Source organism: Micromonospora sp. NPDC005413 (genome assembly GCF_040606435.1).
Lineage (GTDB): Bacteria > Actinomycetota > Actinomycetes > Mycobacteriales > Micromonosporaceae > Micromonospora.
The window spans coordinates 57,672-105,367 of sequence record NZ_JBEXEV010000025.1; the positions used below are offsets into that span (position 1 = coordinate 57,672).

The 47,696-nt window shown below is 71.3% G+C and carries 39 protein-coding genes and 1 tRNA gene (1 of these 40 only partly in view); 11 read left to right on the forward strand and 29 right to left on the reverse strand.

Features of this window, described 5'->3' with window-relative positions; genetic code table 11:
* Positions 1 to 1,540, reverse strand: partial view of an FAD-dependent protein gene (locus ABZS37_RS23205; RefSeq protein ID WP_355172070.1) — the 5' portion only. 20 nt of this gene lie to the left of the window's left edge; only the first 1,540 of its 1,560 coding nucleotides appear in the window; it begins with the start codon at positions 1,538 to 1,540; its stop codon lies beyond the left edge, outside the window.
* A gap of 388 nt (positions 1,541 to 1,928) precedes the next feature.
* Between ABZS37_RS23205 and ABZS37_RS23210 the strand changes: the two genes are divergently transcribed.
* From ABZS37_RS23210 to ABZS37_RS23230, 5 genes are all read left to right on the forward strand, one after another.
* Positions 1,929 to 3,335: an APC family permease gene (locus tag ABZS37_RS23210; protein WP_355172072.1), complete on the forward strand. Its 1,407-nt coding sequence runs from the start codon at positions 1,929 to 1,931 to the stop codon at positions 3,333 to 3,335.
* Positions 3,332 to 4,345 (forward strand): acetamidase/formamidase family protein, encoded by a 1,014-nt coding sequence (locus ABZS37_RS23215; protein WP_355172074.1) that lies wholly within the window; start codon positions 3,332 to 3,334, stop codon positions 4,343 to 4,345. The genes ABZS37_RS23210 and ABZS37_RS23215 overlap by 4 nt, the downstream gene beginning before the upstream one ends.
* Positions 4,346 to 4,356: 11 nt before the next feature.
* A complete protein-coding gene (locus tag ABZS37_RS23220) occupies positions 4,357 to 5,034 on the forward strand; it encodes a GPP34 family phosphoprotein (RefSeq protein ID WP_355172140.1) in 678 nt (225 codons plus the stop codon).
* A gap of 83 nt (positions 5,035 to 5,117) precedes the next feature.
* Positions 5,118 to 5,822 carry a GNAT family N-acetyltransferase gene (locus ABZS37_RS23225; RefSeq protein ID WP_355172076.1) on the forward strand — a complete coding sequence of 235 codons (705 nt, stop codon included), beginning with the start codon at positions 5,118 to 5,120 and terminating at the stop codon, positions 5,820 to 5,822.
* Between the two features lie 112 nt (positions 5,823 to 5,934).
* Entirely contained in the window at positions 5,935 to 6,558 is a 624-nt protein-coding gene (locus ABZS37_RS23230; protein WP_355172142.1) for a DinB family protein, read from the forward strand.
* A 43-nt stretch (positions 6,559 to 6,601) separates the two neighbouring features.
* On the opposite strand, the gene ABZS37_RS23235 is transcribed toward ABZS37_RS23230, so the two are convergent.
* Positions 6,602 to 7,231, reverse strand: coding sequence for a VOC family protein (locus ABZS37_RS23235; RefSeq protein ID WP_355172078.1), 630 nt, complete (start codon positions 7,229 to 7,231; stop codon positions 6,602 to 6,604).
* A gap of 456 nt (positions 7,232 to 7,687) precedes the next feature.
* Positions 7,688 to 8,122 carry a hypothetical protein gene (locus tag ABZS37_RS23240; RefSeq protein ID WP_355172080.1) on the reverse strand — a complete coding sequence of 145 codons (435 nt, stop codon included), beginning with the start codon at positions 8,120 to 8,122 and terminating at the stop codon, positions 7,688 to 7,690.
* A 115-nt stretch (positions 8,123 to 8,237) separates the two neighbouring features.
* Here ABZS37_RS23240 and ABZS37_RS23245 point away from each other — a divergent pair, with 115 nt between their 5' ends.
* From ABZS37_RS23245 to ABZS37_RS23260, 4 genes are all read left to right on the forward strand, one after another.
* The gene (locus ABZS37_RS23245; protein ID WP_355172082.1) at positions 8,238 to 8,678 is read left to right on the forward strand and encodes a hypothetical protein; all 441 of its coding nucleotides are present in this window, start codon (positions 8,238 to 8,240) and stop codon (positions 8,676 to 8,678) included.
* A gap of 336 nt (positions 8,679 to 9,014) precedes the next feature.
* Positions 9,015 to 10,574: an IS110 family transposase gene (locus ABZS37_RS23250; RefSeq protein ID WP_355172084.1), complete on the forward strand. Its 1,560-nt coding sequence runs from the start codon at positions 9,015 to 9,017 to the stop codon at positions 10,572 to 10,574.
* Between the two features lie 166 nt (positions 10,575 to 10,740).
* Positions 10,741 to 11,361: a nucleoside monophosphate kinase gene (locus ABZS37_RS23255; protein ID WP_355172086.1), complete on the forward strand. Its 621-nt coding sequence runs from the start codon at positions 10,741 to 10,743 to the stop codon at positions 11,359 to 11,361.
* Positions 11,362 to 11,937: 576 nt separating this feature from the next.
* Positions 11,938 to 12,345, forward strand: coding sequence for a hypothetical protein (locus ABZS37_RS23260; protein ID WP_355172088.1), 408 nt, complete (start codon positions 11,938 to 11,940; stop codon positions 12,343 to 12,345).
* Between the two features lie 271 nt (positions 12,346 to 12,616).
* Here ABZS37_RS23260 and ABZS37_RS23265 read toward each other — a convergent pair whose 3' ends face one another.
* The 19 genes from ABZS37_RS23265 to recN form a co-directional block, all read right to left on the reverse strand.
* Positions 12,617 to 12,925, reverse strand: a complete 309-nt coding sequence (locus tag ABZS37_RS23265) for a hypothetical protein (protein ID WP_355172090.1) — start codon at positions 12,923 to 12,925, stop codon at positions 12,617 to 12,619.
* Between the two features lie 415 nt (positions 12,926 to 13,340).
* A tRNA-Pro gene (locus tag ABZS37_RS23270) sits at positions 13,341 to 13,414 on the reverse strand.
* 191 nt (positions 13,415 to 13,605) lie between these two features.
* Positions 13,606 to 15,018 carry a ribosome biogenesis GTPase Der gene (gene der / locus ABZS37_RS23275; protein ID WP_355172092.1) on the reverse strand — a complete coding sequence of 471 codons (1,413 nt, stop codon included), beginning with the start codon at positions 15,016 to 15,018 and terminating at the stop codon, positions 13,606 to 13,608.
* A gap of 121 nt (positions 15,019 to 15,139) precedes the next feature.
* Positions 15,140 to 15,820, reverse strand: a complete 681-nt coding sequence (gene cmk / locus ABZS37_RS23280) for a (d)CMP kinase (RefSeq protein WP_355172094.1) — start codon at positions 15,818 to 15,820, stop codon at positions 15,140 to 15,142.
* Positions 15,821 to 16,015: 195 nt separating this feature from the next.
* Positions 16,016 to 16,786 (reverse strand): pseudouridine synthase, encoded by a 771-nt coding sequence (locus tag ABZS37_RS23285; RefSeq protein WP_355172096.1) that lies wholly within the window; start codon positions 16,784 to 16,786, stop codon positions 16,016 to 16,018.
* Positions 16,773 to 17,654 (reverse strand): SMC-Scp complex subunit ScpB, encoded by an 882-nt coding sequence (scpB, locus tag ABZS37_RS23290; RefSeq protein ID WP_355172098.1) that lies wholly within the window; start codon positions 17,652 to 17,654, stop codon positions 16,773 to 16,775. The genes ABZS37_RS23285 and scpB overlap by 14 nt, the downstream gene beginning before the upstream one ends.
* On the reverse strand, positions 17,647 to 18,585 hold the full coding sequence (locus ABZS37_RS23295; RefSeq protein ID WP_355172100.1) for a segregation/condensation protein A: 939 nt from the start codon (positions 18,583 to 18,585) through the stop codon (positions 17,647 to 17,649). The genes scpB and ABZS37_RS23295 overlap by 8 nt, the downstream gene beginning before the upstream one ends.
* Before the next feature lie 41 nt (positions 18,586 to 18,626).
* Entirely contained in the window at positions 18,627 to 19,550 is a 924-nt protein-coding gene (locus ABZS37_RS23300; protein ID WP_354997677.1) for a ParA family protein, read from the reverse strand.
* 179 nt (positions 19,551 to 19,729) lie between these two features.
* Positions 19,730 to 20,695 carry a site-specific tyrosine recombinase XerD gene (locus tag ABZS37_RS23305; RefSeq protein WP_355172102.1) on the reverse strand — a complete coding sequence of 322 codons (966 nt, stop codon included), beginning with the start codon at positions 20,693 to 20,695 and terminating at the stop codon, positions 19,730 to 19,732.
* 38 nt (positions 20,696 to 20,733) lie between these two features.
* Positions 20,734 to 21,849, reverse strand: a complete 1,116-nt coding sequence (gene ald / locus ABZS37_RS23310; RefSeq protein ID WP_355172104.1) for an alanine dehydrogenase — start codon at positions 21,847 to 21,849, stop codon at positions 20,734 to 20,736.
* Between the two features lie 550 nt (positions 21,850 to 22,399).
* Positions 22,400 to 23,005, reverse strand: a complete 606-nt coding sequence (locus tag ABZS37_RS23315; protein WP_355172106.1) for an NUDIX hydrolase — start codon at positions 23,003 to 23,005, stop codon at positions 22,400 to 22,402.
* Entirely contained in the window at positions 23,002 to 24,753 is a 1,752-nt protein-coding gene (locus ABZS37_RS23320) for a CTP synthase (protein ID WP_355172108.1), read from the reverse strand. Before ABZS37_RS23320 ends, ABZS37_RS23315 begins: the two co-directional genes overlap by 4 nt.
* Positions 24,754 to 24,916: 163 nt before the next feature.
* Positions 24,917 to 27,328 carry a hypothetical protein gene (locus tag ABZS37_RS23325; protein WP_355172144.1) on the reverse strand — a complete coding sequence of 804 codons (2,412 nt, stop codon included), beginning with the start codon at positions 27,326 to 27,328 and terminating at the stop codon, positions 24,917 to 24,919.
* Positions 27,328 to 28,494, reverse strand: coding sequence for a glycosyltransferase family 4 protein (locus ABZS37_RS23330; RefSeq protein ID WP_355172110.1), 1,167 nt, complete (start codon positions 28,492 to 28,494; stop codon positions 27,328 to 27,330). The genes ABZS37_RS23325 and ABZS37_RS23330 overlap by 1 nt, the downstream gene beginning before the upstream one ends.
* Positions 28,491 to 30,182, reverse strand: coding sequence for a lipid II flippase MurJ (locus ABZS37_RS23335; RefSeq protein WP_355172112.1), 1,692 nt, complete (start codon positions 30,180 to 30,182; stop codon positions 28,491 to 28,493). The genes ABZS37_RS23330 and ABZS37_RS23335 overlap by 4 nt, the downstream gene beginning before the upstream one ends.
* Before the next feature lies 1 nt (position 30,183).
* Positions 30,184 to 31,050 (reverse strand): hypothetical protein, encoded by an 867-nt coding sequence (locus ABZS37_RS23340; RefSeq protein ID WP_355172114.1) that lies wholly within the window; start codon positions 31,048 to 31,050, stop codon positions 30,184 to 30,186.
* A 43-nt stretch (positions 31,051 to 31,093) separates the two neighbouring features.
* Positions 31,094 to 32,035, reverse strand: a complete 942-nt coding sequence (locus tag ABZS37_RS23345) for a copper transporter (protein ID WP_355172116.1) — start codon at positions 32,033 to 32,035, stop codon at positions 31,094 to 31,096.
* 27 nt (positions 32,036 to 32,062) lie between these two features.
* On the reverse strand, positions 32,063 to 33,241 hold the full coding sequence (gene steA, locus ABZS37_RS23350) for a putative cytokinetic ring protein SteA (RefSeq protein WP_355172118.1): 1,179 nt from the start codon (positions 33,239 to 33,241) through the stop codon (positions 32,063 to 32,065).
* A 119-nt stretch (positions 33,242 to 33,360) separates the two neighbouring features.
* On the reverse strand, positions 33,361 to 35,118 hold the full coding sequence (recN, locus tag ABZS37_RS23355) for a DNA repair protein RecN (protein WP_355172146.1): 1,758 nt from the start codon (positions 35,116 to 35,118) through the stop codon (positions 33,361 to 33,363).
* Positions 35,119 to 35,207: 89 nt separating this feature from the next.
* Between recN and ABZS37_RS23360 the strand changes: the two genes are divergently transcribed.
* Positions 35,208 to 36,227: a helix-turn-helix domain-containing protein gene (locus tag ABZS37_RS23360; protein ID WP_355172120.1), complete on the forward strand. Its 1,020-nt coding sequence runs from the start codon at positions 35,208 to 35,210 to the stop codon at positions 36,225 to 36,227.
* Positions 36,228 to 36,306: 79 nt separating this feature from the next.
* On the opposite strand, the gene ABZS37_RS23365 is transcribed toward ABZS37_RS23360, so the two are convergent.
* The 5 genes from ABZS37_RS23365 to ABZS37_RS23385 all read right to left on the reverse strand — a co-directional run bounded on the left by ABZS37_RS23365 (position 36,307) and on the right by ABZS37_RS23385 (position 42,984).
* Complete coding sequence (locus ABZS37_RS23365) at positions 36,307 to 40,029, reverse strand: S8 family serine peptidase (protein ID WP_355172122.1); 3,723 nt, start codon at positions 40,027 to 40,029, stop codon at positions 36,307 to 36,309.
* A gap of 158 nt (positions 40,030 to 40,187) precedes the next feature.
* Positions 40,188 to 41,072 (reverse strand): NAD kinase, encoded by an 885-nt coding sequence (locus ABZS37_RS23370; protein ID WP_355172124.1) that lies wholly within the window; start codon positions 41,070 to 41,072, stop codon positions 40,188 to 40,190.
* A 109-nt stretch (positions 41,073 to 41,181) separates the two neighbouring features.
* Positions 41,182 to 42,045, reverse strand: coding sequence for a TlyA family RNA methyltransferase (locus tag ABZS37_RS23375; protein ID WP_355172126.1), 864 nt, complete (start codon positions 42,043 to 42,045; stop codon positions 41,182 to 41,184).
* 38 nt (positions 42,046 to 42,083) lie between these two features.
* Positions 42,084 to 42,455 (reverse strand): hypothetical protein, encoded by a 372-nt coding sequence (locus ABZS37_RS23380; protein WP_355172128.1) that lies wholly within the window; start codon positions 42,453 to 42,455, stop codon positions 42,084 to 42,086.
* Complete coding sequence (locus tag ABZS37_RS23385; RefSeq protein ID WP_355172130.1) at positions 42,385 to 42,984, reverse strand: hypothetical protein; 600 nt, start codon at positions 42,982 to 42,984, stop codon at positions 42,385 to 42,387. Before ABZS37_RS23385 ends, ABZS37_RS23380 begins: the two co-directional genes overlap by 71 nt.
* A gap of 111 nt (positions 42,985 to 43,095) precedes the next feature.
* Between ABZS37_RS23385 and ABZS37_RS23390 the strand changes: the two genes are divergently transcribed.
* Entirely contained in the window at positions 43,096 to 43,434 is a 339-nt protein-coding gene (locus ABZS37_RS23390; protein WP_354997658.1) for an SCP2 sterol-binding domain-containing protein, read from the forward strand.
* 24 nt (positions 43,435 to 43,458) lie between these two features.
* On the opposite strand, the gene ABZS37_RS23395 is transcribed toward ABZS37_RS23390, so the two are convergent.
* Both ABZS37_RS23395 and ABZS37_RS23400 read right to left on the reverse strand, forming a co-directional pair.
* A complete protein-coding gene (locus ABZS37_RS23395) occupies positions 43,459 to 44,490 on the reverse strand; it encodes an HAD-IIA family hydrolase (protein ID WP_355172132.1) in 1,032 nt (343 codons plus the stop codon).
* Positions 44,487 to 45,542, reverse strand: coding sequence for a hypothetical protein (locus tag ABZS37_RS23400; protein WP_355172134.1), 1,056 nt, complete (start codon positions 45,540 to 45,542; stop codon positions 44,487 to 44,489). Before ABZS37_RS23400 ends, ABZS37_RS23395 begins: the two co-directional genes overlap by 4 nt.
* Between the last annotated feature and the right edge of the window lie 2,154 nt (positions 45,543 to 47,696).

The window sequence follows — 47,696 nt, forward strand, 5'->3', positions numbered from 1 at the left end:
TGGTGAGTCGGTCGGCGATCGCGTCGCCGGCGAGCCACCCGGTTTCGGCGGCGCCGATGATGCCGCCGGTAAGGCCGGGGCCATCCCCGACGAGAAACAGGCCCGGCCGATCGGTTTCCATGTCGTCGGAGACGGCGAAGCCTGGCGCCCACCGTTCCACGGCTGGGCCGTAGAGCACGTTGTGCGGGTGCAGCGCCTGCGGGCACAGCTCGGCGAGGCGATGCACGAACTGCCGCAGCAGCTGGACGACCGGCTCCGGCAGCTCGGTGGCCAGGTTGCCAGCCGCGACGTGCGGCATGCTGGGGTCGAAGCCTCGAGCGAAGTCGGTGACGGGGGTGGTGGATGGTGCACCGGTCAGGAAGTCGCCGAGGCGCTGAGCGACCAGCCCCGCGTGGCGATCGTTGATCGCGGCAACGAGACGGCGGACTTCCTGCGCCGTCAGTCTCAGGGCACGCCCTGCGGTGGCGATCACGGCGGTGTTGGAGCGATCGGCATGATGGCTGGATTCAGAGTGGCCCCCGACGAGCAGCAGCCCGTCGTAGTCGGCGGGCACCACGTCGCCTCCGTAGCAGACGCAGTGTGTGCGTACCTCCGCGCCGTTGCCGGCTTTCCAGATCAGCTTCGGGTCGCCGGCGACCGCCAGCAGCGGATCTAGAAAGTCCTTTGGTCCTTCCAGCCGGAATCCGAGCTTGGGCTGGGCGGGGTGGCGGCGCAGATCCAGCCGTTGGCCGAGCTGGTCCATCCACGCGGCGCCGACCTTGCCCGGGGCCAGCACCACGCAGCCGGCGTGTACCCAATGCGGGGGCCGATCGGGCTGATTCATCAGCACCTTCCAGCGGACGCCGGGCCGCTCGGACTCGACCACGTCGACGGCTGTGGTCTGGCAACGCACCTCGGCGCCGGCGGTGATGCGGGCCCGTAGCCGTGACAGCATCCCGGGGAGCTGGTCGCTGCCCACGTGCCGGATCGGGTAGTGCAGATACTCCATGCCCAGCGCGGCGGCCCGTTGCTGCAGGGCTGCGGCCGCAGTCCCGTCGACGCCCTGCAGCGGTGCCGGCTCACCCGAGCGGATCAGCTCGTCAATGGCGTGCTGGCGGTGCTCGACGTCCGCGACCGGGAAGCGGTGCGCGACGGTGGATCCGATGCGATGGGACAGGCAAAGCTTGCCATCGGAAAACAACCCCGCCCCGCCGAAGCCTGTCGTGATCGTCTCGTTGTTGTCCGGGTCGGTGCCGCGGGCCTCTAGCCGGCAGGCCACGTCCTGACCCCCGTCGACGATCAGCAGGCGGGCGTGGTTGGCGCGCTGGGCGCGCAGCGCTGCGAACAGGCCCGCCGGACCTGCGCCGACGATCACGACATCGAACAGTTCGTTGCCTGCAAGATCCGGAAAGCGCATCGTAGGTCCTCCTGGTGCCGATGGCGGCGCCGTTGATGTCGGGCAAGACGAATCCGCCCGGCCGGCCGGGTGTGCTGATTGGTAGTGCGGCGGCGCCGTCAAAGTGGTGGACGATCCGCCCTGGGCCTGCCAGGAGAAGCCCATTGACAATCGCCGACTTCAGCCGTTGTCGGACAGGATTCACTTCAGACTCTGACAATCCACCGACATCGACGCATCTCTCTCATTGACCGGCCCGGACCAATGAGCGGCCCTCTACGGCTACGGGCCGCAGTACGGCATGCCAGCAGGGCCGCGTCCGCCGCACTTCATCCGCGCGGTCGCCGTCATCCGAAGAGGGGCTTTTGTCGGCGAATTGTCAGACGTGGACGACGAGCCTTCCCGACATCGACAGTTCTCACCTTTAGTCACTCTCGTCGCCGCTTCCAAGTGCCGCATCCGTCTAGGGGCGTCGCGGTCAAACCGCAAAAACGGGCCCTTTCGTAGAGCAGATACCGATGAGTCATTCATAAGGTTTGAGAGAGGATCCTGGATGTTCGATCAGGACAACCTAAATCGTTACGGCTACCGGCAGGAGTTGGCGCGCCAACTCCGGTTCCGGGACCTGTTGGCCTACGGGCTGGTGTACATGGTGCCGATCGCGCCGATGGCGATCTTCGGCAGCGTGTACGCCGGCTCTGGCGGGATGGTGGCCTTGGCGTACGCGGTCGGTGTGGTGGCGTTGGTGTTCACGGCGTTCTCGTATGCGCAGATGGTGAAGGCGTTCCCGATGTCGGGCAGCGTCTACAACTACGCGGGCCGCGGCATCAGCCCGCCGGTCGGGTTCCTCGCCGGCTGGGTGATCCTCCTCGACTACGTCCTCGTACCAGGCTTGTTGTACCTGGTGGCGTCGGTGGCGATGCACGCCACGGTCCCGGCGGTGCCGGTGTGGCTGTGGCTGCTCGGGTTCGTCGCAGTGAACACGGTCGTTAACTCGGTGGGGATCCGCATGACGGCGGCCGTCACCCGGGTGATGCTCGTCGGCGAGCTGATCGTCCTAGCGGTCTTCCTGGCCATCGCTGGCTGGGCCCTCGCCTCGGGTAGGGGCCGGTTCAGTTGGGCGGCGTTCTACAACGCCGACACGTTCACCTGGTCTCTGGTGGCGGGCGCGGTGTCGATCGCGGTGCTGTCGTTCCTCGGCTTCGACGGCATCAGCATGCTGGCGGAGGAGACCAAGGGCGGCTCCCGTCAGATCGGCCGGGCGATGGCGGCCGTCCTGATTCTGGCCGGGGTGCTGTTCATTGCGCAGACGTGGCTGGCCGCGATGCTCGTCCCCGACCCGGCCTCGTTGCTGGCCAATGGTGACCCGAACGGCACCGCCTTTTACGACGCCGCCGCCGTGGCTGGCGGGGGGTGGCTGGCGACCCTCTGCGCGGTCGCGACGGCGATCGCGTGGGGGTTGCCGAACTCGATGGTCGCGCAGGTCGCCACCTCTCGGCTGCTGTACGCGATGGCCCGTGACCGGCAGCTGCCGGCGTTTCTGGCGAAGGTGTCGATCCGCCGCAACGTGCCGATCAACGCGACGCTGCTCACCGGCGCGGTGTCCCTGGCGCTGGGCCTGTACATGGCGACCCATGCGGATGGGATCACCCTGCTGTCCTCGCTGATCAACTTCGGGGCGATGGTCGCGTTCCTCGTCCTGCACGTCTCCGTCGTAGTGCACCACCTCATCCGTCGCCGCAGCCGGAACTGGTGGGCGCACCTGGTCATGCCCGCCATCGGCTTCGCCATCCTGGTGTGGGTGGTGGTCAACGCCAACATCGCCGCCCAACGTCTCGGCCTGGCATGGCTTGCCCTCGGCGTCATCGTTCTGGCCGGCCTGTACCTGTCCGGCCGCCGACCGGCCCTGTCGGGGTTAGCGCCCGCGCAGCCGCAGGCGCGTCACGTGGAGCGGGTGTGACCGGCATGGACAGGTTCACCTACCGGCCCGCTCGGGACGAGTTGGCCTACACCTTCGGTGGTCGGATGCCGGTCGCGCACGTGCGGGGCGGTGACGTGTTCACCGTCGCGACGGAGGACTGCTTCGGTGGTCTCGTTCGGGGGCCGGCGGACCTGCCGTCGCAGGTGTGCCGCATGCCGTACCTCAATCCGGTGTCCGGGCCGTTCTTCGTCGAGGACGCAGAGCCCGGCGACACCCTCGTCGTCCACCTCGCCGCCATCACCCCGGCGCGGGACTGGGGTGTGTCCTCGACGTTCCCGCACTTCGGGGCACTGACCTCGACCGCCCATACCGCCACCCTGCAGCCTCCATTGGAGGAGCGGGTGTGGGTGTACGGCATCGACCGGCAGGCCGGGACCGTACGGTTTCAGGCCACCCGCAGCGACCACAGCGTTGACCTGCCGCTGGACCCGATGATCGGCACGATCGGGGTCGCCCCCGGCGGGTTCGAGGCCCGCTCCACACTCGTGCCCGACACCCACGGCGGGAACCTCGACACCCCGCATCTGCGCGCCGGCACCACCCTCTACCTCGGGGTGAACGTCCACGGGGCGATGCTGGCCCTCGGCGACGGGCACGCCCGCCAGGGCGAGGGCGAGGCCTGCGGCGTCGGCGTCGAGATCGCCACGGCCACCACCCTCGCCATCGACGTCATCAAAGGCGTCACCACTCGGTGGCCGCGGTTGGAGACCGACCGGGACATCCTGACGATCGGTTGCGCGAGACCTTTGGAGGATGCCTACCGCATCGCCCAGCACGACCTCGTCGGCTGGGCCAGCGCCCTGACCGGCCTGGAAACCCTGGACGCTTACCAGCTTGTGTCGCAGGCGGGGCGGGCGCCGATCGGCAACGTGTGCGACCCCAACTACACCGTCCTCGCCGCCATCGACAAAACCCTGCTCCCCGCCGCCGGACCCGCGTACGGCGGGGCACATGAGCGGCTGCGGCGACTCACCGCCGGGCTGCGGTAGGAGCGCCGATGATGACCGCGTCGATCCCGCGCCTGCCGCTGCGCGATGACCTGTTCCTCCTCGGCCACGACGACGACACCGGACACCCCCACGTGCACCGGCAGACCCTCGCCCTCGGGCTCGCCGGCGCGGTCCTGATCGACCTGTACCTGGCCGGGCGGGTGACCCTCGACCCGAACGCCGAAACCCGCCCGGCCAGCCACCAACGGATACACCCGCACATCGACCGCCCGGTCGGAGACCTGATCGCCGACGCCGCGACCGCCACCATCCGCCACACCCACCCACCCCTGCGCGCCTGGCTGCGCGGGTTCTCCGACGACCTCTACGACCGCACCCTCGCCGGCCTCGTCGCCGGCGGGATCCTGCGACACCACACCCGACGGCGCCTCGGCGGCCTCATACGCGCCGACACCTACCTACCCACCGACAGCAAATGGGCGGTCATCGCCCGCTCCCGCCTGCGCTACCTCGCCGCCGGCCACGAACAACCCAACAACCACACCGCCGCCCTCGCCGGCCTCGTCGCCGACCTCGGCCTCACCCACCACCTCTACCTCGACGACGACACCGCCACCCTGACCGCTCGCCTGAAAGCCATCGCCGCGCAGCACTACCAACCGGTACGCGACATCACCGCCGCCGTCGACGCCGCCGTCGGCGACCTCGCTACCGCCGCCTACCGCTAACTCCGCCTCCGTCCGCTTCGGAAGTCACCGTGAACAACCGCCTCACGCGCGGCCAAGGCAACCTGAGCATCACAGGAGTAACCATGAACAGCACCAGCACAACCGTGACCGTGCGTCAGGCCACGCCTGACGACGCGGGCAGACTCATCGGCATCCTCGCCGAGACGTTCCTTCACGACCCGGTCGCCGAGTGGCTGGTCTCCGACCATGACGATCGCCGCTTCATCTCCTACCGCTACTTCACCCACGTTGTGGGGCACGGCCTGCAATACGCCCACGTGGACATGGCTGCTGACGGATCCGCCACCGCGATCTGGTACACCCGCCCGGCACCGTCCCCCAGCATCGCCGCCGACCGCCACGTGGGTGTGCGAGAAGCGACCGGCGCGTACGCGCCGAAGTTCCTCCTCCTCGAGACGATGTTCGAATCGCACCACCCGCCCGAGGCGCACCACTACCTCGCCTACGCCGCCGTCAGCCCCGAACATCAAGGCCAGGGAACTGGCACCGCGTTGCTGAGTAACCACCACCAACAAATCGACCCGCTCGGCTTGCCCGCCTACCTGGAGGCCACCAGCCCACGCAACCGCGACCTCTATCTGCGGCTCGGATACCTACCCGGCCCGTCGATGCTCCTCCCCGACGGAGGGCCGAAGATCTGGCGGATGTGGCGCGCACCGCTCGGCAGCACGATCCCAGCCAGATTCTTCACCCCGCACCTACCCCTGACCGGCGAGCGCGACGAACGCGGTGGGGAGCATGCTGGTTCAGCCGGCTACCCCTGCTGACGTCGCAGCCGTCGCGGTCATCGGGAGAATTCGTTTCCGCGAGTTACGACGCCACAGCGCTCTGAACTCCAGGGCTGCACCGTATTGCCATCGCATGGCAGGCTCGTTCTCCATGATCGATGATTTCGCGAAGGACTACCTGCACGACGAACTGCGGTTCACACGTCAGGCACTGCTTTGGAAGCTCGACGGTCTTCCCGAATACGATATCCGGCGCCCCCTGACGGCGACCGGGACCAACCTCCTCGGCCTGGTTAAACACCTGGCGACCTGGGAGGCCAGATACCTCGGCGAGATCTTCGACCGCCCGTTCCCGGAGCCGCTGCCCCGCTGGCAGGACTCGGACGGCAGCGACCTGTGGGTGAGCCCAGACGAGACCCGCGAACAAATCATCGGCTTCTACCGGCGCGCATGGGACCACGCGGACGCGACGATCAAAGAGCTTCCCATCGACGCCCCCGGCCACGTGCCATGGTGGCCGCGCCCCGACGTGAAGCTGTTCAACATCATGGTCCACGTCCTCAGCGACACGACCCGGCACGCCGGACATGCCGACATCCTGCGCGAGCAACTCGACGGCCGGACCGGGGTAGCAGCCGGGTACGAGGAGCAGATCGACACGGCGGCCCGCGAGGCCCACCGGGCCAAGATCGAGCGGGCTGCCAAGGCAGCCACCTGCGGCTATGACCATGCTGGCCTAACCAACGAGGACGGCAACATCGGGCCTACGCCCTAAGCAACCAGCGTCCCCGGTTGGCTGCTTCCTCAAGCTGGCCGGCCTACTCCCGGCCAGCCCAGGTGGCGACGCAGGCCTCATTGCCCTCGACGTCGGCCAGGACCCACCACATCGGCGCGTACGCATCGGAGACCAATCGACCCCCTGCGGCCAGGGCAGCAGCGATGCGGGCTTCGGCTTGATCGTGCGGGACGGCGACATCGAGGTGCATGCGGTTGCGTCCTGGGCGCGCCGTGTTCATCTGCTGCAACCCGAAGCCCGGGCCGCGGCGCGCCGGGTCGGCCAGATAGTCATCGCCAATCTGGTCGTAGCCGAGCAGTGCCCGCCAGAACGGCAGCACCTCCGCGCCGACGAGTGCGTCGAGAGTGACGTTGATGAGTTGCACAGCGGTCGGATCGGCGGGGGTGTCCAATTCCTTCGCAGCAGCCGAGATCCGCTGGGCCAGCCCGATGTCTCGCCGCGACAGTGACACCGTGACGCCGGCATAGCGCAGGTCGATGTTGAGGTACTGCTGCTCGGCTCCGTCGGCGAGCCGGCCAATCTCATTGACGAGCGCGGCGCCCTTGGCCAGCGAGCCGGTCCGGAAATGGGCCGAGACCACGTGGTAGAGGGAGCGCCAGTCCTCGACACCGTCAGCCGCGTGGAACTGCTTGGCCGTGGTCCGCACAGTCATGCCAGCGAACCTAACATCGACGGCGCGACGGACGCCCAAGCGAGCGAACGTCGGAACAGCAAACCCCAGCCGACCGGTTCACCGCCCAGCCCGTCGAGGAGCAGATCCCGCTGCGGCTGCCGCCAACGCTGAACACCGCCATCCCCGCACCCCGAAAGCCGCTGCTTGCGCCGGCACCTCCGTCAGCCGCCGGCCCGACGGGCACCGTCGCAGCAGCACCATTGGCAACCGGTGACGACGTCGGCTTGGCCGTGGAGGTCACCCGCCTCGTTCCTGCCTCGGGCAACCTCACCCTCTGCGGGCAACAGTTCTGGCTGAGCCCCACCCGCTCCGGGCTCCCGGTCACCCTGTGGGCCGACACCACAGTCGTTCACCTGCTCATCGGCGGCGTCCGGCTCAAGACCGTGCCGTCGGCTCACCCCCGCCCACCTGCGGCAGCTCCTCGCCGACGACGGCCTACCCGCCGGGCCGCCACCGATTACCACCGGTGCCGTCCGAGCCGGCGCCCCGATCGAGGTCGAACGGCTCGTCAACGCCACTGGCCTGATCAGCCTCGCCGGACGGCAACACCCCGTCGGCTACCACTTCGCGGGCAGGCGCGTGACCGTCCGACTCGACCGCAGCCTCGTGCAGATCACCGCCGACGGCATCCTCCTGCGCAGCCTGCCAACCCCCTAACACCAGCCGAAGTCGCCAGCATCCGCGACGCCCGCCCCGCCGGACCACCACCCACCCCAGCACCCGAACCGATCCGGGGTCGAACGCCGCGTCAGCTGCCGTGGAGCCCTGGTCATCGCAGGTCAACGGATCCACGTCGGCATCGCTCACGCCGGAGCGACCCTCACCGTCGAAGCCGCCGACACCACCTTCCGCGTCCACGACGGCGACCAACTCGTCACCGAAGTCGCCCGCACCACCACCAAGGACATCGCCCGGTTCAAGGCCCGCAAGCCAGAACCAGCCCGACGCACCCCCACAGCACAACCCCCTGTGGAAGCCTGAGCCCATGCAGGCCCCTGCCCCATCTCAGGAAACCGTCGCGGCCGCCAACAGCCCGGACTGGTCAACCCGGGCCGCCGCAGGACAACAACTCGCCGCTTGGGCCAACCAAGACGACATCGTCGACATCCTCCAGCGGCTCCTCCTCGACAGCGGCGACACCGCCGTCGTCGAAGCGACCTGCCTGGCCCTGCTACGCCGCAACGACATTCACGGCACCCGACTCGTCGCACGAGCAACCACCACAGCCACAGACCTCCTGACCGCTGGCCTCGACCACCTTTACCACCTCCACGCCGCCGTCGTGAACTACCTCCTCCCCGACTGGCTCGGCCAGCTCACCGGCACCGTGGACGACTTCCTCATCCTCTGCAACGCCCTGGCCCAAGACCCCGACCCGACCACAGCAACCGGGGCCAAAGAACTCGCCAGCTGGGCCCGCTCGTAATCCCAACTACCGAGCAGTCCCGCTACGCTGTCCAGCAACAAGATCGTCTAGCCGGACGTGTCACCCACGTCCCGAGACTGATCTGTCACGGACGTCCTGAGACCCGACAATGATGCTGATGGCGATCTCGGCGGTTGGGTCTGACCCGAGTTCTCACCGGCTCCGTGCCTTCAAGTTGACCCGTCGACCCGACCGCCGAAATCACCTCTCTCGGTGCTGGCACCTGGTGGCGTAGTGACCTGATCAGGAGCCTGGGTTCGTCCCTCATCCCCGTGCTGTCCAACGTTCAGCCGGTGCCTGCGATCGAGACTCTGTTCGATGCGGCTGAGGAGATTGATGGGCGATCAAACGACGGTGACGGTTGGCGTGGACACCCACGCCGACGTGCATGTGGCAGCAGTCCTGGCCCACACCGGCAAACTGCTCGACACCCGGTCCTTCCCGACAACCACGCGCGGATACGCCCAGCTCGCAACCTGGGCAGATTCCTTCGGACACGTCGACAAGGTCGGGTTAGAAGGCACCGGCAGCTACGGCTCCGGATTGCTGCGCTTCCTCACCGACTACGGCTTCACCGTCATCGAGGTCGACCGCCCTGACCGCTCCACCCGCCGCCGCGCCGGCAAGTCAGACGTGATCGACGCCGAAGCCGCCGCCCGCGTCGTCCTGTCCGGACGGGCCACCGGCACACCGAAGTCCCGTGATGCCCAGGTCGAGATGATCCGCGCCCTGCGAGTGGCCCGACGCGGGGCGATGAAGGCGCGTATCCAAGCCGGTGGGCAACTTGACGCCCTCATCGTCTCGGCGCCGCAAGCCATCCGACAATCGCTGCGTGGGCTGACCGGCAAGCACCACATCCGTGGCTGCGCCGCCCTGCGACACGGCCCGATCACCGATCCCGCCGCCGCCACCAAACTGGCCCTGCGCAGCCTCGCCCGCCGCTGGCTGGCCCTGCAAGCCGAGATCGACGACCTCGACATCCACCTGACGACCCTGGTCACCGCCGCCGCACCCGACCTCGTCGCGCTGCCGGGTGTCGGCGTCGATACCGCCGGGCAACTGCTCGTAACCGCTGGCGACAACCCCGACCGGCTCCGCTCCGAAGCAGCGTTCGCCCGCCTCTGCGGCGCCGCCCCGATTCCGGTCAGCTCCGGACGCACCGACCGACACCGACTACACCGCGGCGGCGATCGCGACGCCAACAGCGCCCTCTGGCGCGTCGCCCTCGTCCGCATGCGCTGCCACCAACCCACCCGCGACTACGTCGCCCGACGCACCGCCGAAGGCAAGACCAAGACCGAGATCATGCGATGCCTCAAGCGCTACATCGCCGCGAGACTTTTGCCTGCCTCACTGAGGCATCCGCCGTCCACGGCTAACCGCCACGCCTGCCAAGATCGAGCCGTGCTGCGATCCGTCGAAGTAACGGCTGTCCTGGCCCTCAGCGACTCGCCCTTCCACAACCTGCACTGGAAGAGCGACGTTGAACTCAGCCTGGACTGCTTCATCTGCCAAAGAACCGGCCGTACTACAGGGTTGAAACACGGCGCAGAACACGGCACCTGCTCCGGTGACAGCAAGACCGGCCAGCACCCTATGGCCGCACGAATCTCCGCGTTCGACCACACCTCCGAACGGGGACGGACGATCCTGCGCGCAGTGGTGGACTACTGGTGGGCGCCTTTCCATGACGCCAAACGGGACCAGCCATCGCTCGCCCTGACCCGCGCCCCCTGGGTCCGACTGCACCTTGGCTACCTCTGCCCGGAACCGGTCCAGTCGGGCACCTTCTCAACGCAGACCAACCTCGTCCGCCCGCAGACCCACACCTGCGAGCACTGCGCAGAGCCCGTCGCTCACAGCCACGACGCGCCTCGCATTCAGTTCCTGACCTAGGTCATCGGCACGGGACCCGATACCACTTGCGCAAAATAGGAGCGTCACAGGTACTACTCGGCTACTTGTCGTGTCCCGGCTGATGCTTTACACCTGCGTCCCACCTGGTGCTTTACGCGTGCTGCTAGCTTTGCCCTTCGCCGGCCACTTGCATCTGGGAGCACGCATGCCGAACGCTGCCCTCATCGCCGGGCCGTTAGTCGACCTGTCCTCCGCTGCGGCGGTTCTGGCAGAGGCGACCGGCCTCCAGATCATCAGTCCAGGCAACGTCTGCCGCGAGCACGTGCAACTGCGGACGCCGCTAGGCGAACAGATGAACCGGTATATGCAGACCGGGCACCTTGTCCCGGATGAGCTGACCACGAAGGCAATCGCTGACGCCCTAGCCGTCGTGGATGGCGGCTGGCTGCTGTGCAACTACCCGCGCCGGATCGGTCAGGCGGAGTTGTTAGCGCAGAGCGCCCATGCACCCGACACGGTGATCGAGCTCGTCTTGACGAAGGACGAACTCGACCTCACGGTCCGCCGCCGGGTAGAACGTCAGTTAGAACTGGCCCCGCAGCAAGCCGAGCGACGCGCCGAGCTGCTGCTGATGTACTCGCACTACCAGGAGGAGTACCAGGAGCAGGTCGAGCCGCTGCGCGCCTACTACCGAACTCGCGGCATGTTGTGGACCACCAGTGGCTCTGGCGACTACGAGGACATAGCGGCCAAGCTGCTTCCGGTCGCTGCCGACTACCCCTGCCGGGAAGCCCTGCGGAGGCTCGGCGAAAGCCTTGATCAATGAGCCGTTGCTGTACTTCGCTGCTGTACAAGATCAGAAATGGCCATCCGGAAGATTCCGAATGGCCTCTGACCTGCGTCGGGACGGCCGGATTCGAACCGACGACCCCTTGACCCCCAGGACGAGTTGGTAAGCGTTCCCGCACGTCACACACGTTATGCCCATGATCAAGCCGTGCACCTGACCGCGTATCGTTCCACCATCGGGCGCTACGTGTGGTCCCTGCGTGGTCCCCGGAACCATGCACGGTTTAGGAAGGCGACAGCGACAGCGACCACTGTGGCCGTAACCGGGGCGGGCCAGCTACTTACCGGCTCCCCGGACCAAGATCATTGCACGTACTCTGCACGAGGCGCTGCGGGCGCCCCAGGACGGCCGGAGGCCGCCCGCAGGGCAGGCCGCGAGCGCGACGGCTACCCCTGACTTGCAAAGATCAAGACTGCTGTCGGCCCGCGTCGCTTATGTTCTCCGGCCTGCTCGTCTTGTCGGCTGATGCCGCCTTCGCCCTACCGCCGTCGACCGGCTTGGCTGCACGGGTGGCTGTACAGCCACACGACGCAAGGCTGGCACGATCGACGCATGGACGGAGCGGACGCGCAACCAGGTCAGCCAGCCGCAGCTCTCAGCGACCTGGTCATGGTCGACCTCACCGAAGCTGAACGCCACCTACTCGCCCGGGGGCTCAAGGAGTGGGGCGGGCCGGCTCATAGCACTGAAGCGTTGGCGGTCGCCATGGGCTTCGAGGGGGTCGAGGATCTCTATGCGCAGGCCGGTCCTTTGCACGCGTCGATCCGCGCTGAAGAGCCGCTAAGCCGTCGTGACTGGCGACGTGTCCTGATAGCCACTGAGGTAGTTTTCGCCAGCGACATTTTCGGATCCGGTTGTGATTGGTCGACCACGACCGGCCTATCAGACGAAGAGACGATCTTTCTCCTCCGGGCCGTTCAGCGCAAACTGGCACGCTCGGCGAACGTTCATAACCCGTGAGGTCCCAATGGCGGCTGGCAAGCGCCGGCAGCCCGAGCCGCCCGGGGTTTAGAAGAAGATCGTGGATGGCAGGTCAGGTAGCTGCTTCCCTGGTCAGCTCGTCTGCCGTTGTCGGGTGGCGTCGTCTTCAGCGGGGTGGTCTTGGCTGCACGGGCGCGCGGTGTAGGAAGTGTGGACACGGACGAAAGTCGCTCGGCGATGACCGGCTTGAACTGCGCCGCCCTACCGTCCGGCACGTCCAGGAGGTGACCGCTGTTGACCGTCGCCTTCCTCATTTGCTCGACGGCATCGGCTCGCCGGACAGGACCCCGTGAACGAGAACGATCAAGAACATGACGCTGGCCGCAGCGAAGATCACGCCAATTGCCCGCTCCAGCAAGACGAAACGCGCCAGACGCTCGTCGTACTGGGCATCCGGAAGCCAGCGCCGCGACGGAACTCGCCGTAGCACGCTCGCGGTCGCCATCGACCGGCGCATGTGCCACTCAGTCACGCCTCGAAAGTTGGTCGCTAGGGCGACACCGATGAGGCCCATCGTCAAAATCATCGTGACAGCGGCCACGAAGCGCCATGTCTCCAACTGACCTCCTTGACGGGGCCACCGATCATATGTGCTCTCGTCCTGAAAAGATCATGACTGCTGGTGGCTGGTGTGGGGCAAGGCGCTGCTCCTGCGCTTCAAGCCCATCTCTGTCGAAGATCCCCGCCGGAGGCATCGGTTCCGGTCCTTGGCGCAGTCTGCAATCGGCCGGCGCGCCAGCCGATGCCGGCGCTTGCGCCCCCAGCAGGCCGAGCGCCGCCGGCGCGGCCCGCTTGCGGGCCGCCTTGATGCAGACAGCAAACGATTCGGCATGCATCCCGGCTGGACGCTTGAGACTTGACCAGCGGTCAAGATGCGCTGCCGGCCCGGCGCACTTGACCGACGTGGTCCCCAGAAAGCCAGGAAGGCCGACCCGATATCTCGGACCAGCCCACTGACCTGCTGTTTCATCTTGTCGGGACGGCCGGATTCGAACCGACGACCCCTTGACCCCCAGTCAAGTGCGCTACCAAGCTGCGCCACGTCCCGTTCCCGCGTGGTTTCCCCCGCGACAACCGGTACAGCTTAGCGCAGCAGCTCCGGGTCGTCCGCACAGGCCCCACTCGCATCGCGAGGTGACCGAACCACCGCACACCCCCTACAGCGTCCTAGGAGGGTGGGGTGGGGAAATGCCGAATGGGCGCGGGGCCCATCCGGCATTTTCGGTGTACGAATCAGCGTTAGCCGTGCGCCTTGCCTCGGCCACCAGGGCCGAGCTTCTTACGCGGGCGGACCGAAATCTCGATCGGACTGCCCTCGTACCCGAATTCCTCGCGGAGCTTGCGCTCGACGAAGCGCTGGTAGCCGGCGTCGAGCGGGCCGGTGGTGAAGAGCACGAACCGTGGCGGCGCCACCCCGGCCTGCGTCGCGAACAGGATCCGCGGTGCGCGTCCACCCCGCACGGGGTGAGGGGTGGCCTGCACCAGCGCGGTCAGCCACTGGTTGAGATGCGCGGTCGGCACCCGCGTCTCCCAGCTGGCCAGGGCCTTGTTCAGGGCCGGGGCCAGCTTGTCCACCGCCCGGCCGGTCATCGCCGACAGGTTCAAGCGGATCGCCCAGGGGATGCGGCGCAGCTCCCGGTCGATCTCCTTGTCCAGGTAGTACCGCCGGTCGGCGTCGACCAGGTCCCACTTGTTGAACGCGATGACCATTGCCCGGCCGGCCTCGGTCACCATCGACAGGATCCGCTGGTCCTGCTCGCTGATCGGCTCGCTGGAATCCAGCAGGACCACGGCCACCTCGGCGGCCTCGATCGCACCGGCGGTGCGCAGGCTGGCGTAGTACTCGGTGCCGCTGGCCTTACCGACCCGCTTGCGCAGCCCGGCCGTGTCCACCAGTTGCCAGGTCTGACCGCCGATGTCGACCAGGCTGTCCACCGGGTCCACAGTGGTGCCCGCGACCGCGTCGACGACCGCCCGCTCCTCACCGGAGAACCGGTTGAGCAGGCTGGACTTGCCGACGTTCGGTCGCCCGACCAGCGCCACCCGGCGCGGTCCGCGCGGCCGGTTCTCCACGATCGTCGGTGCTTCCGGTAGCGCGGCGAGGATGGCGTCCAGCAGGTCCCCGGAGCCTCGCCCGTGCAGCGCGGAGACCGGGAACGGTTCGCCGAGGCCGAGCGACCAGAGTGAGGTCGCCTCCATCTCGATGGAGGTGTTGTCGGCCTTGTTCGCCACCAGGATCACCGGCTTGGCGCTGCGGCGCAGCATCTTCACCGCGGCTTCGTCAACGTCGGTGGAGCCCACCATCGCGTCGACCACGAAGAGAACCACGTCGGCGGTGACGACCGCCGTCTCGGCCTGCGCCGCGATGGCCGCGGCCCGGTCCGTGGCGTCCGGTTCCCAGCCGCCGGTGTCCACCACGGTGAACGCCCGGCCGTTCCACTGCGCGTCGTACGGCACCCGGTCCCGGGTCACACCGGGCACGTCCTCGACGACCGCCTGCCGGCGGCCGATGATCCGGTTGACCAGTGTGGACTTGCCCACGTTGGGGCGGCCGACCACGGCCACCACCGGCTGCGGGCCGGCCTGCTCCTCGACGGCGACGTCGGGCTCACGCAGCTCGACCCACCCCGCACCCTCACTACGCTCACTCATGCCGTTCCTCCGCTGCGCTTCGGACCGTCACGAGACACATCCGCACTGAACCCAATGATTCGCTCGCTGCGCTCCGGACCGCGATGAGGCACGTCCGCGCCGAAGCCGATGATTCGCTCGCTCATGCCACGCCTCGCTCCGCGAGCAGATCGCGCAGCCGTGCCACGACCTCGTCGATGCCCAGCTCGGTGGTGTCCAGCACCACCGCGTCCGGCGCCTGCGCCAGCGGGTTGGCCTTGCGGGTCGAGTCGAGACGGTCCCGCCGCGCCAGGTCAGCGGCGGTGGCCGCCACGTCGGCGGCGTCCTCGGCGCTGCGTCGGGCCGCACGGGCTGCCTCGGAGGCGGTCAGGAAGACCTTGAGGTCAGCGTCCGGTGCCACGACTGAGCCGATGTCACGACCCTCGACCACCATCCGGCCCGCGTTGACGATCATCTCGCGCTGCCGGGCGACCAGCAGCTCGCGGACCGCCGGCACCGCGGCGACGGCGGAGACCGCCCCGGTCACCTCGGCGCCACGGATCTCCGCGTCCACGCCCACGCCGTCGACGGTCACGCCGTACCCCTGGGGGTCGGTGCCGATGCGCAGGTCAACCTCGCCGGCGACCTTCGCCACCGACGCGGCGTCGGTGAGATCCACGCCGGAGCGCAGCACGGCCCACGTGATCGCCCGGTACATCGCCCCGGTGTCCAGGTAGCGCGCACCGATGCCAGCGGCGAGCCGCCGTGACACGGTGGACTTACCCGAACCGGACGGCCCGTCCACAGCGACCACACATCGCCCGGTCCGTACGTTTTCCTCCACCGTGTCCTCCTCAGCCCGTACCTCGCGGATCGCCCGGTGATCTGGCGCCGCAAGCGGTTGTCCATCGTCATCAATCATGCCCGGGGTCCGTGGCGGACCCACGCGCGACGCCGCCGGAGGCGACCCACGCCACCCCCGGCGGCCGCGTCTCGGCCGTTGCGGAGCCTACCGGCTGCCGTACCCCGAACTCGGGGGTCAGTCACTCACCGCGTTGAACAGGGCGGCGACCTCGGCGTTGGTCAACCGCCGGATCCGCCCGGTGCGCAGGTCACCCAGCCGGATGGGCCCGATCGAGGTACGCACCAGCCGGGTGACCGGGTGTCCGACCTCCTCCATCAGCCGCCGGACGATGTGCTTGCGGCCCTCGTGCAGGCTCAGCTCGACCTGGGCGGATTTGCCCAGAGTGTCCACCACCTTGAACGAGTCGACCTTGACCGGTCCGTCCTCCAGCTCAATGCCGGCCAACAGCCGCTTGCTCAGGTTGCGCGGGATCGGCCCGACCACCTCGGCGAGGTAGGTCTTCAGCACTTGGTACGAGGGGTGCATGAGCTTGTGCGCGAGGGTGCCGTCGTTGGTGAGCAGCAGCAGGCCCTCGCTGTCCGCGTCGAGCCGCCCGACGTGATAGACCCGCTGTTCCACCCGGTTGCCGATGAACTCGGCCAGCTCGTTGCGTCCCTTTTCGTCCGCCATGGTGGTAACCACCCCGCGCGGCTTGTTCATCGCCACGTAGACCAGGCGAACGTCGACCTGGAGGCGCTCGCCGTCCACGTGGATCACGGCGGTGGCCGGGTCGACCTTGTCGCCGAGCTTGGCGACGCGCCCGTCGACCGTGACCCGGCGACGGAAGATCAGGTCCTCGCAGGCGCGCCGGGAACCCACGCCAGCGGCGGCGAGCACCTTCTGCAGGCGCTCAGCCCCCTCGAAGACAGGGGCGTCGGGTTTAGGGGAACGGTTATCGGGTCGCATCAGCAAGCTCTTCTACGTCGTCGGGCAGGAAAGGTGCGAGGGGCGGCAGCTCGTCTACGGTGTTCAGCCCGAGCTTCTCCAGGAACAACGTGGTGGTCCGGTACAGAAACGCCCCGCTGTCCTGTTCGGTGCCGCACTCCTCGACGAGGCCGCGGGTCACCAGCGTACGGATGACCCCGTCGCAGTTCACACCCCGGATGGCTGAGATTCGCGAACGGGTCACCGGCTGCTTGTAGGCGACCACGGCGAGCGTCTCCAACGCCGCCTGGGTCAGCCGTACGGACTGCCCGTCCAACACGAACCGCTCAACGTACGTAGCGTATTCCGGCCGGGTGTACAGCCGCCACCCGCCCGCCGCCCGACGCAGCTCGAACCCGTGCCCGGCGGCGGTGTAGCCGGCGGCGATCTCGTCGAGCATCGGCCCGACCCGTTCGGCCGGCTGCTCCAGCACCTGCGCCAGGACCAACTCGCTGACCGGCTCGTCGACCACCAGCAGGATCGCCTCCAGCGCGCCGCGCAACTCCGCGTCGGACAACTCCGGCGCCGGCTCCGGCGCGGCCGGCACCCGCCGTCGCCCCGCCGCCAACCGATGGGGTACGTCCCCAGCGGCGGCAGTCGGCTCGCCGGACTGACCAGGCGCGGGCTGACCAGGCGCGGGCTGACCAGGCGCGGGCTCACCCAGCTCGGGCTCACCCAGCTCGGGCTCACCCGGCTCGGGGTCACCTGCGGACGTGTCCGGGGGCGGTTCGCCGTCGGTCTCGTCGGAGGCTTCGTCGGAGGCGGGAGTGGGCGGGCGGGGGCGCTCCCACGGGGGGACCCAGGCGGCAGCCTGGTCGGCCAGAGAGTCCCCGCGTTCCTCGTCACTCATCCCGCTCAGCCTCCGTGGTTCCCGTCCCGTCCAGTCCCCCGGGCTCCCCCGCCGGCGCGACGGTCGACTCCGGGTCGGCCGGGGTGCCGGCGTACTCGTCGACGTGCAGCTCGGTGTCACCGTCGGCGGGGCCGGTCCAGCGCACGGTCAGCTCCTCCAGTGCCTCCTCCTGCACGAAGGACACCAGACCCTCCCGGTACAGCTCCAGCAGCGCGAGGAACCGCGCCACCACCTCCAGGGTCGCCTCGCAGTCGGCGCAGAGCAGCGAGAACGTGGCCGTGCCGACCCGGCGCAGCCGGGCGCTGAGGATCGCCGCGTGTTCTCGGACACTGACCCGGACCATGTGCACGTGGGCGATGGAGACCTCCGGCACCGGCTTCGGGGTCATCGCCTTCACGGCCAGCTTCAGCAGCCGCTGCGGGCCGATGCCGAGCACCAGGTCGGGCAGCGCCTCGGCGTACCGGGCCTCCAGGCTGACCGCCCGCGGATACCGCCGGCCTCCGACGGCCTCCAGCTCGGCGATGTGCGCCGCGGCCTCCTTGTACGCCTTGTACTGCAACAGCCGGGCGAAGAGCAGGTCCCGTGCCTCCAGCAGGGCGAGGTCCGCCTCGTCCTCCACCTCGGCGGCGGGTAGCAGCCGGGCCGCCTTCAGGTCGAGCAGGGTCGCGGCGATGACCAGGAACTCGCTGGCCTCGTCCAGGTCCCAGTTGTCGCCCATGGCCCGGATGTAGGCGATGAACTCGTCGGTGACCGTGTGCAGGGCCACCTCGGTCACGTCGAGCTTGTGCTTGCCGATCAGTTGCAGCAGCAGGTCGAACGGGCCGGTGAAGTTGGCCAGCCGCACCGTGAAACCGGCGGGCTGCACACCGTCGACCGCCGGGGCGGCGGCCTCGTGCGGCACGGCCGGCGAGTCGAGGGGTGGCGCGGTCACCGCACGACCGTAGTCCACGAGGCGGGCACGGGGCGTTCCGGCTACCGCTCCGACTGGGCGGCGATCACCTCGCGGGCCAGCTGACGGTAGTTGCGCGCCCCGGAGGACGCCGGGTCCATCGTCGTGATGGGGGCACCGGCCACCGTGGACTCGGGGAACTTGACCGTCTTGGTGATGACCGTCTGGTAGACCTTGTCGCCGAACGCCTCCACCACCCGCTGGAGCACCTGCCGGCAGTGCGTGGTGCGGCTGTCGTACATGGTGGCGAGGATGCCCTCGAGCTCCAGGTCGAAGTTGAGCCGCTCGCGCACCTTGTCGATGGTGTCCAGCAGCAGCGCCACACCACGCAGGCTGAAGAACTCGCATTCGAGTGGGATGAGCACGCCGTGCGCGACGGTCAACGCGTTGATCGCCAGCAGGCCGAGTGAGGGCTGACAGTCGATCAGGATGTAGTCGTACTCCTTGCGGACCGTGCGCAGCACCCGGGCCAGGGCCATCTCCCGGGCCACCTCGTTGACGAGCTGGATCTCGGCGGCGGAGAGGTCGATGTTGGCCGGCAGCAGGTGCAGCCCCGCCACGTCCGTCTTGATGACGACGTCTTCGGCGGCGATGTCGTCCTGCATGAGCAGGTTGTAGATGGACAGGTCGAGGTTGTGCGGGTTGACCCCCAGCCCCACCGAGAGCGCGCCCTGCGGGTCGAAGTCGACCAGCAGCACCTTGCGGCCGTACTCAGCGAGCGCCGCGCCCAGGTTGATGGTGGTGGTGGTCTTGCCGACGCCACCCTTCTGGTTGGCCATCGCGATGATGCGCGCCGGGCCGTGCCGATCGGTGGGCATCGGCTCGGGGATGGGCTTGCGCATCGTGTAGGCAGCCGGGTCCGCAGGACCCAGGTCCGCGCCGAGCGTGGCCTGCTGCTCGCGGAGCTCCGACGTCCAGGTCTCGGCACGGTCACCGTTGCCAGCCATGTGCTCGTTGCCCCCTCCCGACGACCCACCCGGCGTCGGAGCCGTCCGACGTCCTTCGCGGCGCCGCTGCGCACCCCGGTCGTGTCGCCCCAGGAGGTCCGCGCCGATGCCGACTGTACGCCACCGACCAGCAGGGGGTTCGGCACCGGCCCGGCGTGTCGGAGCCGACCGTGACCGGTTCAGCCCCGGGCGCGCGGGTGGGCGGTGGCGTACACCTCGCGCAGCCGCTCGACGGTGACCAACGTGTACACCTGGGTGGTGGTCACCGATGCGTGGCCGAGCAACTCCTGGACCACCCGCACGTCGGCGCCACCGTCGAGCAAGTGGGTGGCGTACGAGTGGCGCAGGGTGTGCGGGGAGACGGCGGCGGGTCCGCTGACGGGCAGCCCGGCCCGGCCGGCGGCGCCACGCAGGATACCCCAGGCGCCCTGGCGGGACAGCGCGCCGCCGCGGGCGTTGAGGAAGACCGCCGGTGTGCCGCGGCCGGCGGCGGCCAGCCCGGGACGGGCCCGGACCAGGTAGGCCCGCACCGCGTCGACGGCGTACCCGCCGATCGGCACCAGCCGCACCCGGCCGCCCTTGCCGCGCAGCAGCACGGTGCCCTCGTCGGTGTCGAGGTCGTCCACGGCGGCGCCGACCGCTTCGGAGATCCGCGCGCCGGTGCCGTACAGGAACTCCAACAGCGCCCGGTCGCGCAGCGCGAGGGGCGCGTCGTCGCCGGTCGCGGTGATCGGGCCGGCGGTCTCCAGCAGCCGGATCACGTCGTCGACCGGTAGCGCCCGGGGCAGCCGGCGTGGCGGGGTGGGCGGGCGGACGTCGCGGCTGGGGTCGGCGCCGGCCAGCCCTTCGCGCAGCGCGAAGCGGTGCAGGCCGCGTACCGCGCTGGCCGCGCGGGCGGCCGACGAGACCGCCAGCGGCGGGTGTACGTCGTCGCCCGCGCGCAGCCGCGCCAGGTGCGACTCGACGAGGCCGGCGCCGACCGACGCGAGGTCGGCGACGCCGGCCTCGGCCAGGGTCGCGAGGTAGCGGTCCAGATCGCGACGGTACGAGGCGAGCGTGTTCGCCGACAGGCCACGTTCGACGGTGAGGTGGTCGAGATAGCCGCGGACGGCACGGCGCAGAGCCGGCGTGGGTTGTTCGCCCACGCCGGCCGAATCCGTGCTGCCGGTCAGCCCGCTACCGCTCAGGCCAGCGCGTCGGTCAGCGGGAGCACGTCCATGCCGTGCGCCTCGGCGACCGGACCATAGGTGACCTGGCCGTCGTGGGTGTTCAGGCCCAACGCCAGCGCCGGATCGCGGCGCAGCGCCTCGCGCCAGCCCTGGTTGGCCAGCTCCAGTGCGTACGGCAGGGTGACGTTGGTCAGCGCGTAGGTGCTGGTGTTCGGCACCGCGCCGGGCATGTTCGCGACGCAGTAGAAGATCGACTCGTGCACCTTGTAGACCGGGTCGGCGTGGGTGGTGGGGCGCGAGTCCTCGAAGCAGCCGCCCTGGTCGATGGCGATGTCGACCAGCACGCTGCCCGGCTTCATCCGGGAGACCAGCTCGTTGGAGATCAGGGTCGGCGCCTTGGCACCGGGCACCAGCACCGCGCCGATGACCAGGTCGGCGTCGAGCACGGCCCGCTCGACCTCGTACGCGTTGGAGGCGACGGTCTGGAGGTGGCCGCGGTAGATGGCGTCGGCCTGGCGCAGCCGGGCGACGTTCTTGTCCAGTAGCAGCACCTCGGACTGCAGGCCCAGCGCGATGGCGGCGGCGTTCATGCCGGAGACGCCGGCGCCGATGACGACCGTCTTGGCCGCGTACACCCCGGAGACGCCGCCGGGCAGCACGCCGCGCCCGCCGCCGGTACGCATCATGTAGAAGGCGCCCACCTGCGGGGCGAGCCGGCCGGCAACCTCGGACATCGGGGCGAGCAGCGGCAACGAGCGGTCGGGCAGCTCGACGGTCTCATACGCGATACCGGTGACCTTGCGGTCGATGAGCGCGTCGGTGCACTCCTTGGAGGCGGCCAGGTGCAGGTAGGTGAAGAGCACCTGCCCCTCACGCATCCGGTGGTACTCCTCGGCGATCGGCTCCTTGACCTTGAGGACCAGCTCGGCGGTCTCCCACACCTCGTCGGCGGTGGCGAGGATCTTCGCGCCGGCGGCGGCGAACTCCTCGTCGGTGATGCTGGAGCCGACACCGGCGCCGGACTCGACGAAGACCTGATGACCGCTGCGGGTGAACTCGTTGACGCCCGCTGGCGTGATCGCCACGCGGTACTCGTGGTTCTTGACCTCGCGTGGGATTCCGACCTTCACGATGCAGACACCTCTCTTCGGGGCTGCTCTCCCCCGACTGCTCGGTGCCGCAATGGCCCCATTGCCACCGCGGTTCACCGGTCCCGCCGGCGGCAGTCTAGGCGCGTCCAACAGTGCCGTGAGCCAGCACAGTGGCATCCGGTGCCCGGGTGTCCTGACGGAGTGTCAGGGCACCGACCGGGGGCCGGCGGTGGGACCCCACCTCAGCCGTCAGGACAGTGTTCGCCATTATCGTCCCATCTGGCGGGCCCTCATGCGGGCAGCGGCCAAGTGGATCACTAATGGGTCCGCCCATGACCACTCCTCAATATCAGCCCGGATACGCCCCGGGTCAGTCCGACAAGAGCAAGGTCGTCGCTCGTGGTCAGCCTCGTGACCTGCGGCGTCGGCGCCGTCTGGGGCCTCATCGACGGCATTTCTGATCCTGGTCAACGGCGGCACGGACGCGCAGGGCCGGCCGCTGCGCGACTGACCCGTCGCACCGAACGACCAGGGCCCCGCGGCTTGCCGCGGGGCCCCTTCGCGCGTACCCCTTCGAAGGGGTGGTGGCTCAGCGCGGCAGCGGCGCGTCCGCCCGGCGCAGCGTCGACCAGCCGGTGTCCCGGACGCGGGCCGCGGCCAGCAGACCGGCCACCGCGGAGGCGTTGGTGATCTCGCCGGCCAGGACCATGCCGACCGCCTCGTCCAGGTCGATCCGGACGACCTGCAGGTCGGCCTCCTCGTCGTGGCGCTCGTGGCGCTCGTCCACCGGCACGTCGGCCAGGTCCCGGGCCAGGTAGACCCGGACCAGCTCGTTGGTGAACCCGGGCGAGCTGTGCAGGTCGACCAGCACGTCGATCCGCTCGGCGGTGAGGTCGGCCTCCTCGGCCAGCTCCCGCAACGCGGCGGCCGGCAACTCCTCACCGGAGACGTCCATCAGCCCGGCCGGCAGCTCCCACAGGTGCCGCCCGACCGGGTGCCGGTACTGCCGGATCAGCACCACCTGACCGGCGTCGTCGAGGGCCACCACGGCCACCGCCCCGACGTGCCGGACGAGGTCGCGCAGCCCGGTCCCGCCGCCCGGCATGGTCACCTCCTCGGTGACCACGTCGAAGATCCGCCCCCGGTAACGCTCCTCGCGGGAACGCACCTCGTAGCGGTGTTCACGATCGCTCACGACGCGGACGCCGCCTTCGTCGCGGCACCGTTGCGGGCGGCCTTGCGCGCCGTCGGGGCCTCCGTCGCCGCGTCCAGGTCGACCGGCAACTGGTCGGCCTGGGAGTACGCCACCGCGGCCTTCACGAACGAGGCGAACAACGGATGCGGGCGGGTGGGGCGGCTCTTCAGCTCCGGGTGCGCCTGGGTGGCCACGAAGAACGGGTGCAGACTCTGGTCCAGCTCGACGAACTCGACCAGCCGACCATCCGGCGAGGTGCCGGAGATGTGCAGGCCAGCCTTGGTCAACGCGTCCCGGTAGGCGTTGTTCACCTCGTAACGGTGCCGGTGCCGCTCGCTGATCTCGGTGCTGCCGTACGCCTGGGCGACGATCGAGCCCTCCGTCAGCGTCGCCGGGTACGCCCCCAGCCGCATGGTGCCGCCCAGGTCGCCCTTGCCGGCGACGATGTCCTCCTGGTCGGCCATCGTGGCGATGACTGGGTGCGCGGCCTGCTCGTCGAACTCCAGCGAGTTGGCGCCGTCCAGGCCGGCCAGGTTGCGGGCCACCTCGATGGTCATGCACTGCAGGCCGAGGCAGAGGCCGAGCAGCGGAATGCCGTTCTCACGGGCGTACCGGGCGGTGCCGATCTTGCCCTCGATACCGCGTACCCCGAACCCGCCGGGGATGAGGATGCCGTCCACGCCCGCCAGGGCAGCGGCGGCACCGGCCGGGGTGACGCACTCGTCGCTGGGCACCCACCGCAACTGGACGCGGGCCCGGTGGCCGAAGCCGGCCGCCCGGATCGCCTCGCTCACCGACAGGTACGCGTCGGGCAGGTCGACGTACTTGCCGACCACCGCGACGGTGACCGTGTGCCGGGGCCGGTGCACCCGCTCCAGCAGGTCGTCCCAGCTGGTCCAGTCCACGTCCCGGAAGGAGAGGCCGAGCCGGCGCACCACGTACGCGTCGAGCCCTTCCCGGTGCAGCACCTTCGGAATGTCGTAGATGCTCGGGGCGTCCGGAGCGGCGACGACCGCCTCGGTGTCCACGTCGCAGTAGAGCGACAGCTTCTCCTTGAGCTTCACCGGGATCTCCCGGTCGCAGCGCAGCACGATCGCGTCCGGCTGGATACCGATGTTGCGCAGCTGCGCCACCGAGTGCTGCGTCGGCTTGGTCTTCAGCTCACCCGACGGCGCCAGGTACGGCACCAGCGAGACGTGCAGGTAGAAGCAGTTGTCCCGGCCCAGGTCGTGGCGGACCTGACGGATCGCCTCCAGGAACGGCAGCGACTCGATGTCGCCGACCGTGCCACCGACCTCGGTGATCACCACGTCGGGGAGCTGGCCGTCCTCGTCCGGGTCGGCCATCGCCAGGATCCGCGACTTGATCTCGTTGGTGATGTGCGGGATGACCTGGACGGTGTCGCCCAGGTACTCGCCGCGCCGCTCCTTGGCGATCACATCGGAGTAGATCTGGCCGGTGGTGACGTTCGCCTTACCGGAGAGCGCCCGGTCCAGGAAGCGCTCGTAGTGCCCGACGTCGAGGTCGGTCTCGGCGCCGTCCTCGGTGACGAAGACCTCACCGTGCTGGAACGGGTTCATCGTCCCCGGGTCGACATTCAGGTAGGGGTCGAGCTTCTGCATCACCACACGCAGCCCGCGCGCGGTCAGCAGGTTGCCGAGGCTGGAGGCGGTGAGGCCCTTACCCAGCGAGGAGGCGACGCCCCCGGTGACGAAAATGTGCCTGGTCGTCCGTGCTGATGGGGCCAAGGCCTGCTCCCGTGTCGTCTGTCGCGGTCATGCAGACCGCCGTGCTTGATCAGCAGAGTGATCACGCGATCCACGGGATTTGACGGTAACACCTCCCGGGCGGGTACCCGCAGGCCGCACCCCAGGTGCGACACCACCGGGTCATCCGGACGACGCCCGGCGCTCAGGAAGCGGCAACCTCGGTCGATGACCGGGTGACCTGCCGGGGCGGTACGGCCACCGTCGGCGCGGCGTCCGACGTCGACCCACCCACGGTCGGCTCCGCCGGGTCGTCGGCGTCAGCGGAGCGGTCGGCCGGAGCGTGCGGGGGCGGCGCGACAGCCCCGAGCGCGCTCGCGCTCGGGGCGCTGATCGGGCGGGGATGGACCGCGCCCAGCGGCCCACCACCGCCGGTCGGGCCGTCACCCCCACCGGCCGGGCCGACCCCGCCGGATCCCGAATCGTCGTCGGCGCCGTCCCCACGGGAACGGCCCGGGACCGGCCGGGTGCGGTCGGCGGCATGCCGGAGCACCCGCAGCGACGCCAGAGCCGCCATCGGCACCACCAGCGCGGCGGCAGCGCCCATCACGTCCAGCGCCGCGCCGTCGAGCACACCGCCGAGCATCGCGGCGACCACGGTGCCCGCCAACGCGGCCCGAACAGCCGGGTAGATGCCGAACAACCGCATCAGCCCGCCCCACGGCTGCAACAGGGCGAACCACACCAGCAACCCACCGGCCAGCGCCAACACGGTCAGCGGGCTGTTGACCAACGTCTCGAAATTCTCCGTGCTGGACCGGTGCACGGTGAACCCACCCGTGCCGTCGCCGAGCGCGGAGAGGAACCGACCCAGACTGCCCCGCTCCGCCGCCGGACGGCGCAGGTCCACCACGGCGAACCCGATGCCGACCGCCAGGGCGGCCATGGTGGCCCAGGCCAACCGGCTGACCGTCAGCCAGCCACCGGCGCTGATCACGGCGGCGACGCTGACCCCGGCGGTGAGCGCGATCGCACCGACCGGATCGGCACCCAGGTACGGGCTGCCGACCACCACCACGGCGAGGCCACCCACGGCCACCATCACCGCCGGCCGCCAGCCGCGCTGCACCCGTTGGGCGAGCCACCCCCCGCTGAGCAACGCGCCGGCGAGAAACACCCCCAGGCCCACCGTGCTCAGCCCGGCGTACCGGCCACCCTGCAACGCCGAGTAGCCGACCACGCCGTTGAGCTGGAGGCGGGCCCCCGTGAGCACGTCCAACCCGACGACAAGTGTGGTGAGGCCGGCCACCGCGCCGACCGGGCCGAGGGTGCCCGCGTACCCGGGGGCGAACCGGACCGCCGCGGTGCCGGCGGCCACCAGCAGCGCCGTGACACCCGCGAAGATCCACCCGGGGTGCCCGCTCCGCCACCAGGGCACCGCGTCGGCCAGCAACGCGGCCGGCACGGTCAACGCCGCCGCCACCAGCACCAACTCCACCACCGACACGACCCGCGCGGACACCGGCGTCGGCCCGCTCGGCCCGGCCTGCCGGCGTGCCCGGCGCAGCAGCGGCAGCACCGCGAGCGCCAGCAGCACCTGCACACCGGCGAGGAACGTGAAGAACCCGCCGGAGACATCCCGCTGGGCGGCCGCCTCCCGGTCGGCGTCCGCCGGGGCGTTGATCGCGTCGGCCAGGTCGGCCGGACGGCCGCCGGTGCTCATCGCCGGACGGCCGAGGAACAGTTGCTCCGGCATCGGCCGGCCCAGCGCGGCGAGGGCGGTCGGCGCGAGGTCGACCAGTTGCAGGTAACCGTCCCGGCCGGTGCTGGCCGACGTGAGCCACCCCCGCTCCCAGCCCGGCCCGTCGGCGACCGCCACGTGCAGCCGCGACGGCTGGGCGGTGTCGGAGACCCCCGCGACCAGCACCAACGACCGCGGTGGCCGGGCGGCCAGCACCCGGGCCAGTTGGGCGTCCGCCGCTCGGGCCTCCTCGGCGCGGGTCGCCGGGTCAGTCCCCTTGACCGTGCCGAGGTCGACGATGCTCAGCACGCACGAACCGAGCAGCACCCGGGGATCGGCCGGCAGCGCCGAGGCGTACCGGTCGACGCGGCCGAACGGGCGGGCGGCGGCCACCGCCGCACCCGGGCCCACGGCGACGGAACACCGCACCGACTCCGACAGCGATCCGGGCACGGCGCCCCAGGGCAGACGCTGCTGGTTGTACTGGACCACGCCCTCCTGGTCGGGCAGGTTCGCGCCGATGCCGTCCGGTTGTTCGACGGCCACCCCTGCCGCCGGGCAGCCACCGGCCGACCGGCTGCCGTTCCACGCGGCGAAGCTGCCCGCGCCCAGGGTCAGCCAACCGTCCACCGGGCAGGTGGGTCGGTGCGCGGAGCGCACCGACAGCGAGCCGATCGACCCCTCCTCGGCCATCCGCCACAACGTCGGGGTGCTCTGCGGATCCACGTCCTCCCAGCGCAGCCCGGCGATCCCGGCCAGCACCACGAAGTCGGCGGTGCGTTGCGGGGTGCCCTGCGGCGGGCGGGCGGCCAGCGCGGTGACGCCCAGCGACACCACGAGCAGGGTCAACAGGGCGGGGGCGAATCGGCGCAGCATCACCGGTGTCCCGTTCTCGGGGCGTCGGAGTCCGGGGCCACCGAACCGGTGAGGTCCGCGGCCACCTCGGCGTAGAGGGCGGCCAGCGCGGCGACGGTGTCCGTCTCGGTCGGCCACGTCGCCGCCCGTTCGGCGCCGCGCCGGCCCAGCTCGGCCCGGGCCACCGGGTCGTCCAGCAGCGCGCGCACCGCCGCGTCGACCGCGTCCACGTCGCCGGCGGGGACCAGCGTGGCGGCGTCACCGACCAGCTCCGGCAGCCCGCCGACCGCGGTCGCGACCAGCGGTACGCCGGCCCGCAACGCCTCCTGAGCGAAAAGCTGCCGGGCCTCCCAGTCGCTGGTCACCACCGCCAGGTCGGCGCCGGCGAGCAGGTCGGCCACGTCGGTGCGATGCCCCAGCAGGGTCACCGGAGCACGGGCCGCGGAGGTCCGTGCGGCCAGCGGCAGGTAGGCCGGCCCGCTGCCGGCGATCACCACGACCGGCGGCGGGGTACGCGTACGCCAGCGGGCCGCCGCATCGATCAGGACGTCGTACCGCTTCTGCGGGTGCAGCCTTCCAACCGAGACGATCAACGGCTGGTCCGGTCGGACCCCGAACTCGGCGCGTACCGCCGCCGGGCGTCGACGTGGCGCGGGCAGCGTCGGCGCGGCGACCGGGGCGAGTCGGGCGTCGGCGGCGCCCAGCGCGGCGGCCCGTTGCACCAGGTCCATGGAGGCGCCGAGGGCCACCCGGGCACCCCGGGCCACCACTCGTTCGACGAGTCGGGACACCCCGCCGCGCAACCCGCCCGCGAGCACCGCGTTGTGCCAGGTGAGGATCAGCGGGGCGGCGGGACGGGCCAGCACGGCGACCAACCCGGCACGCAGACCATGGGCGTGCACCACATCGACCCGGGCGGCGGTGAGCACCCGACGCAGGGCAAGCACTGCCCGGGCGTCGGCCGGAGTCGGGCTGGCCGGGATCTCCACCGGCTCGAAACGCGCACCGACACCGGTGAAGTCGAACTGTTCCTGGGTCGCCGCCGGCCCGCAGACCAGGACGGTCGCACCGCCCGCGACGAGGCCACGTGCCACCGAGCGGACGTGCTGGCCGACCCCTCCGGTGCTGGACGCGAGCACCAACGCGACGGTGCCCGACCAGCCGGCAGGCAGAGCTGGCTCACTCATCGAGTTGCCGTCTCCTTCCCGTCGCCCCGCTCCGGCGTCGACGCGCCCGGCGTCGGCCCTTCGCCCCGGCCCCGCAGCCCCCGCCGGCCCAGACGCCGCAGCACTCCGGCGAGCAGTGGCTGTACGTCCCGCCGGTCGACGAACCAGACCACGGCGAGGAACACAACCCCGACAAGAACCCCGGACAGCATGCCCTGACCGAGTGCCGCCGCCATCGTCGGGGTGCCGCCGCCCGGCGTGTCGAGCCACTGGATGACGCCGAACCCGGCGAGCGCGGCGAGCGCCCCGGCCAGTACGCCGGCCGCCCCGGCCCGGCCCGCGCCGGCCAGTGCCGGACGGCCGGCGCTGCGCAGAACCGCCGTGAGCAGCAACGCCCCGAGCACCAGCATGCCCACCGAGTTCGCGACGGTCACCGCGAGCACCCGGTCGGCGGTGGGGAGCAGGGCGGTCAACGGCAGCGCCACGGCCGGCACGACCAGCCAGCCGAGGGTGATCGCCACGGTCGCCGCCCGGGTGTCGCCGCGCGCGTACAGCGCGCGGGACAGAACCGCGAACAGCCCGTAGCCGAGCAGGCCGGGGGCGAAGCCCATGATGGCCGCCGCGGTGGACGCCGGATTGTCCGGGTAGAAGACGGCCGCGATGGGCTGCGCGGTGGCGATCAGCGCCGCGACGCCCAGGCAGCTGAAGAGCAGCACGCCGCGCACCGTCGCCGACAGGGTCCGTTGATAGCCGGCCTCGTCACCCGCGGCGGACGCGGTGGCGAGCGTGGGATAGGACGCCACCGCCAGCGGCACGGCGAGCACCGCCCAGGGCAACAGGAAGATGGCCTGGGCCAGGTTGAACACCTGCGGGGAGCCGGTGGGGCCACCGGAGACGCGGTTCAGGATCACCAGGAGCGCGACCTGCTGCGCCGCCACCGTCACCGCGCCGGCCGTGGCGAGCCCGCCGATCCGCGTCCGCGCATCGGCGGTGAAGGCGTACCCGAACCGGGGCCGCAGCCGCAGCTGACGCAGCGGGATCAGCAGCGACAGGGACAGCACGACCACGCCCAGGGTGGTGCCGGCAGACAGGAGCAGCTCACCGCTGCGGCCGACCTGGGCCACGGACGCGCCACGCCCCTGGGCGGCACCGAAGGCCAGATAGACGACGACCACGGTGAGGCTGGACAGCAGCGGCGCGATGACGGGCCAGGCGAAACGCCGGTGCGCCTGAAGGACCCCGGTGAGCACGATGCCGATCCCGTAGAGCGGCAGTTGCGGGGCGAACACCCGCAGCATCCGCGCACCGGCGGCCAGTTCCGACGCCGACCGCCCCTCGCTGATCAGCGAGATGATCGGGTCGGCGAACAGGACGACCAGGACGGCGAGGGGAACCAGCAGGCTCACCGTCCAGGTGAGCAGGGCCCCGGTGGTCGCCGCCACCGTCCGCCGGTCCTCCGCCGCGACCGCGCCAGCCAGCAGCGGTACGACCAGACTGGCCAGTGCCCCGCCGGCGACGATCTCGAAGACGATGTTCGGAACGGTGTTCGCGATGACGTACATGCCGCCGAGGTCGCTCTGCTGTACCACCCAGGTGAACACGGCGGTACGGCCGAAGCCGGCGAGCCGGCTGAACACGGTGAGGACGGCGATGAGCGCGGCTGCCCCGGCCAGCCGGCCGGCGCCGGCGAGGGGTGCCGGTCTGGTCACGTCAGTCGGCGCGTCGGCCCAGTGCGTCGAGCTCGCGCAGCCCCGGGGTCCGCTGGATCACGGACGTGAAGCTGACCTTCTCGCTGGCGGCGGTGAGGCCGGCGAGCACGGCGAGCAGACCTGCCCGGCCGAGCGGGCCGGTACGGGCGGCGAGCGCGACGCCGAGCAGCGCCCCGAGCGCGTTCGCGCCGCTGTCGCCGAGCATCACGTCCTCGGCCAGGTCGTCGCGGAGCAGGCCGGCGGCGGCGCCGGCCGCGCCCGCGGCGATCCCGCCGTGCGGGCCGCCGGTCAGCGGCGCGGCGAGCAGCAGCCCGGACTTGAGGGCACGGCCTGGTCGCAGGTCGAGAAGGTTGAGCAGGTTGGCCGTGCCGGCGATCACGCCGGCGCCGAGCAGCACGTCGACGCCCCGGCCGAACGCTCCGTGGCGCTGCCGGCGGGGGTGCGCGGCGACCCGGGGGTCGGCGGCGAGCAGCGCGGCGGCGCCCAGCCCGGCGGCGCCCACCCCGACGACCTTGATCAGGCCTGCGGTGACCCGTCCTTCGCGCAGGGCGGCGAGGTGACCGGCGAAGCCCTTGGCCGCCTTCTGCTCCGGCCGGGCGCCCACCACGTCGTCGTACAGCCCGACGCCACCGGCACCGAGGCCGGCGACCAGGGCGGCCCCGCCGGAGGCTCCGCTGGTGGCACCGAACGCTCCGGCGACAGCCGCACCGGCGGCCAGCGCCGGCCCGGCGGCCAGGGTCACCGTCCGGCCGCGGAAGTTGGTGCGCTGCAACGCGGGCTCGGCCGGGGAGGTACGCACCTCGCGCAGCGCGTAGCGGGCCGCCGCGGCACCGGCTCCGGCGATCAGGAGCCGGCCCAGCGCTCTCACGCCGCCGCCTCGTCGGTTACGGACACGGGGGTACGTCGTTCGCTCACTGGGGCAGTCTAGGCAGCAGGGACGCGGCGTTGTCGCCGACGCCGTACTGACCGGCCTTCTTTTCGCTGAGTTGCTGCACCAGGGCGAGGCTGGTGACCAGCTGGCCCTGCACGGTGTTGGCGTTGTCGACCGTGGAGATGGTCTGGGCGAGCACCGGGTCACCGCGGACCACGGCCACCAGGTTGCCGCCGACGGAACCGTTGCCGGCCACCACGATCGACCCGGTCCGGTCGAACTGCTCGGCGATCTTGACGACCGACTCGTCCCGCTTGTCGGAGTCCTTGTCGACGTACGGCTGGCCGCTGACCACGACGACCGCCTCCGCCGAGCCGGTGACCTTGTTGTTGTCGGTGGTCAGGTAGCCGGCGTTGTTGTACGCGGCGAGCACCGCCCGGCGGTCGGCGTCGCTGACCGGCGCGGTGCCCTGGGCCCGGTCCAGCAGGACGCTGGCCAGCAGCGCGCTGGAGGTCTCGACGCCGTGCCCGTTGCCCGGCAGTCCGGTGGTCTGCGCGGTCGGCCGGGCGGCGGTGACGGCCAACTCCAGCAGGTTGGAGTTGTTGTCCGGGTTGATGAACTTGTCCTGCAGGTCGACCCGGCCGGCGATGGTGGCCCCGCCGAGTTGGAGCTTCTTGAGCACACCCTCGGTGTGGTCGCGCCCGTTGGGCAGGCTGAGCACCACCACGCGGCGCCCGGTGAGGGTGCCCGGCAGGACGACCTGCGACATCTCCTCGGCGAACTCCTCCTCCAGCGCGAGCTGCTTCTCCATGTTGCTGACCGTCTGGCGCCACTGCTGGTTGTCCTTGCGCAGCCCGGTGACCTGCTCCTTGAGCGAGTCGGCGACGGGGCCGTTGAGGGCGGCTGTGCCGACCACCAGGCCGATCGCCAGAGCCAGGAAGACCGCGGTGAGGGACACCACGTGGTAGCGGAAGTTGATCACGCTTGCAGCCTCTTGATCGGTCGGGAACTAGAAAAGCCGGTACAGCTGGAACACGAAATTGTCCCACCACTCGGCGACCACGCCCAGGTACGCCTTCCCGACGGTCGAGACGGCCACCGCGGACGCCATGGCCGCGATCGCCGACAGCACCAGCAACAGCAGCGACGAACCCGAGATGCTCTGCCGGTAGAGCCGGCTCACACCCTTGGCGTCGACCAGCTTGCCACCGACCTTCAGCCGGGTCAGGAACGTCGAGGCCATCCCGCCGCGACCCTTGTCGAGGAATTCGACAAGCGTGGCATGGGTGCCGACCGCGACCAGCAGCGAAGCACCCTTCTCGTCGGCGAGCAGCATGGCCAGATCCTCGCTGGTCGCCGCGGCCGGGAAGAGAACCGCCGGCACGCCGAGGCCGTTGACCCGGGGCAGGCCGGGCGCCCGCCCGTCCGGGTACGCGTGCACGATCACCTCGGCGCCGCAGCGCAGCACGTCGTCGGTGACCGAATCCATGTCGCCGATGATCATGTCAGGGGTGTACCCGGCCTCGACCAGCGCGTCCGCGCCGCCGTCGACGCCGATGAGCACCGGCTTGAACTCCCGGATGTACGGGCGCAGCACGTCCAGGTCGTCCTTGTAGTCGTAGCCGCGCACCACGATCAGGCAGTGCCGACCCTGCATCTGGGTCTCGATGTCCGGTACGCCCACACCGTCGAGCAGCAGGTCGCGCTCCTGGCGGAGGTAGTCCATCGTGTTGGCGGCGAACGCCTCCAACTGCACCGACAGACCCTCCCGGGCATCGGCCATCGCCTTGGCGACCGACTCGGTGTCCTGCAGGCTGCCGTGCGCCACCGGCTCGTCACCGGCGAAGACCGTGTTGCCCTCGATGCGCACCTGGTCGCCCTCGCGGATCTGCTCGAAGACGCCCTCCCCCAGGTCGTCCAGGAGCGGAATGCCGGCGGCGACCAACACCTCCGGGCCGAGATTCGGATAACGGCCGGAGACCGAGGGCTTCGCGTTGAGCACCGCCGCGACCCCGACAGCTACCAGGGAATCGGCCGCCACCCGGTCCAGGTCGACGTGGTCGATGATCGCGATGTCACCGGGGCGCAGCCGACCGACCAGGCGTTTGGTCCGGCGATCAAGGCGCGCGGTGCCGAGGACTCTGCCCGGTTCGGAGTTCCGGTTCCGGCGCAACGTGGGTAGACGCATCGTGACCATCCTGGCATGTGGGGCAGGCTTTTCTGTCGCGACATGCCTGAGCAGGGCCGCCTACCCAGGGAAGCACACGCCGGCACAGGCCGATGTGCTTGCGCTCACAATACGCGGCGTCACAACCTTCTTTCCTTCGCCGCCACTGCCAGAAGCTCCTCGGCGTGGGCGATACCCAGATCCGAATCCGGCAAACCTGCGAGCATCCGGGCCAACTCCCGGGCCCGCTCGGTGTCCTCCACGACCCGCACCCCGCTGGTGGTCACCGCGCCGCCGGTGTCCTTCGCCACCACCAGATGCCGGTCGGCGAACGCGGCCACCTGCGGCAGGTGTGTGACGACCAGCACCTGGTGGCTGCGGGCCAGCCTGGCCAACCGCCGGCCGATCTCCACCGCCGCCTGACCGCCGACCCCCGCGTCGACCTCGTCGAAGACCAACGTGGGCGGGCCACCCGAGCCGGCGAAGACCACCTCGATGGCGAGCATCACCCGGGACAACTCACCGCCGGAGGCCCCGCGCTGCAACGGCAACGACGGCGCGCCCGGGTGGGCCAGCAACCGCAGCTCCACCTCGTCACCACCGTCCGGAGTGACACCCACCTCGACGCCGTTGACCGCCAGCGTCGGCTCGGCGCGCCCGGCCGGGCGGGGCAGCACCGCCACCTCGATCCGCGCGTGTGGCATGGCCAGTCCGGCCAGCTCGACGGTGACCTGGTCGGCGAAACGGATCGCCGCCTCCTGCCGGGAGGCGGACACCCGCCCGGCCAGGTCGGCCACCTCGACGGCCAGCCGCTGGCCCTCCCGCTCCAACTCGTCGAGCAGATCGTCGGACGTCTCCAGGTCGGACAGTCGGGTGCGAGCCCTCTCGGCCCAGGCGATCACCCCGTCGACGTCGTCGGCGTACTTGCGGGTTAGCGCGCGCAGCGCCGCGCGCCGCTCGTAGACGTGCTGCAACCGGGCCGGGTCCGCGTCGAGCGTCGCCAGGTACGCCGACAGCTCCGCCGACACGTCGGTGACCAGCGTGGCCGCCTCCTCCAGGCGGGCCGCCAGCTCACCCAGCGCCGGGTCGGTGCCAGCCTGCGCCTCCAGCGTCCGTCGGGCGGTGCCGAGCAGCACCGCCGCGTCGGGTGCCTCGTCGGCGGCGTCCGCACCGCCCGCCACGCACTGCTGGGCAATCTGCGCGGCCGTCCGCAGCCCCTCGGCGTGCTCCAGCCGCTGCGCCTCGGTCTTCAGCTCGTCATCCTCACCGGGCTGAGGATCGACCCGGGTGATCTCGTCGAGGCCGAGCCGCAGCAGGTCGGCCTCCTGGTTGCGCTCGCGGGCGTTGCGCCGCCGGTCGGCCAGGTCGTCGACCACCCGCCGCCACCCCGTGTACGCCTCGCGCAGCGCGTCGAGCAGCTTCTCGTGCGCCGGGCCGGCGAACCGGTCCAGTGCGGCCCGCTGCTCGGCCGGGCGCAGCAGTCGCAGCTGGTCGGACTGGCCGTGCACGGCCACCGCCTGCTCACCGACCTCACCCAGCATCGACACCGGCATGCTCCGGCCGGCGACATGGGCGCGGGACCGCCCCTCCACCGTCACCGTGCGGCTCAGCAGCACCGAGCCGTCCTCGTCGGGCTCACCACCGGCCTCGATGATCCGCGCGTGCACCGCGTCGGCGACCCGCCCTTCCAGGCGCAACCGCCCCTCCACCACGGCCCGGCCGGGTTGGGCGCGGACCCGCCCGGCGTCGGCCCGACCGCCGAAGAGCAGGCCGAGGCCGGTGACCACCATCGTCTTGCCCGCACCGGTCTCGCCGGTGATGACGTTCATCCCGCCGGTCAACGGCAGCGTGGTGTCGTCGATGACGCCCAGTCCGGTGATACGCAGCTCTTCCAGCACAGCCACCGACAGTAGACGCGAGGCCCGACAGTTGACCAGCCGACGGGCCCGGGTGCGACCGGCACCCGGCCGACGTACAGTTCTGCCCCGTGCTGGACGTGATCGGCCTGACTGCGGCTGAGGAGGAGCTTTACCGCTGCCTGCTCCAGCTCACCACGGCCCGCGTCGACGAGTTGGTCGGTCGTCTGCACCGGCCGCGCGAACAGGTCGTCGCCCAGGTCGAGGCACTGCGCAGCAAGGGCCTTGTGCAGGCCACCGACAACGACCCGGACGCCCCGCTGCGCCCCACCGCCCCCGACGTCGCCCTCGGCGCCACGCTGCTGCGTCGCCAGGAGGACCTGGAGGCGGCCCGCCGACGGGTCACCCAACTGGCCGAGGAGTACCGGTCCGGGCTGCGGCGGCACCACGTCGACCACCTCGTCGAGGTGATCACCGGCGCCCGGGTGCTCCGCGACCGTCTGCGCGATGTGCAGAATGCGGCGCGTACCGAGGTGCTCTGGTTCTGCCGGGCCAATCCCCTCGCCATGGCCGGCCCGGAGAACGTCGAGGAGTTCGACGCGCTGGCCCGCGGGGTGAGCTACCGGGCCATCTACGAGCGTGACCTGCTGCTGGAACCGGGCGCGCTGGCCGACCTGGCCAAGGGGGTCGCCGCCGGCGAGCAGGCCCGGGTCCTGGACCGGCTGCCAGTCCGACTGGCCATCGTGGACGCCCGCACCGCCATCTGCCCGTTGGTGCCGGACCGCGACGGCGGCGAACCGAGCGCCGCCGTGATCGGCCGCAGTCAACTGCTCGACGCGCTGCTCGCCCTCTTCGAGAGTCACTGGCGGGTGGCCACCCGACTGCGGCTCGACGACCCCCTCGCCGTTCCGGCCGCCGAGAGCCGACGGCCGGACCCCGACGACCATCCGGGCGACGGCTACCAGCCGGACGCCGACGAGGCGCGGCTGCTGTCGCTGTTCGTGGCCGGCGTACCGGACAAGTCCATCGCCTCCCAGCTCGGGGTGAGTCGGCGGACCGTGCAACGGCGGATCGCCGACCTGATGGCTGCCGCCGGCGTGGACACCCGGCCCGGTCTGGCGTTCCAGGTCGCCCGGCGCGGCTGGCTCTGACGCCGAAGGGTCCGCCGTCGGTCGACGGCGGACCCCTACCCGTGCGGGTGGGGCGGCTGGCCGCCCCACCCTGCCCAGGTCAGCGCAGCCCGTACGCCTGGAGCACCGTCTGGTCGACGGTGTTGCCGGCCCGGTCCGTGGCGTGCACCCGCAGCGACACCGTTCCGCGTCCAGCCGGCACGGTTGCGGTGTACCGGGTGCCCGACCCCGAGGTTTGCGCGTTCCGCCAGGTGCGGCCCCCGTCGAAGGAGACCTGCACCCGGACCTTGGTGCCGCTGGGCGCGGGCACTCCGGCCGGCTGGCGCAGGGTCAGCCCCACCTGGTGCGGACGGTTGCCGCGTACCGTGCCGAGCAGGTCGGCCGGCACCCGGTAGTCCACCTGCAGCAGCGACAGCGGTTTGGTGGCGTCTCCCGCCGGTCGGGCCGAGGTGAACTCCCAGGCTGTGTCGGTCCGGGTGGCGTAGCGCCACTCGGTCGAGGACCGCCGCGTGGTCAGGTCCAGCCGGTAGCGGGCCGACCCGGCCGTGGTGGGCACCGGCGCCCAGCCGCCGGACAGATCGGCGATCTGCTGCCCGTTGCGGCTGACCCGGGCCTCGACGGTGTCCGACTCCTCGCTGTCGCCGGCCACGCTGTAGTGGCCGTCGGCGTCGACGAACTCGGGCACCCGCAGGTTGAGGCTGTCACCGGTGCGCGTGGGCACCGGCGCCCCGCTGGCCGGTACGGCCGGGCGGACCACCGGCGTGTGCCAGGTCTCGGTCTCCCGGTCGTCGGCGGCGTAGCGCCGGGGCTCCTGGGTCAGCCCGCCGGTCAGCTGCCCCCACTGCATGAACATCGACTTGTGCAGCACCCGGTGCTGCCACCAGTTGTCCCCGGCGCTGACGAACTCCTGACGGGTGGTGCCGTTGCGGATCAGGCGCTGGTCGTCGTTCCAGGAGTACTCCTGCCACGGACGCCAGCCGAACCGCTGCTCGGTGGCCCAGCCCGCGCCCGTGTCGCCGTAGCTCACGGTCACCTCGGCGGTGTTCTTCGCGGTCACGGTGTGCAGGATCCGCTCCGGCACCCGATCCTTCGACACCTGCCACACGTCGTAGAGGTAGGGGCTGTCCACGGTCAGCGTCAGGTCCAGCGTCGCCCGGCCCTTCCTGGACGCCACGATCAGCCGCTGCCCGTCGTCGTACGCCACCACCATCGACGGGATCGGCAGCCGGTCCCCGGTCGGGCGCCACACCGTCCAGGCGCTGAAGTCCGCCGCACGGACGATCAGCACCGCGGCGGCACCGGCGGCCGCGGCGGCGGCGATCTGCTCGTCCTCCGACCGGTCGGGGTCGGCGGAGAGCAGCGCGGCGGCGCCCCGCACCCGGGTCAGATCGGCGGGCGTCCCGGTGCCGGCCCAGACCAACGGCAGCTTCCGCCGGCCGGTCGGCGCCGGAGACGTTCCCACCAGGTTGATGTCCAGCGGACCGGACACCCCGCTGATCTTCGCGTCCACCATGGGCGCGACGAGCTGCCAGCGCGAGGCGAACTCGAACTCGCCCTGGCGCACCGGGCGGGTCGGCGTGACGTTGACCTGCTGAACGGTGCTGTAGGTCATCACACCGTGGTCGACCTGTCGGCCGTTTCCGAAGACCCGGTGCTCGTAGAAGCTGATCGTCGACCGCTGCTCCGAGGGCTTCGGCGTCTCGATCCGCACCGGAGTGCCCTTACGCGGGTCGAGCACCACGGTGACGTCCCGATCGACCATCAGCTCCGGGTCGGTGACCAGGGTGATCTGCTCGTCCAGCGGAGCCCCGTGCTCGATCAACGCCTGGACCAGGTACGGGCCCTCCTCGACCTGCACGTGAACCTCGCCAGCGACCCAGCCAAGCCAATCGGACTCGGGCTGCTCCCCGAACAGGGTGAGCACCGACGCGACACCCGACTGCCCCTGCATGTCCAGCGCCCGCACGGTCACGGTGTGCAGCGGGCCGCTGAGGGTGAGCGCGACCGCGGTGCGCACCGCGACACCGTCCGCGCCGGTGGCCACCAACCACCCGCTGTGCAGGCCGCGGTCCAACTTCGCCGGGTCCGCACGTAGCGCAACGGCGACGCTGCCGCCGGCCGGCACGGTCACCTCCGCGCCGCCCACCGAGACCCCGTCGGTCTCGGCCGTGCGGGTGTCCAGGTTGCGCAGCTCCAGGGCCAGGCGCAGGGTCTGCGAGGCCGCCGTGCCGTTGGTGTACGTCACGGTCCGCTCGGCCGTCGCCGCACCGGTGCTGAGCCGGCCGAAGTCGGCGGTGCCCGACCCGTACACCCGCTGGCCAAGTGCCCGGGCCACGTCGACCCGGCCTGCGCCCTGCTCGAACACGGTCAGGGCCGGGTTCGCCTTCGTGGTGCTGACCAGCGCGTCCTTGAGCTTCCCGGCGGCCCAGTCCGGATGTTCCTGAGCGAGGATCGCCGCCGCGCCAGCCACGTGCGGAGTGGCCATCGACGTGCCGGACGCGGTCGTGTAGGCGTCGCCCACCGGCGTACCCATGGTGGTGCCGGCGGCTCGCGCGGCGATGATGCCGACGCCCGGCGCGGTGATCTCCGGCTTCAGGCCGTTGTCGCCGAGCCGCGGGCCCCGGCTGGAGAACTCCGCCAGGTTGTCGTTGCGGTCCACCGCCCCGACGGTGAGCGCGGCGGCGGCCGCGCCCGGAGCGCCGACGGTACGCGCCGCGCCCTCGTTGCCGGCGGCGACCACGAAGAGGGCGCCGGTCTCGGCGGTCAGGTCGTTGACCGCCAGGCTCATCGGGTCGGTGCCGTCGGTCGCGGAGCCACCGAGGCTCATGCTGACCACCTTCGCGCCGGAGCGGGCGGCCCACTCCATGCCCTCGATGATGGACGAGCTGTAGCCGGAGCCACCGTCGTCGAGCACCTTGCCGATCAGCAACTGCGCGCCCGGGGCGACTCCCTTACGCAGCCCGTCGGACGCGGCGCCGCTGCCGGCGATGGTCGCCGCCACGTGGGTGCCATGGCCGTGCCCGTCGCGGGCGCTGCCGCTGCCGGAGAAGTCCTGCGCCTCGGCGATCCGGCCGGCCAGGTCGGGGTGGGTGGCGTCGACGCCGGTGTCGAGCACCGCAACCTTCACGCCGGTACCGTCCCGACCGGCCGCCCAGGCGATCGGAGCGCCGATCTGCGGCACGCTGTGCTCCAGCGTCGGGCGGACCTTCCCGTCCAGCCAGATCCGGGCGACACCGGCGCCGAGCGTGGCCGACGAGCCGGCAGCGACACGCTGACCAGGCGTGCCCCGCAGGGACGTCCACAGGCCACCGAGGTCACCCTTGCCGACCCGTAGCGCCGCGCCGTTGATGCTCTCCAACGGTCGCGTGTCGGTGGCGCCGGCGAGCGCCCTGACCCGCCCGGCGGCCGGCTCCTGATAGCGGACGATCAGCGGCAACGCGCCCTGCGCGCCGTCGCCGTACCCGTCAGCGGCCAACTCCTGCACGTCGAACAGGTCCGGGTCGAGCACCCCCGCGGAGAGGTACGGCACGACGTCGCTCGGCAGCACCCGCAGCCCGCCGTCGACCTCGACGGTCTGGAAGGTGATCCGGTTGCGGCCAGGGCCGGGGCGGACGGTGGCGGTGACCCGGCCAGGCGCCGCCTGCACCAGGTCGACCTGGTCGCCGGTGATCAGAGTGATGCGAACGGGCGCGACGCCCGGGGCGGGCGTGCCCGAGTTCGAGCCGGTGGGCCGGGCGGGCGGGTCGGCGGACGCCGGTGCGGCAAGGCCGACCACCAATGCGCCGACCGCGCCGACGGCGAGCCAGCGTGGGGACCAGTGCATGCGATGTGCTCCTCTACTCCTCCAGGCCCGTCATCCGTGGATGAGGGCCGATCGGAGTCTGCGACGGAGCCTGTCGCCAGGTCACTAGTCGTCGACCGCCGCAGCGGCGACATGTCGTCAGGTGGACAGCTGACGTCCACCGAGGGTGTGTGCCACGATCACCGGCGGCTGCCGCGCCAGCCGTGCACGGGAAGGCCGAACTTGGCGACCAGCCGGTCGGTGAACGGTCGGGCCCGCAGCCGCACGATGCGCACCGGCAGTGCCCCCCGCCGCACCGTCACCCGCGCGCCGGGTGGCAGGTCGTAGACGCGCCGCCCGTCGCAGCAGAGCACGGCCAGGGTGGTGAACGGGTCGACGGTGATCACGAAGGTGGACGTCGGGGCCGTGACCAGCGGGCGGCTGAACAACGCGTGCGCGCTGATCGGCACCATCAGCAGCGCCTCCACCTCCGGCCAGACCACCGGCCCGCCACCGGAGAACGCGTACGCGGTGGAGCCGGTCGGGGTGGCACAGACGACGCCGTCGCACCCGTAGCGGGACAGCGGCCGCCCGTCCACGTCGACGAGCAGCTCAAGCATCTGCGCCCGCTCGCCCTTCTCGACGCTGATCTCGTTGAGCGCCCAGGACTCGATGGTCGGGCCACCGTCGAACTCAGCGGTGACGTCCAGGGTGAGTCGCTCGTCGACGGTGTAGTTGCGCCCGACGACGTCACGGACCGCGGTGTCCAGGTCGTCGATCTCTGCCTCGGCCAGGAAGCCCACCTTGCCGAGGTTGATGCCGAGCAACGGCGCCTTCGCCGGACGGGCCAGCTCGGCGGCGCGCAGGAAGGTGCCGTCCCCACCGAGCGCGAAGACGATCTCGGCGCCCTCGGCGGCCAGCGGGCCAGCGACCGGCACCACGCCGGGCAGGTCGAGGTCCTCGGCCTCGTCGGCCACCACCCGTACCTCGAAACCCGCGGCGATCAGGTCGGCGGCGACCGACCGGGCGTGCTCCGTGCTGCGCCGACGGCCGGTGTGGGTCACCAGCAGCGCGGTCCGGCTCATCGGGCCACCCGCCCGCCCGGGACCGGACGGCGTCGCGCCACCGTCGCCATTGCCCCGAAGCGGCCGCGTGTCGTCCCGCGGACCGTTCCGGTGCCCTCGCTGCGCGCGTTCACCCTGCGATCTCCTCCGCCGCCGCCGCGCCCGGCACGTCGCCGGCCGTCGTCAGGCCATCCGGCCCGGCCGCCACCACGGCCCGCACCCGCTGCGGGTCGGCCGGTGGTGCGCCCCGGCGCAACCATACGAAGAACTCCACGTTGCCGCTCGGCCCGGGCAGCGGGCTGGCCGCCACGTCGGCCAGCCCGAGGCCGAGCTTCGCGGCCGCCACGGCCACGTCCAGCACCGCTTCGGCGCGCAACTCCGGATCGCGGACCACGCCACCTGCGCCGACCCGATCCTTGCCGACCTCGAACTGCGGCTTGACCATCAACGCCAGGTCACCGTCATCGCGGGTGCAGCCGGCCAGCGCCGGCAGCACCAACCGCAACGAGATGAACGACAGGTCGGCCACCGTGAGGTCGACCGGGCCGCCGATCACGTCCGGATCGAGGGTACGGACATTGGTGCGTTCGAGAACGCGGACCCGCTCGTCGGTACGCAGCGACCAGGCGAGCTGCCCGTAGCCGACGTCCACGGCCACCACCTCGGCGGCGTCAGCGCGCAGCAGCACGTCGGTGAAGCCACCGGTCGAGGCGCCGGCGTCCAGGCAGCGCCGCCCGGCGACACGCAGCCCACCGGGGCCGAACACGGCCAGCGCGCCCGCGAGCTTGTGCCCGCCCCGGGAGACGTACTCCTCGGTCGGGTCCTCGCCGGTGACCAGCAGCGGATCGGCGGGGTCGACCATCGCGGCGGCCTTGCGCGCGACCACCCCGCGCAGCTGGACCCGGCCGGCCTCCACCAACGCGGCGGCCTGCTCCCGGGAACGGGCCAAACTGCGGCGGACCAGTTCGGCGTCCAGCCGGTTGCGACGTGCCATGGGTGGTTCTCCGGTCTGCTCAGGCCTGGTCGTGCCGCTCAGGTCTGGTCGATGGTGGCGAGGGTCTCTCGCAGCGTCTCGTAGGCCGCCTCGTACTGCGCGATCTGGTCGGCCGGGGCAAGCGTCGCCGCGTTGGCCATGGCCTGCACCGCCGCGTCCACCGCCGGGTGCCGCGCCATGTCGTCCCCGACGTCCGGCAGCGGCCCGGGGCGGGCGCCCACCGGAGGGCCGGGCCGGGCGGCGAACGACCCACCGGCCGGCGGGCCGGGACGGCCACCGGGCGGCGGGCCGGGACGCCAGTCGCCGGTCACCGAGGGCTCCGGCCGGAGGCGACGGCGCTCATTCGGCGCCGTCCGGCGGCTGCTTGCGGACCGCCTTCTTGGCGGGCATGACCGCTGGAGTCGGGGCATCGTCGTCGGTCCGGCTGATCGCCGCTGGCGGCTTCTTCACGATCGCCTTCTTGGCGATCGCCTTTTTCGCGACGGCCTTCTTCGCGACAGCCTTCTTGGCCACCGGCGCGGAGACCGGGGCACCCGCCGAGGCGTCCGACGGCACGAGACCGGTGCCGGGCTGCGCGGCGAGGGTCGGGTCGGGTTGCGCCATGGGGCCGGCGGTCGGCGCGTTGGCCGGCTCGGCGGCGCGCGCCTCGCGGAGCTGCCGTTCCAGGTCGTGCACCCGTCGGGTCAGCTCGGCCACCTCGTCGGAGGTGGCCAGGCCGACCGCGCCGAGGGCCCGATCGACCTCGAAGCGAACCAGCTTGGTCAGGGCCTCCCGGTTGGCGGCGCCGGTGGTGATCAACTCCTCGCCCAGGGCCTGCAGTTGGGCGGCGGTCGCGCCGCCGGAGCCGACGAGACGACGTGCCACGTCCTGGGCCTTCTTCCGGGGCGCCTCCGCAAGGCCCAGGGCCAGCTCGAGGTAGGCGCGCCACGCGTCCTGCATGCCTGAGTCCTTCCACGGGGCGAGGTGTGCAGGTGTCACGCTACCGGGCACCCCGGACTGTCCCGTGCGGTACGGTGCCGAGGACGGCGTGGCGATCAACGAGGGGGAGACGTGGCCAGCGTGGACGAGTGCCGGCAGGCATTACAGGAGCTGGCTGCCCGGCTGGATCGCAACGCCGAAACGGTGCGCGAACGAATCGACCTGGACCGGACGCTGGCCTGCCGGATCACCGACCTGGACACCGCGTTCCACGGCCGGATCACCGGCGGTCGTCTGGTCGAGCTGACCGACGGCGACGACCCCCAGGCCAAGATCGCGCTGAGCACGTCCAGCGATGACCTGCTGGCCCTGGTCCGCGGCGATCTGGACGTGACCGGCGCGGTGGCCTCCCGCCGGGTCTCGATCAAGGCCAACCCGTTCGACCTGCTGAAGTTGCGCAAGCTGCTCTGACGAGCGCCGGTCAGTTGACCCCGGTCACGCCGCAGCGGAAAGACCGAAGCTCTCCAACGCGTGTGCCGCGTCCGGGCCGATCGGGCGGATCTTCGGCAACGCCGGAACCGATGCCGACCAGGCTGCCGCGCAGAGCGCGGCCAACGCGTCCAGCGGCCGACCTGACCCGGCCAGCTCCAGCGTGCCGTCGCGGTCGGTCACGGACCAGCCGCCAGCGTCCACCGGGCCCGGGACCCGCACCGCGGCAACCGGGTCGAAGAGCCCTGCCAGGTCCCCCGCGACGTACGTGGGGCGCCGCTGCGGCCCAGCGGCCAGCAGATCCGGTACGCCGCTGACGCCCGTGAGCACGAGCAGGCTGTCCAGCCCGGCACGGCGGGCGCCCTCGATGTCAGTGTCCAGCCGGTCGCCCACCACCAGGCTCCGGCCACCGCCACTGCGCCGGGCGGCGGTCTCGAACAGTGCCGACTCCGGCTTGCCGACCACCACGTCCGGATCCCGCTCCAGCGCCGTACGCAGCACAGCGACCAGCGAACCGTTGCCCGGCAATGGTCCCCGCCCACTGGGCAGCGTCCGGTCGGTGTTCGTGGCGATCCAGAGCGCACCGGCCCGCACCGCGACCGAAGCTTCGGCCAACTCGGCCCAGCCGACCTGTGGGCCGTACCCCTGCACCACCGCAGCCGGTTTCTCGTCGGCTTGAGTGACCGGGGTCAGGCCGACCGCGCGCAGCTCCGCGCGCAGCGCCTCCGCGCCGACCACCAGCACCGGCGCACCGGCAGGCAGTCGGTCCCGGAGCAGCTCGGCCGAAGCAGCGGCGGAGGTGAGCACCTCCTCCGGCCGGGCCGGCACGCCCATCCCGGTCAGCAGGTCGGCGACCTCGCTGGACCGGCGGGACGCGTTGTTGGTGGCGTACGCCACCGCCCGTCCCTCGGCGTGCAGCCGGGCCACCGCCTCGACGGCGCCGGGGATCGGCCGGTCGATCAGGTAGATCACCCCGTCCAGGTCGAAGACGACCAGGGTGTACCCGTCGACCAGCCGCTCCCCCGCGCCCCCACTCACCGCTGCGTCGACCCCGACTCGTCGTCCCGCGCCGGAGCGGTCCCGTCGACGGTCACCGCATCGCCGGACGTCACGCTGCTGTCAGCAGCGGTGTCCGCGCCGGTGTTGCCGCCCTGGGCTGGGTGACTGTCCTCGTCCTCGTCGTCGAAGCCCTCGTCGTCGCCAGAACGGCCGGCAGTGCCGCCCTCCTCGTCGTCGTCGAAGTCCTCGCGGTCTTCATCGTCGTCGTCGTCTTCATCGTCGTCATCGTCGTCGTCATCGTCATCGTCGTCGTCATCGTCGTCTTCGTCGTCGTCATCGTCGTCTTCGTCGTCGTCATCGTCGTCTTCGTCGTCGTCTTCGTCGTCGTCATCGTCGTCGTCGTCGTCATCGTCGTCGTCGTCGCTGACCAGGTCGGCGTCAGGTCGGGCCGGCACCGCGCCGGGAGCACCCGGACCTGCGGCCATCTCCTCGGCGGCCTCGTCCTCGTCGTCACCCTCGATGACCACGCCGTCGAGTTCCAGCAGCCGCTCGGCGGCGTCGGTCTCGCCCTCGGTGTCCACGTCGGCGGCACGGGAGAACCACTCGCGGGCCTCCTCGCGCCGGCCCACGGCGAGCAGCGCGTCGGCGTACGCGTAACGCAGCCGCGCCGTCCACGGCACTGTGGCCTCGCTGGTCAGGTCCGGGACCTGGAGCATCGCCACTGCGGCGTCCTTCTGCCCGAGGTCACCCCGGGCGCCGGCGGCGACGATCAGCAGCTCGATAGCCACAGCCTGGTCCAGCTTCTCCTGGTCAGCGCCGCGGAACAGGTCGATGGCCCGCTCCGGCCGACCCAGAGCCCGCTCACAGTCCGCGAGCACGGCCAGGTGGCTCTGCAGCCCGCTCATCCGGTGGTACGTGCGCAACTCGGCGATCGCCGTCTGCCACTCCCCGGCGTGGTACGCGGCCAGACCGACCGCCTCACGGACAGCAGAGATGCGCGAAGCGAGCCGCCGGGCGGCAAGCGCGTGCGCCAACGCCTCGGCCGGGTCCTCGTCGATCAGCTGGCCGGTCGCAACCAGGTGCCGGGCCACCGTCTCGGCGACCGGCTTGTTCAGCGAGAGCAGCTCAGCGCGAACGTCCTTGTCGAGGTCGGTCGCGACGATGTCGTCCGGCAACGCCGGGGCCGAGCTACGCCCGCCCTCGAACGACTCGGAGCCGCCAGCGCGGTCGTCACGGCGGAAGTCTCCCTCGCGACGCGGCCGCTCGGCGGCCCGGAAACCACCGTCGCGGTCACCGCCGCGGTAGCCGCCTTCGCGGTCGCCGCCACGGAAGCCACCCTCGCGGGGGCCGCTCGGCCGGGAGCCGTCACGGTCGCCGCCACGGAAACCACCTTCACGGGGCGCGCCACCCTCACGGCGGTCGCCGCCACGGAAACCGCCCTCACGGGGCGCGCCGCCCTCGCGACGATCGCCGCCGCGGAAGCCGCCCTCGCGGTCACCGCCACGGAAGCCACCCTCACGGGGCGCGCCGCCCTCGCGACGATCGCCGCCGCGGAAGCCGCCCTCGCGGTCACCGCCACGGAAACCACCCTCACGGGGCGCACCACCCTCGCGACGATCGCCGCCACGGAAACCGCCCTCGCGGTCACCACCACGGAAGCCACCCTCACGGCGGTCACCGCCGCGGAAGCCGCCCTCACGGTCACCCCCACGGAAACCACCGCCCTCACGCGGGCCACTCGGCCGGGAGCCGTCACGGTCGCCACCACGGAAACCACCCTCACGGCGGTCACCACCACGGAAACCACCCTCACGGGGCGCACCACCCTCGCGACGGTCACCGCCACGGAAGCCGCCCTCACGGGGCGCACCACCCTCGCGACGATCGCCGCCACGGAAACCGCCCTCGCGGTCACCGCCACGGAAGCCACCCTCACGCGGGCCACTCGGCCGGGAGCCGTCACGGTCGCCACCACGGAAGCCACCCTCACGGCGGTCACCGCCACCGAAGCCGCCCTCACGGGCCGCACCACCCTCGCGACGGTCACCGCCACGGAAACCGCCCTCGCGGTCACCGCCACGGAACCCGCCGCCCTCACGGCGGTCACCACCGCGGAAACCACCCTCGCGCGGAGGACCCGAGCGCGAACCATCACGGTCGCCGCCACGGAAGCCGCCCTCACGGGGCGCACCGCCCTCACGGCGGTCACCGCCACGGAAACCACCATCGCGGTCACCCCCACGGAAGCCACCGCCCTCACGCGGGCCACTCGGCCGGGAGCCGTCACGGTCGCCACCACGGAAACCACCCTCACGGCGGTCACCACCGCGGAAACCACCCTCACGCGGAGCACTCGAGCGCGAACCATCACGGTCGCCACCACGGAAGCCACCCTCACGGGGCGCACCCGGACGCGAGTCGCCGCGGTCGCCGCTGCGGAAACCACCCTCGCGACGATCCCCGCCACGGAAGCCGCCTTCGCGGTCACCGCCACGGAAGCCGCCCTCGCGGGATGGGCCGGAGCGGGTGCGGTCGCCACCCTGGTAGCCGCCCTCACGACGATCCCCGCCACGGAAACCACCATCGCGGTCGCCACCGCGGAAACCGCCGCCCTCACGGCGGTCACCACCGCGGAAGCCCCCCTCACGTGGAGCACTCGAGCGCGAACCATCACGGTCGCCGCCACGGAAACCACCCTCGCGCGGAGCGCTGGACCGCGAGCTGTCCCGGTCACCACCGCGGAAACCACCCTCGCGCGGGGCACCTGAGCGCGAACCATCACGGTCGCCACCGCGGAAGCCACCCTCGCGGCGGTCACCGCCACGGAAGCCGCCCTCACGCGGAGCACTCGAGCGCGAACCATCACGGTCGCCGCCACGGAAACCACCCTCGCGCGGAGCGCTGGACCGCGAGCTGTCCCGGTCACCACCACGGGAACCAGAATCGCGGCCGCCGGCGTATCCGCCTCGGGCGCCGCCACCGCTGTCCCGGTCTCCCCGGTACGGGGGACGGTCGCGGTCGTCGCGACGCGGGCCGCGGTCGCGCCCACTTGGGCCGTCAGTACGGTCTTCGTTGCGACGGGGACGGTCTCCGTCCTGCGGTCCTGAACTCACAGGTACATCCTTCCTGATTGCGCCACCAATGGCGCTACGCAGTCGAGGGCCGACCCAAATGGGCGCCCCTCGACTGGAAGATTGTCCGGCGGTGTCCTACTCTCCCACACCCTCACGAGTGCAGTACCATCG

What these genes read in the sequence shown, in the direction of transcription:
- ABZS37_RS23370 (WP_355172124.1), bottom strand. Translation starts at nt 41,072, where the DNA reads ATGAGCCGGACCGCGCTGCTGGTGACCCACACCGGCCGTCGGCGCAGC.
- ABZS37_RS23285 (WP_355172096.1), bottom strand. Translation starts at nt 16,786, where the DNA reads ATGCGACCCGATAACCGTTCCCCTAAACCCGACGCCCCTGTCTTCGAG.
- ABZS37_RS23250 (WP_355172084.1), top strand. Translation starts at nt 9,015, where the DNA reads ATGGGCGATCAAACGACGGTGACGGTTGGCGTGGACACCCACGCCGAC.
- scpB (WP_355172098.1), bottom strand. Translation starts at nt 17,654, where the DNA reads ATGAGTGACGAGGAACGCGGGGACTCTCTGGCCGACCAGGCTGCCGCC.
- ABZS37_RS23220 (WP_355172140.1), top strand. Translation starts at nt 4,357, where the DNA reads ATGACCGCGTCGATCCCGCGCCTGCCGCTGCGCGATGACCTGTTCCTC.
- ABZS37_RS23245 (WP_355172082.1), top strand. Translation starts at nt 8,238, where the DNA reads ATGCAGGCCCCTGCCCCATCTCAGGAAACCGTCGCGGCCGCCAACAGC.
- ABZS37_RS23325 (WP_355172144.1), bottom strand. Translation starts at nt 27,328, where the DNA reads ATGCTGCGCCGATTCGCCCCCGCCCTGTTGACCCTGCTCGTGGTGTCG.
- ABZS37_RS23300 (WP_354997677.1), bottom strand. Translation starts at nt 19,550, where the DNA reads ATGGCTGGCAACGGTGACCGTGCCGAGACCTGGACGTCGGAGCTCCGC.
- ABZS37_RS23385 (WP_355172130.1), bottom strand. Translation starts at nt 42,984, where the DNA reads ATGCAGGACGCGTGGCGCGCCTACCTCGAGCTGGCCCTGGGCCTTGCG.
- der (WP_355172092.1), bottom strand. Translation starts at nt 15,018, where the DNA reads ATGAGTGAGCGTAGTGAGGGTGCGGGGTGGGTCGAGCTGCGTGAGCCC.
- ABZS37_RS23380 (WP_355172128.1), bottom strand. Translation starts at nt 42,455, where the DNA reads ATGCCCCGACTCCAGCGGTCATGCCCGCCAAGAAGGCGGTCCGCAAGC.
- ABZS37_RS23365 (WP_355172122.1), bottom strand. Translation starts at nt 40,029, where the DNA reads ATGCACTGGTCCCCACGCTGGCTCGCCGTCGGCGCGGTCGGCGCATTG.
- ABZS37_RS23225 (WP_355172076.1), top strand. Translation starts at nt 5,118, where the DNA reads ATGAACAGCACCAGCACAACCGTGACCGTGCGTCAGGCCACGCCTGAC.
- ABZS37_RS23375 (WP_355172126.1), bottom strand. Translation starts at nt 42,045, where the DNA reads ATGGCACGTCGCAACCGGCTGGACGCCGAACTGGTCCGCCGCAGTTTG.
- steA (WP_355172118.1), bottom strand. Translation starts at nt 33,241, where the DNA reads ATGCGTCTACCCACGTTGCGCCGGAACCGGAACTCCGAACCGGGCAGA.
- ABZS37_RS23255 (WP_355172086.1), top strand. Translation starts at nt 10,741, where the DNA reads ATGCCGAACGCTGCCCTCATCGCCGGGCCGTTAGTCGACCTGTCCTCC.
- ABZS37_RS23330 (WP_355172110.1), bottom strand. Translation starts at nt 28,494, where the DNA reads ATGAGTGAGCCAGCTCTGCCTGCCGGCTGGTCGGGCACCGTCGCGTTG.
- ABZS37_RS23260 (WP_355172088.1), top strand. Translation starts at nt 11,938, where the DNA reads ATGGACGGAGCGGACGCGCAACCAGGTCAGCCAGCCGCAGCTCTCAGC.
- ABZS37_RS23235 (WP_355172078.1), bottom strand. Translation starts at nt 7,231, where the DNA reads ATGACTGTGCGGACCACGGCCAAGCAGTTCCACGCGGCTGACGGTGTC.
- ABZS37_RS23230 (WP_355172142.1), top strand. Translation starts at nt 5,935, where the DNA reads ATGATCGATGATTTCGCGAAGGACTACCTGCACGACGAACTGCGGTTC.
- ABZS37_RS23210 (WP_355172072.1), top strand. Translation starts at nt 1,929, where the DNA reads ATGTTCGATCAGGACAACCTAAATCGTTACGGCTACCGGCAGGAGTTG.